Source organism: Nonomuraea guangzhouensis (genome assembly GCF_019396345.1).
Classification (GTDB): domain Bacteria; phylum Actinomycetota; class Actinomycetes; order Streptosporangiales; family Streptosporangiaceae; genus Nonomuraea; species Nonomuraea guangzhouensis.
In genome coordinates this window covers 169,736-227,406 of sequence record NZ_JAHKRM010000017.1, presented here as the reverse complement: position 1 = coordinate 227,406, position 57,671 = coordinate 169,736, and the positions used below count along the sequence as shown (strand labels likewise).

The 57,671-nt window shown below is 70.2% G+C and carries 43 protein-coding genes (2 of these 43 running past the window's edge); 32 read left to right on the top strand and 11 right to left on the bottom strand.

Going from position 1 to position 57,671, the window contains the following annotated elements:
• Both KME78_RS33255 and KME78_RS68150 read right to left on the bottom strand, forming a co-directional pair.
• Nucleotides 1-729 carry the beginning of a sensor histidine kinase gene (locus KME78_RS33255; protein WP_219533360.1) on the bottom strand. 1,944 nt of this gene lie to the left of the window's left edge, so only the first 729 of its 2,673 coding nucleotides appear in the window; its start codon is at nucleotides 727-729; its stop codon lies off the left edge, out of view.
• A 396-nt stretch (nucleotides 730-1,125) separates the two neighbouring features.
• The gene (locus KME78_RS68150) at nucleotides 1,126-1,743 is read right to left on the bottom strand and encodes a Dyp-type peroxidase (protein WP_372454989.1); all 618 of its coding nucleotides are present in this window, start codon (nucleotides 1,741-1,743) and stop codon (nucleotides 1,126-1,128) included.
• Between the two features lie 269 nt (nucleotides 1,744-2,012).
• Between KME78_RS68150 and KME78_RS33245 the strand changes: the two genes are divergently transcribed.
• A complete protein-coding gene (locus KME78_RS33245; protein WP_219533358.1) occupies nucleotides 2,013-2,297 on the top strand; it encodes a hypothetical protein in 285 nt (94 codons plus the stop codon).
• A 116-nt stretch (nucleotides 2,298-2,413) separates the two neighbouring features.
• Here KME78_RS33245 and KME78_RS33240 read toward each other — a convergent pair whose 3' ends face one another.
• On the bottom strand, nucleotides 2,414-3,046 hold the full coding sequence (locus KME78_RS33240) for a GntR family transcriptional regulator (protein ID WP_308127230.1): 633 nt from the start codon (nucleotides 3,044-3,046) through the stop codon (nucleotides 2,414-2,416).
• 68 nt (nucleotides 3,047-3,114) lie between these two features.
• Between KME78_RS33240 and KME78_RS33235 the strand changes: the two genes are divergently transcribed.
• The 10 genes from KME78_RS33235 to KME78_RS33190 all read left to right on the top strand — a co-directional run bounded on the left by KME78_RS33235 (nucleotide 3,115) and on the right by KME78_RS33190 (nucleotide 15,649).
• Nucleotides 3,115-3,888: an NAD(P)-dependent oxidoreductase gene (locus KME78_RS33235; RefSeq protein WP_219533357.1), complete on the top strand. Its 774-nt coding sequence runs from the start codon at nucleotides 3,115-3,117 to the stop codon at nucleotides 3,886-3,888.
• An 84-nt stretch (nucleotides 3,889-3,972) separates the two neighbouring features.
• Entirely contained in the window at nucleotides 3,973-4,995 is a 1,023-nt protein-coding gene (locus KME78_RS33230) for a LacI family DNA-binding transcriptional regulator (protein WP_219533356.1), read from the top strand.
• A gap of 54 nt (nucleotides 4,996-5,049) precedes the next feature.
• On the top strand, nucleotides 5,050-7,464 hold the full coding sequence (locus KME78_RS33225; protein ID WP_246652513.1) for a glycoside hydrolase family 2 protein: 2,415 nt from the start codon (nucleotides 5,050-5,052) through the stop codon (nucleotides 7,462-7,464).
• Nucleotides 7,465-9,150, top strand: a complete 1,686-nt coding sequence (locus KME78_RS33220; RefSeq protein WP_219533355.1) for an ABC transporter substrate-binding protein — start codon at nucleotides 7,465-7,467, stop codon at nucleotides 9,148-9,150. It begins immediately after the preceding gene.
• Between the two features lie 4 nt (nucleotides 9,151-9,154).
• Nucleotides 9,155-10,141, top strand: a complete 987-nt coding sequence (locus tag KME78_RS33215; protein ID WP_219533354.1) for an ABC transporter permease — start codon at nucleotides 9,155-9,157, stop codon at nucleotides 10,139-10,141.
• A gap of 4 nt (nucleotides 10,142-10,145) precedes the next feature.
• A complete protein-coding gene (locus tag KME78_RS33210) occupies nucleotides 10,146-11,015 on the top strand; it encodes an ABC transporter permease (RefSeq protein WP_219533353.1) in 870 nt (289 codons plus the stop codon).
• Nucleotides 11,012-12,052, top strand: a complete 1,041-nt coding sequence (locus KME78_RS33205) for an ABC transporter ATP-binding protein (RefSeq protein ID WP_219533352.1) — start codon at nucleotides 11,012-11,014, stop codon at nucleotides 12,050-12,052. The genes KME78_RS33210 and KME78_RS33205 overlap by 4 nt, the downstream gene beginning before the upstream one ends.
• Nucleotides 12,049-12,969 (top strand): ABC transporter ATP-binding protein, encoded by a 921-nt coding sequence (locus tag KME78_RS33200; protein ID WP_219533351.1) that lies wholly within the window; start codon nucleotides 12,049-12,051, stop codon nucleotides 12,967-12,969. Before KME78_RS33205 ends, KME78_RS33200 begins: the two co-directional genes overlap by 4 nt.
• 31 nt (nucleotides 12,970-13,000) lie before the next feature.
• The gene (locus KME78_RS33195) at nucleotides 13,001-13,252 is read left to right on the top strand and encodes an SCO4226 family nickel-binding protein (protein WP_214640333.1); all 252 of its coding nucleotides are present in this window, start codon (nucleotides 13,001-13,003) and stop codon (nucleotides 13,250-13,252) included.
• A gap of 120 nt (nucleotides 13,253-13,372) precedes the next feature.
• Nucleotides 13,373-15,649, top strand: a complete 2,277-nt coding sequence (locus tag KME78_RS33190) for a glycoside hydrolase family 6 protein (protein ID WP_219533350.1) — start codon at nucleotides 13,373-13,375, stop codon at nucleotides 15,647-15,649.
• Nucleotides 15,650-15,658: 9 nt separating this feature from the next.
• On the opposite strand, the gene KME78_RS33185 is transcribed toward KME78_RS33190, so the two are convergent.
• Both KME78_RS33185 and KME78_RS33180 read right to left on the bottom strand, forming a co-directional pair.
• Nucleotides 15,659-17,320: an HAL/PAL/TAL family ammonia-lyase gene (locus KME78_RS33185; RefSeq protein ID WP_219533349.1), complete on the bottom strand. Its 1,662-nt coding sequence runs from the start codon at nucleotides 17,318-17,320 to the stop codon at nucleotides 15,659-15,661.
• Between the two features lie 130 nt (nucleotides 17,321-17,450).
• Nucleotides 17,451-17,975 (bottom strand): MauE/DoxX family redox-associated membrane protein, encoded by a 525-nt coding sequence (locus tag KME78_RS33180; protein WP_219533348.1) that lies wholly within the window; start codon nucleotides 17,973-17,975, stop codon nucleotides 17,451-17,453.
• A gap of 118 nt (nucleotides 17,976-18,093) precedes the next feature.
• Here KME78_RS33180 and KME78_RS33175 point away from each other — a divergent pair, with 118 nt between their 5' ends.
• From KME78_RS33175 to KME78_RS33150, 6 genes are all read left to right on the top strand, one after another.
• A complete protein-coding gene (locus KME78_RS33175) occupies nucleotides 18,094-20,823 on the top strand; it encodes an AfsR/SARP family transcriptional regulator (protein ID WP_219533347.1) in 2,730 nt (909 codons plus the stop codon).
• A 148-nt stretch (nucleotides 20,824-20,971) separates the two neighbouring features.
• Nucleotides 20,972-21,148, top strand: a complete 177-nt coding sequence (locus KME78_RS33170) for a hypothetical protein (protein ID WP_219533346.1) — start codon at nucleotides 20,972-20,974, stop codon at nucleotides 21,146-21,148.
• Nucleotides 21,149-21,225: 77 nt separating this feature from the next.
• Nucleotides 21,226-21,786, top strand: a complete 561-nt coding sequence (locus KME78_RS33165) for a thioredoxin domain-containing protein (protein WP_219533345.1) — start codon at nucleotides 21,226-21,228, stop codon at nucleotides 21,784-21,786.
• On the top strand, nucleotides 21,783-23,633 hold the full coding sequence (locus KME78_RS33160; protein WP_308127229.1) for an ABC transporter ATP-binding protein: 1,851 nt from the start codon (nucleotides 21,783-21,785) through the stop codon (nucleotides 23,631-23,633). Before KME78_RS33165 ends, KME78_RS33160 begins: the two co-directional genes overlap by 4 nt.
• Nucleotides 23,630-24,085, top strand: a complete 456-nt coding sequence (locus tag KME78_RS33155; protein ID WP_219533344.1) for a S26 family signal peptidase — start codon at nucleotides 23,630-23,632, stop codon at nucleotides 24,083-24,085. Before KME78_RS33160 ends, KME78_RS33155 begins: the two co-directional genes overlap by 4 nt.
• A 60-nt stretch (nucleotides 24,086-24,145) precedes the next feature.
• Entirely contained in the window at nucleotides 24,146-25,015 is an 870-nt protein-coding gene (locus KME78_RS33150; RefSeq protein WP_219533343.1) for an LLM class F420-dependent oxidoreductase, read from the top strand.
• A 21-nt stretch (nucleotides 25,016-25,036) separates the two neighbouring features.
• Here KME78_RS33150 and KME78_RS33145 read toward each other — a convergent pair whose 3' ends face one another.
• Entirely contained in the window at nucleotides 25,037-26,248 is a 1,212-nt protein-coding gene (locus KME78_RS33145) for an MFS transporter (protein WP_219533342.1), read from the bottom strand.
• 149 nt (nucleotides 26,249-26,397) lie between these two features.
• Here KME78_RS33145 and KME78_RS33140 point away from each other — a divergent pair, with 149 nt between their 5' ends.
• Both KME78_RS33140 and KME78_RS33135 read left to right on the top strand, forming a co-directional pair.
• Nucleotides 26,398-26,997: a hypothetical protein gene (locus KME78_RS33140; protein ID WP_219533341.1), complete on the top strand. Its 600-nt coding sequence runs from the start codon at nucleotides 26,398-26,400 to the stop codon at nucleotides 26,995-26,997.
• Nucleotides 26,998-26,999: 2 nt separating this feature from the next.
• Complete coding sequence (locus KME78_RS33135) at nucleotides 27,000-27,926, top strand: hypothetical protein (protein ID WP_219533340.1); 927 nt, start codon at nucleotides 27,000-27,002, stop codon at nucleotides 27,924-27,926.
• 55 nt (nucleotides 27,927-27,981) lie between these two features.
• Here the strand turns inward: KME78_RS33135 and KME78_RS33130 are convergent, their stop codons facing one another.
• Nucleotides 27,982-29,676, bottom strand: a complete 1,695-nt coding sequence (locus KME78_RS33130; RefSeq protein WP_219533339.1) for a glycosyl hydrolase family 28-related protein — start codon at nucleotides 29,674-29,676, stop codon at nucleotides 27,982-27,984.
• Between the two features lie 366 nt (nucleotides 29,677-30,042).
• Here KME78_RS33130 and KME78_RS33125 point away from each other — a divergent pair, with 366 nt between their 5' ends.
• The 8 genes from KME78_RS33125 (at nucleotide 30,043) to KME78_RS33090 (ending at nucleotide 41,984) form a co-directional block, all read left to right on the top strand.
• A complete protein-coding gene (locus KME78_RS33125) occupies nucleotides 30,043-33,933 on the top strand; it encodes a metallophosphoesterase (RefSeq protein WP_219533338.1) in 3,891 nt (1,296 codons plus the stop codon).
• 60 nt (nucleotides 33,934-33,993) lie between these two features.
• Entirely contained in the window at nucleotides 33,994-35,118 is a 1,125-nt protein-coding gene (locus KME78_RS33120) for a HupE/UreJ family protein (RefSeq protein ID WP_219533337.1), read from the top strand.
• A 109-nt stretch (nucleotides 35,119-35,227) separates the two neighbouring features.
• The gene (locus KME78_RS33115; protein ID WP_219533336.1) at nucleotides 35,228-38,296 is read left to right on the top strand and encodes an AfsR/SARP family transcriptional regulator; all 3,069 of its coding nucleotides are present in this window, start codon (nucleotides 35,228-35,230) and stop codon (nucleotides 38,294-38,296) included.
• A 78-nt stretch (nucleotides 38,297-38,374) separates the two neighbouring features.
• Nucleotides 38,375-38,653, top strand: coding sequence for a hypothetical protein (locus KME78_RS33110; protein WP_219533335.1), 279 nt, complete (start codon nucleotides 38,375-38,377; stop codon nucleotides 38,651-38,653).
• Between the two features lie 73 nt (nucleotides 38,654-38,726).
• Nucleotides 38,727-39,188, top strand: coding sequence for a hypothetical protein (locus KME78_RS33105; protein ID WP_219533334.1), 462 nt, complete (start codon nucleotides 38,727-38,729; stop codon nucleotides 39,186-39,188).
• A 61-nt stretch (nucleotides 39,189-39,249) separates the two neighbouring features.
• Nucleotides 39,250-40,671, top strand: coding sequence for a PI-PLC domain-containing protein (locus tag KME78_RS33100; protein ID WP_219533333.1), 1,422 nt, complete (start codon nucleotides 39,250-39,252; stop codon nucleotides 40,669-40,671).
• A gap of 72 nt (nucleotides 40,672-40,743) precedes the next feature.
• Nucleotides 40,744-41,637: a CHRD domain-containing protein gene (locus KME78_RS33095; RefSeq protein ID WP_219533332.1), complete on the top strand. Its 894-nt coding sequence runs from the start codon at nucleotides 40,744-40,746 to the stop codon at nucleotides 41,635-41,637.
• Between the two features lie 122 nt (nucleotides 41,638-41,759).
• Nucleotides 41,760-41,984: a hypothetical protein gene (locus KME78_RS33090; protein ID WP_219533331.1), complete on the top strand. Its 225-nt coding sequence runs from the start codon at nucleotides 41,760-41,762 to the stop codon at nucleotides 41,982-41,984.
• Between the two features lie 62 nt (nucleotides 41,985-42,046).
• On the opposite strand, the gene KME78_RS33085 is transcribed toward KME78_RS33090, so the two are convergent.
• On the bottom strand, nucleotides 42,047-42,445 hold the full coding sequence (locus KME78_RS33085; RefSeq protein WP_308127228.1) for a hypothetical protein: 399 nt from the start codon (nucleotides 42,443-42,445) through the stop codon (nucleotides 42,047-42,049).
• 454 nt (nucleotides 42,446-42,899) lie between these two features.
• Nucleotides 42,900-43,631: a DUF7873 family protein gene (locus KME78_RS33080; protein ID WP_219533330.1), complete on the bottom strand. Its 732-nt coding sequence runs from the start codon at nucleotides 43,629-43,631 to the stop codon at nucleotides 42,900-42,902.
• 141 nt (nucleotides 43,632-43,772) lie between these two features.
• Between KME78_RS33080 and KME78_RS33075 the strand changes: the two genes are divergently transcribed.
• The 4 genes from KME78_RS33075 (at nucleotide 43,773) to KME78_RS33060 (ending at nucleotide 46,766) form a co-directional block, all read left to right on the top strand.
• Complete coding sequence (locus KME78_RS33075; RefSeq protein WP_219533329.1) at nucleotides 43,773-44,093, top strand: GYD domain-containing protein; 321 nt, start codon at nucleotides 43,773-43,775, stop codon at nucleotides 44,091-44,093.
• A 92-nt stretch (nucleotides 44,094-44,185) separates the two neighbouring features.
• The gene (locus KME78_RS33070; RefSeq protein ID WP_219533328.1) at nucleotides 44,186-45,100 is read left to right on the top strand and encodes an SPFH domain-containing protein; all 915 of its coding nucleotides are present in this window, start codon (nucleotides 44,186-44,188) and stop codon (nucleotides 45,098-45,100) included.
• Nucleotides 45,101-45,274: 174 nt separating this feature from the next.
• Nucleotides 45,275-46,096 (top strand): SAM-dependent methyltransferase, encoded by an 822-nt coding sequence (locus KME78_RS33065; protein ID WP_308127227.1) that lies wholly within the window; start codon nucleotides 45,275-45,277, stop codon nucleotides 46,094-46,096.
• 106 nt (nucleotides 46,097-46,202) lie between these two features.
• On the top strand, nucleotides 46,203-46,766 hold the full coding sequence (locus KME78_RS33060; protein WP_219533326.1) for a dihydrofolate reductase family protein: 564 nt from the start codon (nucleotides 46,203-46,205) through the stop codon (nucleotides 46,764-46,766).
• Here the strand turns inward: KME78_RS33060 and KME78_RS33055 are convergent.
• Together KME78_RS33055 and KME78_RS33050 are read right to left on the bottom strand one after the other, a co-directional pair.
• A complete protein-coding gene (locus KME78_RS33055) occupies nucleotides 46,736-47,041 on the bottom strand; it encodes a ZPR1-type zinc finger protein (protein WP_219533325.1) in 306 nt (101 codons plus the stop codon). The genes KME78_RS33060 and KME78_RS33055 overlap by 31 nt on opposite strands.
• Nucleotides 47,042-47,129: 88 nt before the next feature.
• Nucleotides 47,130-56,747, bottom strand: a complete 9,618-nt coding sequence (locus tag KME78_RS33050; protein WP_219533324.1) for a LamG-like jellyroll fold domain-containing protein — start codon at nucleotides 56,745-56,747, stop codon at nucleotides 47,130-47,132.
• Between the two features lie 171 nt (nucleotides 56,748-56,918).
• Here KME78_RS33050 and KME78_RS33045 point away from each other — a divergent pair, with 171 nt between their 5' ends.
• Nucleotides 56,919-57,671: the 5' end (the start) of a helix-turn-helix transcriptional regulator gene (locus KME78_RS33045; RefSeq protein WP_219533323.1), read on the top strand. 2,103 nt of this gene lie beyond the right edge of the window; 753 of the gene's 2,856 nt are visible here — the first part of the coding sequence; it begins with the start codon at nucleotides 56,919-56,921; its stop codon lies beyond the right edge, outside the window.

Sequence of the window (57,671 nt, the reverse complement as noted above, 5' to 3'; positions counted from 1 at the left end):
CGGGGCGCTGGCGACCAGCCTGTCGAAGCTCGCCTTCAGGGCGGGACCCGCGTCGCGCTCGGCGTTGGTGAAGAAGATCCGGCGGCTGGTCATCGCGGCGACGAACGAGGCCCGGTCGGTGGGGGTCATCTTGTGGTGCACGATCGTGTTGGTGAGCACGGCGTGCTCCCGGCCCAGGTACTCCGACGTGGCGCTGTAGGCCGCCATGCCACGCACCGCCCGGTCGGACGCGAGGCCGCTCAACGCGTCGCGGTCGCTGAACTGCCGGTTGGCGACGTCGATCAGGTCGTTGTAGGCGTCGATGACCTTCAGCCGCGGGGACAACCCGCCGTCGTCGGCGGACGCGCGCAGCGACTGGAGGCCGTCGAGCGCCTTCACCAGCGCCTGCACCTCGGCCGGGGTCTCGCCGTCCGGACCGACGTCAACGGATCCGATGACCTCGCGCAGGCGGTCGGCCTTGCTGTCGGTGATCGGCCGCTGCTCGGCCAGTGGCGCGTACGACCCGGTGCTGCGCGGTGCCGCCGCCGAAAGCTGGCGCTCCTGCTGTAACTCGATGATCAACTCCAGCACCGGCGACCCGATGTCCTCCCACCGGTCCTGGGTCTGGGAGATCGAGGAGATCTCGTCCACGCTGGAGTAGGCGATGAACCCCCACAGGGCGATCATGGAGACCAGCGGAAGCAGGAGGATCCTGAGCAGCTTGGTACGGATCGGCGGGGGCGAGCTCATCCATCATGTCCAATTCCGCGCGTGGTGTGCGCCGCTTAGCCGTCGTGAACTGGTTGTGGCCCCCAAGGTTGCCTGCCACGACTGGTACGTACGCCTGTGGTGCGTCCACTATGCCGATGGGGCACATGCACTTCAAGCTCCAGATGCGAAGAATACGGCCAAATGACGTGTTGACTCCGTGTCAGCACACGAATTGTGATCGTCACCGTTTGGCTTTTCACCCACAGTGACGATCGCCGGACCCGCGCTGGCCGAAACTGTTGCGTGATCCTGATGATCCGTCCCTTGCTCGCGGGTGCGTGCCTGGCGACCGCGTCGAGCCCATGTCCGAGAGCTTCGTGGTGACGGTGATGCCTTGTACGGTGCCGCATGCGGCGGAGTTCGCCACCACGTACGTCATTCCGGACGGCCCGTGGCCGGGTTTCGGCAAAATGGCGGGCCGGCCGCAGCGGGGTGCGGGCCGAGGTGCGGAACGGCGTACTGCCTGGCGTTCGATGGCGGGAAACTCGTCGGCCGCGGCATCAAGTAAAGTGATCTGTTTGAGTAACTGCTCAATAGCCGATAGTGAAAAGTCGTCGGTCGCACCGCGATATTCGCCGGCCCATGGGAGAGGTCCGGAAGAAAGTAGCATCCGCCGCCGACCGTGAGCGTGTACCTGTCGAGCGTCTGCCCGGCCAGCCGGCGCTGGACCCCCCTGCTCAAGATCACCCTGGAAGCCACGAACAGCATGCCCTGATCCTCGGGCCCGTCATGGTAGGAGTAGCCCCGCCGGAGCATCCTGGGGGCGGCGACCCCTGAGGAGCCAGGGTTGGCGCGGCGGGTATGGGCGTCCAGGGGAGTGATCCGGCCCTCCGGGTCGGCGTCGAACCCGGGTCTGCCGGTGGGGTGGGTGCCGTCCAGCCAGGTTCCGTCGCGGCGGCGTCCCATGACCCGCTCCTGTACGGGCACGGGTTCGAGGTCCCACAGCCGAGTGGCGAACCGGATAATACGGACGACCTGGTAGCTACCGCCCATTGCGGTCCGCCCGAGCCGGCCGCCACGCGGGCCACCTCCGCCGCGCGACCGGCGTGGTGTCACAGGTTCTCCGTACTGTTCGACAGGATACAGAACATCAGGTTGCCGATCGGGTCAAGATCTGTTGCCGAACTGAGACGCTGTAAATAATCAGTCTTGTTTTCAGTGATCGTCCGGCTTAGTGTTCCCAATCGCCGAGTGAAGCCTATATAAAGCGGACAGTCGGGATAATTCCGACTTTCTTAGGCATTGTCGGGGGAGAGTGCAGTATGTCGGGTTTTGTCCGTGGAAAGCTCCTGGCGACACTGCTCGGGCTGAGTGTCGTTTTCTCGCCGCTTCCCGTACTGGGTGAGAGCTCCCGAACCGTCTTACCCGCGGCACTCCCCGATCACGACCGGCCACCGCCGGCGAGCGCCAAGGCCACGGCGGCCGCCACGAACGCGACCTCGGGTCCGGCCGCCTCGCCGCCCCCCGCCCCGGCGATCCGGCCCGCCACCCTCGGCGGTGAGACGCCGTACGGCGAGGGGGACTGGAAGCCCGACAAGGGCACCTGACAGGCGTCGACTGGAACATCCGGCGGGCCGAGCCCGCGTAGTAGGAGCGGGGCCAGAAGTGCCCGTCCCACAGGTATGTGCGGACGTGGGCGCTTTGGATCCGCGGCGAGCTGGTGTCAGTCCTTGTACGCGCGCAAGGCCTCGATCACGCTGCGGAGGTGTCCGCGAGCCGCCTGTTCGGCCGTCTCCGAGTCACCCGAACAGATGGCGTCGATGATGGCCAGGTGCTCCTTCAGCGAGACGGCCGGCCGCCCCGGCTGCATGGCCAGCCGGAACTGGTGCCGCACGACCTGCGCGCGCAGCCGCTCCAGCACGTCACCGGCGGTGGCCTGACCACTCAGCTCGCGGATCCGGCGGTGCAGCGACTGGTTGAGGCTGGAGTAGCCGAGCACGTCGCCCGAGGCGACCGCCTCCGACATCCGCGCGCCCAGCCCGCGCAGCTCCTCCGCCTCCGCCGGCGTCACCCGCTCGGCGGCCTTGGCCGCGCACAGGCCCTCGACCACCATGCGGACCTCGCTGATCTCGACGGCCTCGGCCAGGGAAACCGCGCGGACCCGGGCGCCCCGGTTCTGGATCCGCTCCACCAGGCCTTCGTTGGCCAGCTGCAGCAGCGCCGCACGCACCGCGCTGCGGTTCGCGGAGAAGCGCTCCGACAGGTCGGCTTCGACCAGCCGCTGATCAGGCACGAACTCCCCACGCATGATCCCCTCACGCATGGCGTCGAGCACCGCTCCCGAGTCTGAGGACACGTTCCCTCTCTCTGATTGTCGCCAATTCTGTGTTAAATATCGTATCGATGATGGACGCCATTCACTCGATGACAGACACGCCCCTGCGGGTGGCCGTGCTCGGCCTCGGTGAGGCGGGCGCGGCCATCTCGGCCGACCTCGCCGCCGCCGGGGCGCGGGTCCGTGGCTACGATCCCGCCGTCGGCGCGCCCGTGGGCGTCGTGGAAACCGATGGCGAGGCCGACGCGGTCTGCGGCGTCGACCTGGTCCTGAGCGTCAACAGCTCGGCGGCGGCCGAGGAAGCGCTGCGTAACGCGCTGCCGGGCGCCGTGCCGGCCACGCTGTGGGCGGATCTCAACACCGCCGCCCCGACGGTCAAGCGGCGGCTGGCCGAGCTCGCCGGCCAGGCCGGTCTCGCGTTCGCCGACGTCGCGCTGATGACGCCCGTTCCGGGACGTGGCCTGCGTACGCCCATGCTGGCCTCCGGCGGTCACGCCGAACGGTACGCCGGCCTGCTCACACCGCTCGGCGCGCGGGTCGACGTGCTCGACGGCCCCCCTGGGCTCGCCGCCGAGCGCAAACTGCTGCGCAGCGTCTTCTTCAAGGGTTTGGCGGCCGCCGTGGTCGAGGCGCTCCGGGCCGGGCGGGCGGCCGGGTGCGAGGACTGGCTCCGCGAGAACATCGCCGACGAGCTCACCGCGGCGGACGCGGCCACCGTACGGCGCTTGGTGGAGGGCACGCACCGCCATGCCGTACGACGTGCCGCCGAGATGCGCGCCGCCACCGACATGCTGACCGACCTGGGCGTTCCGCCACTGATCACCCGAGCCACCGCCGACTTCCTCCGCGGACCCCTGGAGTAGCGGGCTTGCGCCGGCGGCTGACCTTCATTGAGATGGTTTCCGCGTGCGTGGCGAAAGTGAACCGGTAAATCCAAGGATGGCCGTATGAAGCGACCCACGATCGACGACATCGCCCGCCGGGCCGGCGTCTCGAAGGGCGCGGTGTCGTTCGCGTTGAACGGCCGGCCCGGCGTCTCCAGCCAGACCCGCCGCCGCATCCAGGCCATCGCCGCCGAGCTGGGCTGGCAGCCGAACAGCCTGGCGCGGGCCCTGTCCGACGGGCGGCCCGATGTGCTGGGTCTCGTCGTGGACCGGCCGGCGCGCACGCTGGGGCTGGAGCCGTTCTTCATGCAGCTGATCTCCGGCATCGAGGCCACGCTGTCGGCGGCGTCCGTTGGACTGCTGCTGCAGATGACCGAGGACCCTGACCATGAAATCGCGATTTATCGGAAATGGTGGGCGCAGCAGCGGGTGGCCGGGGTGTTCGTCGTCGACCTGCGGGCCGAGGACACCAGGATCGCTGTGCTGGAGGAGCTGAAGCTGCCCGCCGTGGTCATCGGCGGACCGGAGGGGACGGGGCGGCTGCCCGCCGTCTGGAGCGACGACGCCGGCGCGATCGACGTCGTGATGGAGCACCTGGCCGGGCTGGGCCACCGCAGGATCGCCAGGGTCGCGGGGCAGGTGGAGCTCAGGCACACCCGCGTCAGGACCGAGGCGATGCGGGAGGCGGCCGCCCGGCTGGGGGTGGCGGCCGTCACCGTGTACGCCGACTACAGCGGCGAGAGCGCCGAGCGGATCACCCTCGACCTGCTGCGCGGGCCGGGGCGGCCGACCGCCATCGTGTACGACAACGACGTGATGGCCGTGGCGGGCGCCGCCGCCGCTCGGGAGCTGGGGATCTCGGTGCCCGCCGAGCTGTCCGTCGTGGCCTGGGACGACTCCGCCCTGTGCCTGCTGGCCCGGCCCCACCTGACGGCGGTGAGCAGGGACATCGCCGCGTTCGGCGCCCAGGCCGGCCGGTCGCTGCTCGACCTGGTCCAGGGCCGGGAGGTCACCGACTCGCGACAGGCCGAGCCGCGCCTGGTGGACCGGGGGAGCACCGCCCCGGTCGCTGAATCGGTTCAGTAACCGAGCGGAAATCTCCGCGACTAATCATTGCAACTAAACGGGTTTAGTGATGGCATGACAGCCAAATCCCCGCTGCTCAAGCCCGGAGGGTTGATGACCCCGTTCCGTCCCCTGCATGAATCCTGGACCGTCCGCTCGGCGAGCGGCGACGTGCGGGCTCCGGCCCCAGTGACGGCCACGGTCCCCGGTTGCGTGCACACCGACCTGCTCGACGCCGGGCTGATCCCGGATCCCTACCTCGACGACAACGAGAACCGCGTGGCCTGGGTGGGCCGTACCGAGTGGCGTTACGAGACGGAGTTCTCGTGGGACGGCACCGAGCACGAGCACACCGACCTGGTCTGCGAAGGGCTCGACACCGTGGCCGCGATCGAGCTCAACGGCGTACTCGTGGGCAAGACCGCGAACATGCATCGCTCCTACAGGTTCGACGTCCGCCACGCGCTGCGGATCGGCGGCAACCGGCTGGCGATCACGTTCCGGCCGGCGCGGGAGTACGCCGAGCGGCTGAAGGAAGAGCTCGGCGACCGGCCGAGCACCTACACGGAGCCCTTCAATTTCATCAGGAAGATGGCCTGCGACTTCGGCTGGGACTGGGGGCCGACGCTGGTCACGGCCGGCATCTGGAAGCCGATCGGGCTGCACGAGTGGAGCGGCGCCCGGCTGGCGGAGGTTCGGCCGGTGGTGAGCGTCGCCGACGGCGTCGCCCGGGTCGCCGTGCACGTCGAGGTCGAGCGGGCCGTACAGGAGGAGCTGCTGATCACCGCCGCTGTCTGCGGCAGGTCGGTTGTGGGAGCGCTCCCAGCGGACAAAGCGCTGCTTGAGTTCGAAATCCCCCAACCCGAGCTGTGGTGGCCGCGCGGGTACGGCGCGCAGCCGCTGCACGAGCTGACCGTGACCCTCGGGGATGACCTCGACGTGTGGCAGTCGAAGATCGGGTTCCGGACGGTCGAGCTGGACACGGCGGACGGCGCCTTCACGATCGAGGTCAACGGCCGCCCGATCTTCGCCAAGGGCGTCAACTGGATCCCCGACGACTGCTTCCCGGCCAGGATCGACCGCGCCCGCTACGCCGAGCGGCTCGCGCAGGCGTGCGAGGCCGGCGTCAACCTGATGCGCGTCTGGGGCGGCGGGCTCTATGAGAGCGACGACTTCTACGACCTGTGCGACGAGCTGGGGCTGCTGGTCTGGCAGGACTTCGCGTTCGCCTGCGCCGCCTATCCGGAGGAGGAGCCGCTACGCTCTGAGGTCGAGGCCGAGGCCCGCGCGAACGTCACCCGCCTCATGCCGCATCCGAGCCTGGCCCTGTGGTGCGGCAACAACGAGAACATCTGGGGCCTGTTCGACTGGGGCTGGCGGGAGAAGCTGGCCGGGCGGAGCTGGGGCGCGGGCTACTACCTCGACCTGCTGCCCGGCATCGTGGCCGAGCTCGACCCGGGCAGGCCGTACTGGCCGGGCAGCCCGTACTCGGGGTCGATGGACCTGCATCCCAACGACCCTGACCACCACAACATCCACATCTGGGACGTCTGGAACGAACGCGACTACACGGCCTACCGCGAATACCGGCCCCGGTTCGTCTCGGAGTTCGGCTTCCAGGGACCCGCCACGTACGCGACCATCAAGCGGGCCATCAGTGACGAGCCGCTCGCGCCCGACTCGCCCGGTATGCGGCACCACCAGAAGGCGATCGACGGCGAGCTCAAGCTGGCCGCCGGGCTCAAGCCGCACTTCCCGCCGCCCACGAGCTTCGCCGAGTGGCACTACCTGACGCAGGTCAACCAGGCCAGGGCGATCCAGCTCGGCGTGGAGCACTTCAGGTCCTTGTGGCCGCACTGCGCGGGCACCATCGTGTGGCAGCTCAACGACTGCTGGCCGGTCACGTCGTGGTCCGCGATCGACGGCGACGGGCGCAGGAAGCCGCTGTTCCACGCGCTGCGCCGGGCGTACGCCGACCGGCTGCTGACCGTGCAGCCGCGCGACGGCGGGCCGGCCCTGGTGGCCGTCAACGACACCGACGAGCCGTGGGTGAGCACGGCGGTGGCCGCGCGGCTCGGCGTGGACGGCACGGAGCTCCAGGCCGAGAGCTTCGACATCGAGGTGGCGCCGCGCGGCGCGGTCACCGTGCCCCTCGGCGTGGGCGAGCCGGCCGACCCCGCCAGAGAGCTGGTCGCGGTGAGCGCGGGGGAGCGCCGGGCGCTGTGGTTCTTCCTGCCGGACAAGGACCTCGACCTGCCCGAGGGGCGGTGCACGGTGACGGTCGAGGGGCGTGACGTCACCGTTGACGCTCACACGCTGGTCCGGGACCTGGCGATCTTCCCCGACCGGGTCCATCCCGACGCCGAGGTGGACGACCAGCTCATCACGCTGCTGCCCGGCGAAAGCCATCGGTTCCGGCTGAATCGCGACATCGGAATGAGTGTGCCGATCACCTGGGTGAATGCCCGTACCCCCCACATGGAGATGTAGATGAGACTCAAGCCGATCATGGCAGGCGCCGCGCTTGCCGTACTCACCGCATGCTCGGGCGGCGGGGTGCCGCTGACCGCCGGCAGCACCGCGCCCACCTCCGCATCTACCCCAGGCGGCGCCGCCAAGGACACGATGGTGAACGTCTCCACCGCGACCGGCCAGTTCACCGAGAACTTCAACCCGCTGGTCCAGGGCGTCCCCAACCTCACGGGCACGTGGGGGATGATCTACGAGCCGCTGATGTTCTTCAACCAGTCCAAGGCCGGCGACGTCCAGCCGCTGCTGGCCACCAAGTACGAGTTCGGCGACGACGGCAAGTCGCTCACCTTCACCCTCCGCGAGGGCGTGAAGTGGAGCGACGGCAAGCCGTTCACCGCCGAGGACGTGGCGTTCAACTACCTCTACCGGCGGGACAAGAAGGACCTGAACGCGGCCGGCAGCAACATCAAGGACGCCCAGGTCCTCAGCCCCACCCAGGTGAAGATCACCTTCACCGAGCGGATGTACACCAAGCTCCCGGACGTCGCGGGCAACCAGACCTACATGGTGCCCAAGCACATCTGGGAGAAGATCGACAAGCCGAGCAAGGAGACCAACCCCAAGCCGGTCGGCACCGGGCCGTTCATGGTGGGCGAGTTCACGCCGCAGAGCTACACCTTGGTCAAGAACCCCCTGCACTGGGACACCGGCAAGCCCAAGATCGCCGGACTGCGGTTCTGGACGTACAACAACAACGACGCCGCCATGCAGGCGCTGGTCGCCGGGCAGCTCGACTGGGCCGGGATGTTCATGCCCGACCCGGACAAGCAGTTCGTGGCCAAGGACCCGCAGCACAACCAGTACAAGAACGAGGCCCACCTCTACATCACCAACCTCATCCCGAACCTGACCAAGGCGCCGCTGAACGACCTGGCCGTGCGCCAGGCCGTCAACGTCGCGCTCGACCGTGACAAGATCATCGACCTGGCGTTCGCCGGGCTCGGCAAGCCGGTCAGCCCGGTGGGCCTGGTACTGCCGCTCTTCCAGGACTACGTCTCGCCGAAGTACGCCTCGCTGAAGCTCGAGTACAACCCGGACAAGGCCCGCCAGATCCTCGAAGCGGCCGGCTACACCAAGGGCGGCGACGGCTACTACGCCAAGGACGGCAAGCGCCTGTCCATCACCTGCCATCTGGTGACCGGCTGGACCGACTACGTCTCGGCCGCCCAGGTCATGAAGCAGCAGCTCAAGGAGGTCGGCATCGAGTTCAAGGCGAAGGAGGTCTCCTTCAACGCCTTCGTCGACATCCAGCAGAAGGGCGACTTCGAGGCGATGCTGTGGAACGCCTGGGGCGGCCCGCACCCGTTCCTGATGTACAACAACATCCTCAACAGCAAGAGCGTGCCCCCGGCCAACCAGAACATGGCCCGCTACAAGAACCCGGCCGTGGACGACGCGCTGGAGCTCGTCGCCAACACCCCGCCGGAGCAGGCGGACACGATCAAGCAGGCCCTCTACACCGTCCAGGACGCGGTCGTGGCCGACCTGCCCTACATCCCGCTGCAGCAGTCCAGCTCCCTGGCGGAGTTCAGGACGACCAACGTCACCGGCTGGCCCAGCGAGCAGAACCCGTACGCGCTCGGCCTGCCGTTCTCCCATCCCGACAACGGCATCGTGGCCAAGAACCTCCAGCCGGCGCAGTAGTCCCATGGCATATCTCTGGCGCAAGCTCGGGTTCTACGCGGTGGCGCTGTGGGCGGCACTGACGATCAACTTCCTCATCCCGCGCCTCATCAGGGGCAACCCGGTCGACATCATCCTGTCGCGCTTCCAGACCAGGCAACCGCCGCCACCGGAGTTCCGCAGGACCCTGGAGATCATGTTCGGGGTCAGCGACGACCCGCTGTGGATCCAGTACCTCGCCTACCTGCGCCACCTGGCCACCGGCGACCTGGGCACCTCCGTCACCTACTACCCGGCCCCGGTGACCACGGTGATCGGGCAGGCGATCCCCTGGACGCTCGGGCTGGTCTCGATCTCGCTGCTGATCACGATGGGGCTGGGCGTCGGGCTGGGCATGGTGGCCGGGTGGCGGCGGGGGAGCTGGCTGGACAGCCTCATCCCGTCCACGACGTTCCTGGCCGCGATCCCGTACTTCTGGCTGGCGCTGCTCCTGCTCTTCCTCCTGGGCGGAGGGCTCGGCTGGTTCCCGCTCAACGGCGCCTACGACTACGCCCATGTACGCATGGGCCTCACCGGCGACTTCATCGGCAGCGTGCTCTACCACGGCGTGCTGCCCGCGCTCACGCTGGTGATCTCCGGCATCGCGGGGTGGCTGCTGGGCATGCGCAACATGATGGTCTCGACCATGGCCGAGGACTACGTGGTCATGGCGCGGGCCAAGGGGCTGCGCCCGCGCCGGGTGATGATCGCGTACGCGGCCCGCAACGCCGTGCTGCCCAGCGTGACCGGGTTCGCGATCACGCTGGGCTTCTTCGTCGGCGGCCAGGTCGCCACCGAGGTGGTCTTCTCCTACCCCGGCGTGGGCTTCGCGCTGCTGCAGGCCGTCGGCAGCGCCGACTACCCGCTCATGCAGGGCCTCTTCCTCATGATCTCGGTGGCCGTGCTGGCCGCCAACCTCCTGGTCGATCTGCTGTACGGGCTGATCGACCCCCGAGTGCGGAAGGCGGGCTGAGGCCATGACCGCTGTGGTAAGCCTGGCCGCTCCCCGGGACCGGCTGCTCGGCCTGCCGAGATCGGGCAAGCTGGTCACCGGCCTGGCGATCGTCGGCTTCTTCGCCCTGCTCGCCGTCATCGGTCCCATGCTGGCCGGCGACCCCGAGGCCCTGGTGGCCGGACGGCTCGATCCACCGTCGGCGCAGCTCTGGCTCGGCTCGACCGACACCGGGCAGAGCGTGTTGGCCCAGCTGCTGCACGCCACGCGCGGGTCGATGCTGATCGGCCTGGTCGCCGGGGTGCTGGCCACGGCGGCCTCGCTGGTCGTCGGCGTCGTCGGCGGGTATGTCGGCGGCTGGCTGGACGAGGCGTTCTCCCTGCTCAGCAACGTCACGCTGGTCATCCCCACGCTGCCGCTGCTGATCGTGGTCGCCGACTACGTCGAGGACAGCGGCCCGGTCACCTACGCCCTGATCATCTCCGTGATCAGCTGGGCGGGCCCGTCGCGGGTCATCCGCTCGCAGGTCCTGTCACTGCGCAACCGCGATTACGTGGACGCGGCCCGGGTGAGCGGCGAGCCGGGCTGGCGGATCATGATTTTTCATATCCTGCCGAACCTCACCCCCGTCATCGCCTCCGGGTTCGTCTGGGCGGTGATCGGGGCCATCCTCACCGAGTCGGGACTGTCCGCGCTCGGCCTGGGTGGCGGCTCCGTCACCTCCTGGGGAGGGATGCTGTATTTCGCCCAGAACGGCTCCGCGCTCTCGCTGGGCGCCTGGTGGTGGTTCGTTCCGCCGGGGCTGTGCATCGCCGTGCTCGGCACCGGGCTCTCCCTGATCAACTTCAGCATCGACGAACTGATGAACCCGCGACTGCGAAAGGCGGCCGCATGAACGACACCGTTCTGTCCGTACGCAATCTGAGCGTGGCCTACGGGCAGACCCGCGCGGTCCGCGACGTCAGCTTCGAGCTGGGCCGGGGCCAGGTTCTCGGCATCGCGGGCGAGAGCGGCTGCGGCAAGTCGACGCTGGCGTACGCGATCAACCGGCTGCTGCAGCCACCCGGCAGGACCACCGCCGGCGAGGTGCTCTTCCACCCCCAGGACGGCGACCCGATCGACGTGCTCGCCCTGGAGGGGGAGGAGCTGCGGCGCTTCCGCTGGCGGCGGGTGGCCATGGTGTTCCAGAGCGCCATGAACGCCCTCAATCCCGTGCTCAGTGTCCGGCGCCAGCTCCACGACGTGTTCACCACCCACGAGCCGTCGATGTCCAGGCGCGAGCGGGAGGAGCGCTCCCGCGAACTGCTGAACCTGGTCGGCATCGACCCGGGCCGCATCGGCTCCTACCCGCACAAGCTGTCGGGGGGCATGCGCCAGCGGGTGCTGATCGCGATGGCGATGGCGCTCAACCCCGACGTGGTCGTCCTGGACGAGCCCACCACGGCACTGGACGTGGTGGTGCAGCGCGACATCCTGGAGGAGATCGACCGGCTGCGGGAGATGTTCGGCTTCGCCGTCGTCTTCATCACCCATGACCTGTCGCTGCTGCTGGAGATCAGCGACCAGCTCGCGATCATGTACGGCGGCCGCATCGTCGAGTACGGCACCAGCAAGGACACCCTCCTCCAGCCCCGCCACCCTTACACCGTGGGCCTGCTCAATTCCTTCCCCAGCCTGCGCGGCGAACGCCAGGCGCTGCACGGCATCCCCGGCAGCCCGCCCGACCTGTCGAAGGAGGTGACGGGCTGCTCGTTCGCGCCCCGCTGCCCGTACGCGTTCGAGGGCTGTCACACGTACGAACCCGAGCTCGACTCGATCCAGGACTCCTTCGTGGCCTGCCTGCAGTACGACCGCAGGCTGCACCCCGCCCGCCCCGACCGGCGTCTGCTGGAGCGCCGCTTCGAGCACGCCGAGCACAAGGTGACCTCATGACGTCGATGACGGTCAGCCACCTGAGCAAGACCTTCAAGCTGAACAGGAAGGAGCGCCTCAGGGCGGTCGACGACGTCTCCTTCGAGCTGCGCTCCGGCGAGACCACCGCGCTGGTGGGGGAGAGCGGCAGCGGCAAGTCCACGATCGCCCGCATGCTGGCCAGGCTCGTCACGCCCACCTCCGGCGAGATCCTGCTGGAGACCTCGAACTACCGCAAAGATGTGCAAATGGTCTTCCAGGACCCGTTCGCGTCGCTCAATCCGGCCCACACGATCGGCTACCACCTGCGCCGCCCCCTGGAGATCCACAAGACGCCGGGCACGGCCGAGGAGCTGCTGGAGCGGGTCAACCTGCCCGCCGCTTTCGCCGGCAGATATCCGCACGAACTGTCCGGCGGCCAGCGGCAGCGGGTGGCGATCGCCCGGGCGCTGGCCCCGCGCCCCAAGGTGCTGCTGGCCGACGAGCCGGTCTCGATGCTGGACGTGTCGATCAGGCTGGAGATCCTCAACCTGATCGACCGGCTCAAGAGCGAGGAGGACCTGGCCGTCCTCTATGTCACGCACGATCTGGCCACCGCGCGGCACTTCGCCCGCGACATCATGGTCATGTACCGGGGGCAGATCGTCGAACGCGGCCCGGCCGACGACGTCATCCTCACGCCGGGGCACCCGTACACCCGGCTGCTGGCCGAGGCCGCCCCCGACCCCTGGGCGGCGCACGAGGGCGAGCGGCCACCCCGGCAGGAGCGCAGGAACGGCCCGCCCCTCGCCGGCGGGTGCCTGTTCCGCAACCGTTGCCCGTACGCCACCGACGCGTGCGCCGGCGACATCCCTGTCTACGGCGAGAAGCACCTCGTCCGCTGTGTCCTGCGCGCTTCGGACCGGACGGCGATGGAACGGGATGGAACGCCCTCCTAGCAGAGAAGGGGAGACCGAGGGAGAGTTCACGATGGCGAAGTTCATGGATGTGCACAGCGGGTTCGTCGGCGTCACCGAGGAGCAGCTGCGCGAGGCGCACGAGCGCGACCTCGCCGTCGAGGGCGAGGAGGGCGTGCACTTCGAGCGCGCCTGGCTCGACCCCGAGTCCGGCAAGGTGTTCTGCCTGTCGTCCGGGCCGTCGAAGGAAGCGGTGCAGCGGGTGCACGAGAAGGCCGGGCACCCCACCTCGGAGATCTACGAGCTGCCGATCGAGGTGGAGTAAGCACGCCCGGCTCGCCGGCGGCACCTGAACCCGGGTGCCGCCGGAGCCGTATCTCTTGCCGAAGTCCTGTTGCGTTCAGGTCTCAGGAGGGACCCCGGCGTCCTTCCAGTTGGGCGGGCGATGGCACACGGCACCAAGCACGGCGACGCGGTGGACAGGCGGACCGGCGACGACCCCCGGTGGGTCGGCGGCCATCGCATCATCCGCCGGCTCGGCGAGGGTGGGATGGGCATCGTCTACCTCGCGGAGGGCCGTGGGCGGAGACTGGTGGCGATCAAGGTCATCCACCGGCACCTCGCCGGTGACCCGGAGTTCCGCCGGCGGTTCCGCCGCGAGGTCGCGACCGCGCGGCGGGTCGCCCGCTTCTCCACGGCTCCCGTGCTCGAGGCCGATGTGGACGGCGAGACGGCGTACGTCGTGACCGAGTACGTGCCGGGGCCGACGCTGTACCGCGCGGTCATGGAGCGGGGCCCGATGTCGGGCTCGGAGCTCGAGGGGCTCGCCATGAGCACGGCGGTCGCGCTGGGGGCGATCCACGCGTCGGGCGTCGTCCACCGGGACCTCAAGCCGTCGAACGTGCTGCTGTCCCCGGTGGGTCCGAAGGTCATCGACTTCGGTCTCGCCTTCTCGGCCGACTCCACCACGCTCTCCGTCACCGCGATGGGCACGCCGGCGTACATGTCTCCGGAACAGGCCCGCGGCTCGGCGACCCCGGCCTCGGATGTCTTCTCGTGGGGCGGTGTCATGGTCTTCGCGGCCTGCGGCCAGCCGCCCTTCGGCACCGGGGCGGGCCACGGGGTCCTCTACCGGGTGATCCACGACGACCCCGTCATCCCCCGGCTGGACGGCGTCCTCGGCGACCTGGTGCGACGTGCGCTGAACAAGGACCCGACGGCCCGCCCGACGACCGCGGAAATCGTGGACGCCCTCGCCGGCGGCGCAACGGAACGCCTTTCACCCGCCTTGGTGCCACCCCGGGCCGGAAACACTCCGTCCGCCTTTGTGCCGACCCGCGCCGGAAGCCCTCCGCCCGTGGCGCGCGGGACCGAGCCCCCGCGTGCTCCGTCCGAAGCACCCCAGATCAAGATCCCTCGCGCCGATTCCAAGGGCCAGCCGACCACCCCCGAGGCGGGTCGCGGCGCCGCGTCGGGTAAAGGTCGCCGACGACGTCCGGCCACGTCCAGGCGATGGGTGTGGGCCGGCGCGGCGCTCGCCCTCGTGACGGCGGGCACCGTCGTCACCATCCAGGCGACCGCCGACCGCGCGGGCCAGCCCATGCGGACCTCCGGGACCTCCGCCGTCGCGGAGGACGCCGGGACGCGGTGGCGGAAGCTTCCCGGCGAGAACCCGCTGCGCGCCGACGGCGTACGGTTCTACACGCAGCCCGACACCGAAGCGGCCCGGCAGGCCAAGACCTGGTCGGCCCAGGGCAGGACGGCCGACGCCGCCCTCATGCGCGCCATGTCGGAGGTCCCCCAAGCCATCTGGCTCGCCGGCGGCTCGCCCGCCGACGTCACCCGTACGGTGCGCGAGACCGTCACCCAGGCGGACCGGCAGCGGACCGTCCCGGTGTTCGTCACCAACAACATCCCGGGACGTGACTGCTGGAACGGCGGCGCCCCCGACACCGAGTCCTACCGGGCATGGATCGACGCCGTGGCCGAGGGCATCGGGAACCGCCCCGCGGTCGTCGCACTGGAGCCCAGCGGCCTGGCGCGGATACCCGGCGGCCCGGAATGCCCGCGGGGCGGGGAGGCCGCCGCCGTCCAGCGGTACGGCGATCTGTCCTACGCCGTGGAGACCCTCACCGGCCTGGCCGACACCGCCGTCTACCTCGACGGCGGGCTGGCGGGGTGGCCCGGGTTCACGCAGATCGCCGACCGGCTGGTCAACGCGGGCGCGGCCCGCGCCGACGGCTTCTACGTCAACATCGTCGGCTACCGCCCGACCGATCGCTCGCTTGCCTACGCCGCGAAGCTGTCCAGGTGCGTCCACCTGAGGACGGTGTCGCGTACGGCCTCGTGCGCCGACGCGGCACTCGCCGCCGTACCGGACGACGCGCCCGGCCTGCCGCACTTCATCGTCGACACCAGCCGGAACGGTACGGGCGAGTGGCAGCCGCCGGCCGGCCGGTTCCCGGCGCCGGACGAATGGTGCAACCCTCCGGGCAGGGGCACCGGGGCCCGGCCGACCGCCGGCACCGGGCGCCCGCTGGCCGACGCGTTGCTGTGGCTCAACAGCCCCGGGTTCTCCAACGGCCAATGCACCCGCGGCACCCCGGGACCGGCGGACCCCGCGTACGGCATCGTCACCCCGGCCGCCGGCCAGTGGTGGCCCGACCAGGCACTGGAGCGGGCACGGAACGCGGCTCCACCGCTGACGCCCGCGACCCCATAGCCACCCGCGTCACCCCGCGACGGACGGCACCAGGTGCCGGTTGTGCACCAGCCAGATGGCCCGCTCCAGGTCAGGGGTGAGGTAGCGGTCCTCGTCCAGGGGCGTGATGTACTCCCTGAGCTCCGCCTGCAGGGTCCGCGTGACGGCGCCGAGCGGCAGGCCCGCCATCTTCTGCGCGATGAGGTCGATTCCCTGAGCGGACATCAGGTACTGGACCGCCAGCACGATCTCCAGCCGGTCGAGGTTCTCGTGCAGGTGCCGGACCGAGGCCATCGCCATCGTGTTGTGGTCCTCCTGCCCGTCCTTGACCGGCCGGGACAGGGTGCCCGCGGGTGTGGCCCTGGCCTGCATCTCCGGGATCAGCGCGGCGGCCACCGTCTGCACCTGCACCATTCCGGAGTTCAGGCCGACCGTCCCACCGGCGAGGTTGGCCGGCAGGTCGTAGCTCCATCTGGGGGACAGCAGCCGCCCCGACAGCTCCTGCGACAGCACTCCGAGGTCGGTGATCTCCGCGTTCACGGTGTCGGCGAGATGCCCCATGACGGAGCCGTCCCAGTTGCCGCCCATCACGAACTCGTACCCCGGCCCCTGGTCGCGCTTGAAGATCAGCGGGTTGGAGGTCGAGGCGTTGGCCTCCCGTACCAGGGTCCGGCGTGTGTCGGCGAGCACGTGCCGCAGCCCGGCCATGATGTGCGGCGCCGCCCGTACCGACACCGCGTCCTGGACCCGCGGGTGGTAGTTCGCCGGATCGAGGCGCTTGCGGCCCTCCTCCGTCATCCAGCCCGAGCCCGCCACCATCGCGCGCAGCCGCGCGGCGATGGCGTTCTGCTCGGGGATGCGGCGTTCTTGGTGGGTACGCGCGTCCAGCGACCCCTGCTCGGCCCTGGTCGCCTCCATGAACAGGGCGAAAGCGCCCTCTGCCTGGTCGGCGAGTACGGTGGCCCGGTGTACGGCGTCCATCAGCGTGGCGGCCAGGACGGTGCTGCCGCTGATGATCGGCAGCGCTTCCCCGGCCTGCAAGGTGAAGCCGGCCGTCAGCCCGGCCTTCGGGAGCAGCTCGGAGGCTGGCCCCTCCTCACCCTGGTAGCGCACCGGCGCGTCCTCGCCGATCGCCGCCAGTCCGGCCGCCGCCTGCGGCTGCAGGTCGCCGGTGCCCAGCGAGCCGATCTGCGGCATCCGCGGTAGGACCCCGGCGTTGACCATGGCCAGCAGCCGCTGGGGCACCTCGGGGCGTACGCCGACCGTACCTCTGGCCATCTGGTTCGCCTTGAGGATCAGGGCCAGCCTGACCACGTTGTCGGGCAGCGGCTCACCGACGCCCGCGGCGTGGGAGCGCAGGACATTGCGCTGGAACTGCTCCGCCTGCTCGGGCGTCAGCGGACGGTCCTTCAGCGGCCCGAGCGCCTGGTTCCACCCGTACACCCGCTGGTCGGCCAAGGCCGCCAGCGCTCCGGCCCGCGTCTCGTTCATGGTCGCCCACACATCCGCCGCGAGCCGCGCGACGACGGGACGGCCTTCGAGGATCGCGAAGGAGTCCCGGAGAGACAGCGAGTCGCCGTCCAGCACCAGGTCCAGCACCGGCGGCGCGTCAGGAACGGCGACGGCCTGCCCCGGCACGCACAGGGCGGCGAGCAGGCCCATGCCGGCGGCTATTCGTCCTACATGGGTCATCACGGTGTCCCCCGGGGCGTCACGACGAAGATCAATGCCGCTCCGTTTATAAGCACCGGACAGAGGTGAACCAGAGAGGGCTCAACACCGGGAGACGAGTGCTCGACCAGCCCTATGACCAGGGCTTACCTCAGGGTGCTACCAGCAACGAGACGAGATCGTCCCATCGGGCGACGAGCAACCCCAGAACGGCGCCGAAGACACCGACGATCACGGTGAGGAACAGGTCGAAGGGGCCGGTCACCAACGATCCGGCCAGCCCGAGCAGGGCGATCACGACGAGAAGAGCGTTGCGGACCACGTGCGATACGCCCAAGGGCGTCTGGGAGGCGCCGAAGCAGCGGCAGGTGACGGACTTCCCCCGCCGGACGACCAGGGCGACGGCGACCGTGAGCGACCCGAGCAGCCCGGCGGCGATGACGAACGCCACCGATCCGGCCCAGCGGAGGGGAACGGCGGCCAGCACGATGACCGCGCCCTCGGCCGCCGCCGTGGCCACCGCCACCGCCGCGACCTGCGCGTCCCCGACCACCGCCATCGCTCTGGTCGACTCGACGAATTCGGCCCAGGCCCTGCGGCTCGAAATCTTGCTCACCAGGGCGAGCGCGAACATCGTGAGCAGCAGCAGTCTGCTCGCCACCTCGACGTACTGCATGATCACAACCTAGCCACGGTGCAGCGAATGCGGCAAGAGGGCTGTTTGTCGCATACGGCGTATTCATGCCATAACGGTTCGTTACTCTCGAAGATCTGCAAGCAGGGGAGTAACCGTCGTGCTGATTCGGCTGCTCGGCACCATCGAGGTGGAACGTTCGGGCCAGACCCACCCCGTACGGCCGCCGCAGGTCGCACTCGCATTCGCCGCGCTGGCGTGGGACGTTCGCCGGGTGGTGTCCGTCGAGACGCTCCTCGCCCGGGTCTGGGGCGAGCAGGTTCCGCCCGGCGCGCGGCACACCCTGTACACGATCATCACCCGCATCCGCCGCGATGTCCTGGCGGGTGACGGCGCCGTCGTCCGCCGGCTCGGCGGCTATCTGCTCGACGTGGACGAGTCCGCGGTGGACGTGTCGCGGTTCCGGAGCCTCGCCTACCAGGCGATGGCCGAGCCGGATCCGGCGCCGCTGCTCGGCGACGCTCTCGCGTTGTGGCGCGGCGACCCGCTGACGGGGCTGCCCGGCGAATGGGCCGAGCGCGCCCGCCACCGTCTGCGCGACGAACGCAAGGAGACCGTGCTGCGGTGGGCGCGGACGATGACCGGCCGCGACGCCGCGGCCGCGGTGGCGGCACTGACACCGCTGGCCGACGAGTACCCGCTGGACGAGCTCCTGGCGGCCGCGCTCATCGAGGCGCTGCACGCGTGGGGGCGGACCGCCGACGCGCTGACGCACTTCGCGCAGGTACGCCGGACACTCGCCGACGAGCTGGGCGTCGAGCCGGGTACGGAACTGCGGCGCGTTCACCGGACGCTGCTGCGCTCCGGCGACGCGGCCGAGACAGGACACGTGGTCCCGGCCCAGCTACCGGTCGACCTGAGGGGCTTCGTCGGACGGGCGCCGGAGCTGGAACGACTGGCCGCGATCGCGACCGGCGAACGGCCGGAGACCGCGGCGGTCTGCGCGATCTCGGGACCGCCCGGCGTGGGCAAGTCGTCACTCGCGCTGCGCTGGGCGCACCTGAATCGCGACCGCTTCCCGGACGGGCAGCTGTACGCCGATCTCAGCACGGTCGACCCGGCCGACGCGGCCATGATCCTGCCCCGGTTCCTCAGCGCGCTCGCGGTCCCGGAATCCCAGGTGCCCTCGGGCGCCGAGGCCCGGATCGGGCTCTACCGCAGCATGCTGGCCTCCCGGCGGGTCCTCGTCGTGCTCGACGACGCCCGCGGCGCCGAACAGGTACGCCCGCTGCTGGCCACCGCGCCGGGGTGCCTGACGTTGATCACCAGCCGCTCGGAGCTGTCCGGCCTCGCGGTCACCGCGGGCGCCTCCCTGGTGTCCCTGGACGTCCTGCCGGATGATGACGCCTACCGCCTCCTGGCGGCGCGGCTGGGCGAGCCGCGGCTGGCCGCGGAGCCCGAGGCCGCCGCGCTGATCATCAGCCGGTGCGGCCGGCTGCCGCTGGCCTTGGCGATCGTCGCGGCGCAGCTGGCGCGGCGCACCGATCTGCCGCTGGCGGAGGTCGCCGCCGACCTCGCGCGGGCCGGCGCGGATCTGGAACCGTTCGCCCACAGCGACCCGGCGGTCGACCTGCGCAGAGTGTTCGGGCGCTCGTATCGGGACCTGCCCGAGCCCGCGATCCGGCTGTTCCGGCGCCTCGGGCGGCACCCCGGGCCGCACCTGCCGCTCGCGGCGGCGGCGAGCCTGGCCGCTCTGCCGGTGGACCGCACCCGGGAGCTGGCCGCGCAGCTCGACCGCGCCAACCTGGTCGGCCTCCGCTCACCCGGCCGTCTGCGGCTGCACGACCTGCTCCGCGTGTACGCGCTGGAGCAGGAGCGGGCCGCCGACAGCCGGACGGTACGGCGCGCGGCCACGCGGCGGCTGCTGGACTACTACCTGTATTCGGCGTGCGCCGCGAGCGAGATCTGTTACCCGTACCGCGAGAAGCCGAAGCTGGAAGCGCGGGCGCGCGGCGCCGTGCTGGAGCCCTTCGCCGGGCAGGCGGAGGCCCTGCGCTGGTACGCCGACGAGTCGGTGGCGCTGCCGGGGTTGCTGGCGGAGGCGACCTCGGCCGGGCTGGACCGGCACGCGTGGCAGCTGGCGTGGGCGTTCGCCGAGTTCATGCAGCGCCGCGGTCCATGGGAGCAGGTCCTGCGCGTTCAGGGGGTGGCGTTGGAGGCGACCAGGCGGCTCGGCGACCGGCCGGCCCAGGCCCGCGTCCACAACAGCATCGCCCGCGCCCATACCCGGCTCGGCCGCGACCAGGAGGCGCTCGAACACTTCCATCAGGCGCTCGAGCTGTATCGGGACCTGGACGAGCCGGTCCTGGAGGCGCACATCCACCTGGGCCTGACCGTCTCGCTGAACCGGGTGCGGCCCGGCGAAGTGCTGGAGCACGCGCTGCGGGCGCAGGAGCTGTTCCGGCAGGCCGGCGACGTCATAGGCGAGGCGCGGGCGTTGAACAACGCGGGCTGGGTGCGAGCCCAGGTCGGCGAGTACGACCAGGCGCTGGCCGACTGCCGCCGGGCGCAGCGCATCCTGGCCGAGTTCGGGTACGCCCAGGGCGAGGGGCACGCCTGGGACAGCATCGCCACCGTGCTGGAGGCCAAGGGCGACCTCGCGCAGGCGGTGACGGCGTACGAGCGGGCGGCGGAGTTGTTGCGCGGCTGCGACGACCTGCACCCGGCCGCCGAGACGCTGGTCCGGCTGGGCGAGACGCACCTGCGGGCGGGTGACACCGCGGCCGCGCTCGACGCCTGGAAGCGGGCGGCGGAGTGCTACGAGGCCCTCGGCGACACCCAGGCCGCCAAGGTGCGCGACCGCATCGCGGCCTCCGACCAGCGGACGTAGGCCGTTTAGAAATCATTGAGAAATCGCCCAGCCGCCCGGTGCAGGCTGCGACGTGCGGCATCGGGACGGCGGCAGGTCGGCCGGCCCCGGCCGCTCCGGGCGGGATCGTGCCCGCCGGGATCGCTGATTGGGAGGTTCCATGCGCGTCGTGACCAGAATGGCCGATCGGCTCCTCGAGCTGATCGCCCCGCACACCGTTGCCCGGGCTACCGACTGCGGCTATGAGTGCTGCAAGTTCCCGGCGTTCACCGCGAAGTACTGCTGCTACTACCCGAACGGCCACGTGTCGTGCGGCGGTTGCAAGAGTTCCATCGCCTGCTCGTAACCGTTTTTTCCTGGTGCCCGGCGGTGGTCGGCCGCGGCCGGGCACACCCTCATGAGCTTTCGACACGGAGATGTCCTGTGCCTTATCTGATCGCCATCGTGGCCCTTGTCGGCGCCCTTTGCCTGGTGGACCTGCTGCTGACCCTCGGCGTGGTCCGGCGGCTGCGGGAGCAGACGAAGCTGATCGACGCGCTGTACGAGGTCGTCGGCACGGGCGACCTGGCCGGAGCGGGCGGGGGCGGAGGCCTGGCCGTCGGTGCGGTCGTCGGCGATTTCGACGCGACGACCATGGACGGAACCCGTGTGACGCGGGACCTCCTCGCTGAGGGGACGGTCGTCACGTTCCTGTCGCCCGACTGCAACAGCTGCCACGAGCAGCTTCCCGAGCTGGCCTCCTGGGCGGCGGGCCAGGACCGGTCACGGGTGCTGGCCGTGGTCGACGGCGGGTCGGGTGATCCCGAGCAGCTCGTCACGACGTTGTCACCCGTCGCGCAGGTGATCACCGGGGACGTGTTCTCGCAGGTCGCGGGCGCGTTCCAGGTCCAGTCGTTCCCGAGCTTCTTCCAGGTGGCCGCGGGCGGCAAGCTGCTCGCGACGGCGTCCCGGGTCTCTCGGCTGCCGGCCGGGTCGCCGGCGTGACCAGCCGCGGGCCGGAGGCGACACCGACGCCCCGGGTCCTGGCGGGATGCGCGCTACGCGCCGCCGGGATGGTGTGGCGCTCGGCGCCGGTCCACGTGCTCGGCTACCTGGCGGTCACACTCGTGGGCGCCGCCGCCCCGATCGCCCTGGCCTGGCTGACGAAGGCGGTGCTGGACGGCCTGGCGCAAGGCCGGACCACCATCCTGCTCGGCCTGGCGGTGACGCTCGCCGCCGTGACGACGGCCGCGGTGGCGGCCACGCACGCCGCGCAGTACCTGCGTGCCGAGGTGGACCGCCGGACCGCGCTGCGCTCCAAGGACGAACTGTTCGCGGCGGTGACCCGCTTCACGGGACTGGCCCCGTTCGAGAGCCCCGCCTTCCTCGACCGGCTGCGCCTGGCTCAGCAGAGCGCGACCAACCCGGGCAGGCTGGTGGACACCGCGGCCTCCGCCGCGCGCAGCGCGATGACCGTCGCCGGGTTCGTCGGCTCGCTGGCGCTGATCAGTCCCGCGTTCACCGTCCTGGTCCTGCTGTCGGCCCTCCCGGCGCTGCTCATCGAGCTGCGGCTGTCCCGGCAGCGGGTCGCGATGCTGTGGCGGATCGGGCCGGCCGAGCGCCGGGAGATGTTCTACGCCCAGCTGATGTCGACCGCGGACGCCGCCAAGGAGATCCGCCTCTTCGACCTCGGTGCCTTCCTGCGCCTGCGCATGCTGGCCGAGCTGCGCACCGCCAACGCCGCGCGCCGCCGGATGGACCGGCGGGAGTTCTTCGTACAGGCGAGCCTGTCGGCCACGTCGGCGATCGTGGCCGGGGTGGGGCTGGTCTGGACGATCATCGCGGCGGGCCGCGGGCAGCTCAGCGTGGGCGACGTGTCGATGTTCGTGGCGGCCGTCGCCGGGGTGCAGGCGGCGCTGAACGTCATGGTGTCGGCCGGTGTGATGGCCTACGAACAACTGCTGACGTTCCACCATCACGTCACGATCGTGACCGCGGGCCCCGACCTGCCGGCGCCACGCGACCCGGCGTCGCTCGCACCCCTGCGCCGCGGCATCGAGCTGCGCGACGTCTGGTTCAGGTACGGCGAGGATCATCCCTGGGTGCTGCGCGGCGTGGACCTGTTCATCCCGCACGGCCGTACGGTCGCGCTCGTCGGCCGCAACGGCGGCGGCAAGAGCACGCTGGTGAAGTTGTTGTGCCGGTTCTACGACCCGACCCGCGGCGCGATCCTGTGGGACGGCGTGGACCTCCGCGACGTGGCGCCGGAGACGCTGCGCGCCCGGATCGGCGCGGTCTTCCAGGACTTCGTGACGTACGAGATGACCGCGGCCGACAACATCGCCTTGGGCGACCAGGACGCCACCCAGGACCAGTCGCGGGTCGAGCGGGCGGCACAGGACGCCGGCGTCCACGACACCGTCGCGGCCCTGCCGTACGGCTATCGCACGCTGCTGAGCCGTGGATTCACCCTGGACGAGGAGGGCGAGGAGGAGGGCGTGCTGCTGTCCGGCGGGCAGTGGCAGCGGGTGGCGCTCGCGCGGGCGTTCCTGCGCCGCGACCGGGACCTGATGATCCTCGACGAGCCCAGCTCCGGCCTCGATCCCGAAGCCGAGTACGAGGTGCACAGCCGGCTCGCCAGTCTGCGGTCCGGGCGGACCAGCGTGGTGATCTCCCATCGGCTCGGCGCGGTACGTGACGCCGACCGGATCGTGGTGCTGGCCGACGGCGTCGTGACCGAGGAGGGCACGCACGCCGAACTGCTGGCGGACGGCGGCACGTACGCGCGGCTGTTCACCCGGCAGGCCACCGGATACCGGGACGAGGTCCACCCGACGGGAGCGGTGCGATGATCGGCGCGATCGCCGTGCTGGTGGCCGTCGGCGGTGTGCTCGCCGTCGTCCGGCTGCGCAGGCGGTACATGGTGGTGACCGTCCATGGGGAGAGCATGCTGCCGACCTATCGGCCGGGCGAGCGCCTGGTCCTTCGGCGGACGCCACCCCGTTCACTGCGCACCGGGCAGGTCGTGGTGCTCACCGAACCGGGTCACTCGGAGCCGGACGCGCCTTTGAGCGGGACGAGCACGGGCCCGTACCTGATCATCAAGAGGGTCGCGGCCCTGCCGGGTGACCCGATACCGAGGGACACCGTGCCCGCGCTGCGCACCGCGCCAGGCACCCGCGTGCCCGATGGCCACCTGGTCGTGCTGGGGGACAACGCGGACCGCTCACATGACTCTCGCCATTCCGGATATCTGACGACGGACCGCTTGCTCGGCGTGGTGCTGCGCAAGGTCGCTCGGTGAGGACCGGTGCCGGGTACGCGATGATGTCCGGGAGTCGCCGGAGCCTGACGGGAGCCATGTATGCGGATCGGTGTCGTCTTTCCTCAGACCGAGATCGGCGCGGACGCGGGTGCCGTACGCGCCTACGGGCAGCGGGTCGAGGAGCTCGGGTTCCGGCACGTGATGGCCTTCGACCACGTCGTCGGCGCCGACCCGGCGGTCCATCAGGGCTGGGACGGTCCCTATGACGTGCGGACCACCTTCCACGAGCCCATGGTCCTGTTCGGCTACCTCGCCGCGCTGACCTCCCTGGAACTCGTCACGGGCATCATCATCCTGCCCCAGCGGCAGACGGCCCTGGTGGCCAAGCAGGCGGCGGAGGTCGACCTGCTGACCACCGGCCGGTTCCGGCTGGGCGTGGGACTGGGCTGGAACCGGGTCGAGTACGAAGCCCTCGGCCAGGACTTCACCACCCGGGGCAAGCGCGTTGAGGAGCAGGTCGCGTTGATGCGCCGGTTGTGGACCGAGTCCTCGGTGACGTTCGAGGGCGCCTTCGACCGGGTGACGGGAGCGGGGCTGGCGCCTCTGCCCGTGCAGCGGCCGATCCCCGTCTGGTTCGGCGCGCAGTCGCCCGTGGCGTACCGACGTGCCGGACGGCTGGCCGACGGGTGGTTCCCGCAGATGTCTCCGGGCCCCCAGCTCGATGAGGCCAAGGCCATGGTCGAGGCGGCCGCCGCGCAGGCGGGACGCGACCCGGCCGCGCTCGGCATGGAAGGCCGGGTCCGCTGGGCCGGCAGCGCGGACGAACTGCACAAGACAGTCCACCGGTGGCGGGAGTCCGGAGCCACGCATGTCGCCATCGACACCATGCGGGCGGGACTGCGCTCGGTGGACGAGCACCTCGCCGCGCTGGAGACCGCCGCCGAAGCACTCGAACCGGGGACAGATTAGGACGGCCCCCGGCCTCGCTGCTCAGCCGGCGCTCGGCCGCGGCCGGGCCACCCGTACGCCGACCAGCACCAACAGACCGACGGCGGCCAGGATGCCCACGGCGATGACCGGCACCAGAGCCTGGTAGCCCAGCCCGCCGGCCACCAGGCCGAACAGCGGCGGACCGAGCAACGAGCCGAGGCTGCCCGCCTGGGCGACCACGCCGTTGCCGACGTCGGCGTGGTCGAGCCGCGCCAGCACCAGCGGGAGCGCGGCGAAGACGAGGGCTCCCAGGAACCCGTTCTCCATCGAGACGACCCCCGCGCCGGCCTGCACGGCCGCCACCGAACCCGGGCCGCCGTACATCAGCCAGGCCGCCGGTACGGTCAGCACCCCGACCAGCCCCAGGACGCCGACCGGCGTGCCCCGGCGGAGCAGCACTCCCACGGCCAGCCCGCCGAACACACTGAGCAACGAGATCACCGAGGTCACGGCGCCGGCGGCGGTGGCCGATCGGCCGTGCTGCTCGATGAGGAGCGTGGGCAGCAGGACGATCACCGGAATGGTCACCAACGCGGCCAGGCAGAAGGCCCCGGCGAGCACCGCCGGCCACACCAGCGCCCCGGCGCGGGGGACCGGCCCGGCCGCCGGCTGCCGCCCGGCCCCGCGCGGCAGCCGGACCCAGACCACCAGCGCCATCACGAACGTCAGACCGGCGAGCAGCCCGATCCAGCCGCGCCAGCCCAGAGCGGAGCCCATCGCGCCCCCCGCGAGCGTGCTCGCGCCGATCCCCATCGGGACGAACGTGGCCCAGAACGACAGCGCCATGCCGCGATCCCGCTCGCGGGCCAGCCGGAGGATCAGCGCCGGGCAGGAGATGGTGACCAGCAGGTATCCGATGCCCTCGACGCCCCGGACGGCCAGCAACCAGGCGAAGTCGCCGGTGGCCACGCTCACCGCGCTGGCCGCCGCGATCAGGACCAGGCCGGCGACCAGCGACCGCTCCGCGCCGAAGCGGCGTACCAGATAACCGGCGGGCAGGCCGACGACGGCGCCCACGCCGACCACCGCCGAGATCACCCAGCCCAGCCGCGACAGCGACAGCCCGAGCTCGGCCGCCACCACCGGCCCCACCGAGGCGAACTTGCCGAGGCTCATCGCCGCGACGACCCCGCCGAGGTAGACGATGACGATCGTCAGCCACGGTGAGCGCGGCGGGGCTTTTAACGTGCCGGGCGTTGGCTGGGGGTCCATGAGTCTCCTTCGCACGGTTCCGGGGCTGGATTCGATCATTGCCGTGCTGTCCGTGCCGTTCAACCGGAGCTGAGTCGTCGCCTGGCGTATGTCTCCCGTTTGGGTAGATTTCCACCGGCCGCCGCGCGTCGATCCCAAAGTGATCATCCATGCGCAAGTCAGCTCTCGCCTTACTCTTCGCGGTGGTCACGACCGCCTCGGCCGCGGTCACCACCGCCATTCCCGCGACCGCCAACACCTTCGGCTTCTACGCCTGGCACCCCACCTGGTGCTGCCCCAAGACGGACAACCGCGACGTCTACTGGAACGCCTCCACCCTCACCACCAACATGCTGTACGCCGCCGACTACGGCATGGCCAACCTGGACTACCAGACCGATCTGCGCATCGGAGGCTACGACAGCAGCGCCGGCACCCACACCGACGTGGTGATGTTCGACGCCTACTACGTCGACTACTGGGGCAAGGACTGGGACGGCTCCAGCACCGGCAAGAACCTCACCGGCTCCACCAAGTGCGTCAGAGTGCTGGCCCAGATCGGCGGCGAATACACCTGTGACCGGGCCGAGCTCCGCTTCGACCTGGCCGACATGACGAACACGACCGTCCGCAGGAAGACCGCCTGCCACGAGATCGGGCACAGCATCGGGCTGGGCCACACGAACCTCACCTCATGCATGAAGGCCGGCACGTCCACCACCGCCACCTACAGCAGCCACGACCGCTCGCACATCAACGGAGCGTGGTGACCATGCGGAACAAGCTCGTCATCGCGGCCACCCTGGTCGCCGCCGTCATCACGGGGACCGCGGCCGGCGCCGTGGTCAACACCCCCGAGCAGTCGTTCTGGGCGCAGATCCGCTACGGCGCGAGCGCGGGCGACGGCGACTACCTGTTCGACTCGCTGGCCGACGTCACCCCCGGCGCCTCGGACTCGGCCGCCTTCAAGGCCGCCGCCGCCCTCGTCCAGGGCACGATCGTGGACATCGAGCCGGGCATCGCGTTCGCCTCCGACGACTCCGAGGGCTCCTCCGCGATCGTCGCCTACGACAGCGAGGACGCCGCCATCCGGTACGCCAGCCTGGTCGTACGCGTGGACAAGGTCCTGGCCGGGCAGCTCGGCCAGGGCTACGCCGACGGGAAGATCAGACTGCAGGTCGAGCATCCCGCCACCTCGACACTGGCCGAGCTCAAGGACTCCATCGGCACGGCCGGCACAGGGCTCATGTACGTCCACAACCTGGCCGCGCGCCAGCAGCTGCTCGGCCGCCCGGTCACCGACCCGGCGCAACTGACCTACGCCCAGTCGGTGCACGTGCCGATCGGAGAGGGCCTGTTCGTCGAGGAGTCGGCGGGCAGCCCGGTCATCGCCCCGCTCATGGACGGCGAACGGGCCGCGCAGCTCCTGGGCTACACCTACGTACCCGAGGAAGAGGCCGAACCGGCTCCCACGTCCACCTGCGACGACGACCTCTGCCCCCAGCCCACGGGCAAGCCGGACGCGACGGCCACCTCCGTGCCCGCCGGAGAGCCGGAGACCGCGCCCACGACGACCACGGCGCCCACGACGACCGTCGCGCCCACCGCGGGCACGGCGCCGACCCTGTCCGCCCTGCGCACCAGGCTGGTGGCCAGCGCCTGCGCCGAAGGCACGGCGACCGACTCATCGTCGTGCTGACCTCTCTCTCAGCGAGGGCATGAGCCGTCACGAGAACGCGATGCGCGACCGCCGGTCAGTCCGTGCGGTCGCGCTGGGCGGCGTACAGGTCGGTGACGCGGGGCGGTGAGCCCTGCTCGACGAGGAGGCTCTCCAGGTCACCGGTGAAGTCCGGGGTGAGCTCGCTGGCGGTGCCGTCGGTGCCCTGGATGCCGACGGTCACGCTGCGGGGGGCCACGTCGGCGATCGTCAGGGCGTACGCGCTGCCGCCGGTGACCCGGATGTTCCAGTGCGCGATCCGGGCCCCGAACAGCGGGCCGGACGCGGCCGAGCCGCCGACGCGGCCGTTGTTCACCAGGGTGATGTTGGTCCGGGCGTTCTCGTACGGGAGCGCCCGGTGGGTGTCGAAGGTGCCCTCGGCCATCCGGCCGCGCCGCCAGACGTTCCCCGAGGACAGGCCCTCCACGTTGAGGCCGTGGTGGACGGCGCCCGAGGGCACCGGCACGGTGAACGCCTCGATCTCGAAGTCGTCGACGAGGTTGTCGTGCGACTGCATCCGGCAGGCGAAGCTGTGGTGCGCGGACCGGCCGCCCACGACGACTCTGGACAGGGTCGTCGACTTGGCGGAGGTGAAGCCGAAGCCGAGGTCGCAGTTCTCCACGCGGACCTCGCTCGCCCAGCAGTCGTGCACGGCCTGGAAGCAGACCCCGTTCGAGCCGGGATGCTTGTTGTGCGCGGTCATCTCGACCAGTTCGTTGCGGATGGTGAGCTGCTCGACGCCGCTGTCGTGGACGGTCGGTCCGATCGCGCGCAGCCGGGCCGGCCAGCCGGGACGCAGGTCGTACTTGAGCGGCTGGGCCAGGACGACCAGCCGGTCGCCGAGGATCGCCTCGACGCGGACCGGCCACTGGAGAGTGGCGTACTGGACGTACTGGCCGCCGGAGCCGGTGACGAGCTGCGGCGCCCGGCGCGGCCAGTCGTAGGAGGAGGGCCGGGCGCCGGGGATGTCGCCGGCCAGATGCGTCAGCAGGCTCGCGTCCGGCGGGTTGTCGCACTCGAGCACCACCATGTCGCCCGCGCGCAGCCGGCCGGTGCCGGAGACCGGGAGCGTCCGCTGGCCACGGGAGGCGGCGCCGGCCTCCGCGAGGGTGTCGCCCAGCAGCCAGCCCTCGGTACCGGCGAAGTCCTCGGCCTCCGACCTGGCCCGCCGCTCGGCCGCCATGAACCAGACCTGCCCGCCGGTCCACGACCAGCGGCTGTTGCCGTTGGACTGCCGGGCCGGCCGGTAACCGTCGTCCAGCGTCCGGCTGAAACGCAGCACGGTGGCGTCGCGGCCGGCGCCGCGCAGGACGACGTTGGACCAGTGCACGAAGACCGGTGAGGACAGTAGGTAAGTGCCGCGGGGCACCAGCACCACGCCGCCGCCCCGTTCCCCGGCCGCGCGCAGCGCCGCGTTGAACGCCGGGGCGCAGTCCGTCGTCCCGTCCGCGCGGGCGCCGTGGTCGGTCACCCGGGTCACCACGTCCAGGCGCGGCGGGCGGGCGCCCAGACGGTGGCCCGCGCGGGATATGTCGGGTATGAGGGGATGGGATCCGGGCGCCTGCGCCCACTGGTCCAGCAGCGCGGCGGACGCGTCCGAAGGACGGCCCGTCGCCGCACTGGTGGGTTCGGCCCCCGCCACGGCGCCGCTCGCGAGCGCGGGCGCGGCGATGGCCGCCACCGCGCCACCGACGAGCGTTCGGCGGCTCAACTTGGCGAGGTCCTGACGCATGGCGCTCCTCAAAGATGGGATCTTTTGACAGTGATCCCAGAGAAAACCACGCCTGTCAACGGCTCTGGGTCGGCTATACATCGGATGCGTTTCCGAAAAGTTTGCCTCGTCCCTGTCATGCCGTTCTGTAAGGATGTTCGGTCTTGTGACCTATTTGCTCCTATCTCGTAACAGATGAGCAGAATCATTTGATCGTTTGCTTTCTCTTCAGCCTCACCATGCACACCGTTCACCGGTGCGCTCGAAAGTGTTCGCCGCAAGGGCACGTAAGGACAGAAGGGACTGCACCTGATGCGGTCAGCAGCACATAAATCACGGGGTGGTTTAGGGCGTCTCGCCGCGGTCGGCACGGTCGTGGTCCTGCTCATGAGCAGTCTCGTCACGTCCGCGTACGCCGATCCCGACCCGGCGCAGCAAGAGCAGGGACGGCCCACTCCGACGCCCACCAGCTCGCAGAGCCCGGCGACCCCTCCGACACTCACCCCCGTCAGCGGTTCCTACCTTGAGGGCAAGGTGAAGGTCGCGGCGGTCCCGTCCACGGCCGGTGACAGCGTCACGAAACTCGACATCGACGGCACCGCGGTCGACGCCACCCGTACCGTGGGCGTCTCCAAGCTCAGCTTCGACGTCGGCTCCAACTCCACGGAGGCGCAGTACCACAGCTACGTGCTCGTCAACGGCGCGCACCGCAGCGACATCGGCGACTACGTGAACACCCGCGCCACCATGGACATCCCCAACGAGCAGCTGGTCAAGGGCGAGAACACCATCGAGATCGTCGTCGGGACGGTCCAGTCCTCGTGCGGCGTCAACTACGACGACTTCGTGCTGTCCGACGTGGGTCTCGCCCTGCTCGGCGAGGTCGCGGACGGCGAGGACAACCCCTACACCCTCTCCTTCGGCGACGGCAGCTGCGGCACGAACACCTCGCTGCTGAAGCGCGCCACGCTCAAGTTCTTCGTCCAGTCCGACCCGCAGGGCACCACCGGCCTGGCCGCGGAGGTGGACACGACCAAGCTGGCCAACGGCGAGCACGCCATCACCGCCACGACCACGGCCGGCGCGAAGGTCAAGAACACCGTGACCGTGAACAACGCCCCGGCCGGCGCGCCGCGGCTGCTGCCCACCGACGGCACGCTCGTGGCGGGCACCAAATCGGTCTTCGCGACCGTCCCGGCCGGCGCCGGCGACGGGGTCAAGTCCCTCACCGTCGACGGCGCCGAGCCCGTCACGAAGGCCACGCTCGGCAACGGTGCCGCGCAGCTCAGCTTCGACGTGGGCGCGGACTCGATCGACGACAAGTACGACAACTTCCTGCTGGTCAACGGCAAGCGCATCGACCTGGGCGGCACCTGGGTGAGTCGGCGGGTGACCATCGCGGTCCCGGCCCGGTATCTGGTGCCCGGCGACAACGTGATCAAGGTGGTCGCCGGGGACTTCAAGGAGTCCTGTGGCAACGGCCGCGACGACTTCACCATCGCCAACCTCGACCTTGTCCTGGAGGGCGGCACGGTCAGCGGCCAGGACATCAAGCCGTCGTACGAGATGGGCGACGGCACCTGCGGCAGCAGCCAGACCGCGCTGCGCGAGGCCGAGCTGCGCTACAAGATCGACGCCCCGGCGGTGCACGTCATGGAGACGCTCGGCTCGGGCGACGCGACGCTCAGCTTCAACGTGGGCACCAACTCGATCGAGGCGCGCTACCAGAACTACGTGCTGGTCAACGGCCAGAAGGTCGTGCTCGACGGTGACTTCGTCAGCCGCCGCGTCGACTTCACGATCCCGAACGAGTTCCTGGTGCCCGGCTGGAACACGATCGACTTCGTGGCCGGCACCTTCCCGACGTCGTGCGGCAACAACCGCGACGACTTCGCGATCTCGAACGTCGCCCTCACCCCGGCGGCGGGCACGGCGGCCGGACAGATGCTCAAGACCTCGTACGGCATGGGCGACGGCAACTGCGGCGACACCGTGAACCCGCTGACCGAGATCGACCTCGAATTCCTCGTGGCCGCCCCGGCCCGCGGCCTGCGCGCCGACCTCGACACCACCGCCATCAAGGACGGCAAGCACACGCTGTCCGCCACGTCGGCGGCGGGTGAGACCGCCACGCGGCTCCTGGTCACCGACAACTCGGCGCCGAAGGTCGCCAAGAGCGTCCCGGCCGAGAACGAGAAGATCTCCGCCTCGGTCGTGCTGGACGTCAAGCTCGAGGACGCCTCGGGCGTGGTGTCCGGGCCGGACGTCAAGCTCGACGGTCAGCCGATCGAGCTGGGCGCTCAGGTGGGGCCGGGCCTTCGAGCCGGCAAGCACACGCTGGCCGTGACCGGCGCCGACGGGCTCGGCAACGCCGCGACCCGCGAGGTCGTGTTCGAGTCCGCGGGCATCCCGGACGTACCCGCCGAGCTGACCCCGGCGCTGGGGACCGTCGACGTGTCCGACCCCGTCAAGCTCTCGGCGAAGGTCGCCGAGCCCGACGGCGGCAAGGTGACGGCGACGTTCTCGCAGGCCGAGATCCTCACGCCGAACGAGGTGTACCAGGGCACGGCCAAGTCCCTCCCCACGACCCTGCGGATTCCGGGCGAGAAGCGGGTCAAGGCCGACGGGCTCGACCCCGCCGACGGCAAGACGCTCGACGCGCTCGCCGGCCAGGACATCACCTACCAGCGCTACGACGTCCGGGTGGAGGGGCACGTGGAAGCCCCGGTGCTGCGCTGGGAGGGCGCCATCGACCCCGAGCGCCTGGTGTCGCTGCGGGTGTGGAACACCAAGGACAAGGCGTGGGACCTCCTGACGAGCGCCCGCGGCGCCGCTCAGGGCAAGACGGCCCTCACGGCCGTGGTCGACGAGAAGTACATCGACCGGCGGCAGGTGCACGTCCTGGTGACGGGTGAGGACCCGTTCGCCGACGACGTCGATCCCGGTGACCCGAACCGCTTCGACGACCCCGCCTCGTACGACTTCTCGATCGTCCACTACACCGACACCCAGTACATCTCCGAGGGCGCGGTGGAGCAGGAGACGGCCGAGGAGCGCGCGGTGTGGGAGTCCGCCTACTCCGGCGTCGTCGACTGGATCAAGGCGAACAAGGACCAGCGCAAGATCTCGTACGTCGCGCACACCGGCGACATCATCGAGAACAACATCCGCAAGCCCGCCGACGAGGCCACGCAGAAGCAGATCACCGGCGAGTTCGAGGTGTCGTCGAAGCAGCAGCGCGTGCTGGACGAGGCCGACATCCCCAACGGCGTGATCGCCGGCAACCACGACAACCAGTCGGGCACCGAGGAAGGGCCGGCGGCGATCTACAACAAGTACTACGGCCCCAGCCGCTACCAGGACGCCTCACAGGGCTGGCAGCACGCCAAGTACGGCGGCCCGTGGAAGGAAGGCGACAACCAGAACCACTACGACCTGTTCTCGGCCGGCGGGCTGGACTTCGTCGTGGTCGGTCTGTCGTTCGGCGTGACGAGGGAGGAGGCCGAATGGGCCGACTCCATCTTCAAGAAGTTCCCCGACCGCAACGGCATCCTGCTCTCGCACGACTACCTCGTGCCGAGCACCAACCCCGACGGGCGCGGCGCCGGCTTCTCCGCACCCGACGGCTCGATGCTGTACAAGACGGTGGTCGAGAAGAACCCGAACGTCTTCCTCATCCTCGCCGGTCACGAGCACGGCGTGGGCACCAACGTGAAGCCGAAGGTGGGCCAGGTCGGCAACGGCGTCGTCGAGCTGCTGGCGGACTACCAGTTCTACACGGTGTCGGCCGACCGGCTCGGGCTCACCGAGATCGGCGGGTACAAGCCGGACGACCAGCTCCAGTTCGGTGCGAGCTTCTTCCGGCTGCTGCAGTTCAACGTCAAGCGGGCGGAGCTGAGCATCGACGCCTACTCGCCGCTGCTCAACGACTTCGGCGCCACCGAGTTCGATCCGCTGCGCCGCTACAACGGCCGCGAGGACAACATGGTGCTGCCGGTCGATCTCACCTCCCGTACGACCAGCTTCCAGACCGACTCCCTGGCGCTCTACAAGCCCAGCCGGATCATCGGCAAGAGCACGGTCACCTCGGGCCAGGTCGCCTCGGTCACCTGGAACCGCCTCAAGGACGACACGGCCTACGCCTGGTTCGTCGTGGCGCGTTCCGCCGGCGGCGGTGTGACCGCCTCCGAGCCGAGCGTCTTCGTCACGAAGGACGAGCACGGCCGCCCCGGCAAGTGGGACGCCGACTCGCCCATGTACCACTGGTTCAACCGCTGATCCCGCGCCGTCCCGGACCCACGGTCCGGGGCGGCGTCCACCCCGATCGGGAGACTAGACATGCGCTGGCTGGCCGCGGTGCTGCTCGCCGCCATCCTCGGCGGCGTGCTGACAGACCTGGTGCTGCCCGCTCCGGCGGCGGCGCATGACGTCACCACCACCGCCCAGGCCGAGGTGACCGGCACGGGCGCGAACGTCAAGGTCGTCCTCGACCTCGAGTACGACCTGCTGATGAAGTCGGCCTGGCTCTACGCCGAGGCCTACGACGCCAAGGAACGGACCGAGCAGCTCCGCCAGCTCAAGATCAACCGTGCCGCCGTGACCGAATACGTCACGCGCCGCTTCGACGTGGCGTACGGCGACAAGCAGTGCGCGCCCACGCCGGTGGGCGACGCGGACGTGCGCCTGCGCGACAAGGTGGCCTTCGCCGTGGTCACCCTCACCTACGCCTGCCAGGGCGAGAGCGGGGCAGTCCACGCGATCTCCAGCGCGCTGTTCCCCGACTCGGAGTCCTTCGTCCACAGCACGAAGACCATCGTCCGGTACGACCTCGACAAGGAGAAGGGCTCCGCCGTCCTGGACGCCACGGCCCCCACGGTGCGGGTCGGCGAGCACAAGGCGTCCAGCCAGATCGGCGAGTTCTTCCTGCTCGGCGCCGAGCACCTGCTGTTCGGCCTCGACCACGTCCTGTTCCTGCTCGCCCTGCTCATCGGCGCGCGCCGCCTGCGCGACGTCATCGTCACCGCCTCCGCCTTCACCGCCGCCCACAGCATCACGTTCCTCCTGGCGGCGATGGGCATCGTGGACGTGCCCAGCGCGATCGTCGAGCCGATCATCGCGGGCTCGATCATCGTCGTGGGGATCGCCAACCTGCTCGGCCGCGCGGAAGACCGGCTGGGCAAGTGGCGGCTGCCCATCGTCTTCGCCTTCGGCCTGGTGCACGGGCTCGGCTTCGCCGGCGCGCTCGACATCGACCAGAGTGGGTCATGGGAACTGCTCCTGTCGCTGCTGAGCTTCAACCTCGGCATCGAGGCCGCCCAACTGGCGATCATCGCCGTGCTCTTCCCGCTGCTGGTGCTGCTGCGCCGCACCTCCGCCGCCCGCTGGGCGCTGGCCGCGATATCGGTCCCCATCGTGGCGGTCAGCCTGTACTGGTTCGTCGAGCGGATCCCCCTGCCACTCTGACGGATGGGCCGCTCGGAGAACTCCGAAACGCTCGACTGGGGGCCTCACCTGATCAACAATTACCCCAAGAGCCATCGATCGACCCACCGATCACAGGAGGGAGCGCGATGTGGCGGCGGTGTTCTTCGGCATCTTGGGGCCGGTGTGCGTTCGCCTGGACGGTCGGCAATCCATCGAGCTGAGCGGCAAGCAGAGCGTGGTCCTGGCCAGCCTGCTGCTCAACGTCAACACCACGGTGTCCAGGGACCGGCTGATCGCCGCGCTGTGGGAGAACGCCCCTCACTCCGCGGTCTCCAACCTCCAGACGTACGTCGCCCAGCTGAGAAAGGCGTTGCCGCCGGGCACCCGCCTGCTCACCAGAGGATCTGGCTACCTGCTGCAGGCCGGCGCGGACGAGGTCGATCTGCTCATCTTCGACCAGGAGGTGCGACTGGCCCGGCTGGAGGCCGAGCGGGGCGAGGCCGGGGCCGCGGCCGAACGGTTCGAGCGGGCGCTGGCGCTGTGGCGCGGCCAGCCCGCCGAGGGCACTCCCTTGGGGGGCGACCTGCTCGCCCGCGTCGCCGAGGTGGAGGAGCGCCGCACGGAGACGCTGCTCGACTACGCGGAGGTGAAACTCGTCCTCGGCGCCCACAAAGAGATCATCGACGATCTCCGCCGCCTGCTGGCCGATCAGCCCTTACGGGAGCGGGCCTGGTATCTGCTCATGCTGGCGCACGCGCGCGCGGGGCAGCGGGACAAGGCGCTCGGCACCTACCGGCGCGCCCGCGACGTGCTCGTGGAGGAGCTCGGCGTCGAACCGAGCAAGGACCTGCAGGACCTGCAGTCCATGATCCTTGGCGACGGCCTGCCGCCCGTCGCGCCCGAACCACGGGCGAGGGGCATCTGCCAGCTGCCTCCGGACATCGCCGACTTCGTGGGCAGGCAGGGAGAGCTGGCCGCGGCGCTCGAAGCGCTCGGCCCGGCCCGTCAACGGGCGACGACCTCCGAGCCGGCGGGGGCGGAGTCCGCGTGGATCCCGCCGACGCTGACGGTGCCCCTCTGCGTCATCTCGGGCCAAGGGGGCGTGGGTAAGACCGCCCTGGCCGTCCACATCGCCCACCACGCCCGGCACGACTTTCCCGACGGGCAGTTGTACATCAACCTGCGCGGCGGGGAGAACCGCCCCACGGATCCGGAGGAGGCGCTGGGCCGGTTCCTGCGCGCGCTCGAGGTCGACAGCGCCACCGTCCCGACAGGACTGGACCAGCGGGCGGAGCTGTACCGCGCCAAGCTGGCCAACGGGCGTTACCTGGTGGTGCTGGACGACGCGGCGGACGAGGGGCAGCTCTACCCGCTGCTGCCGGGCACGCCGGGGTGCGCGGTCCTCATCACCAGCAGGCACCGGCTGACGGGGCTGCCCGCGGCGCGCCTGATCGATCTGCCGATGATGCCCTCCGGCGAGGCGCTCGAACTCCTGCGGCACCTCATCGGCGCCGACCGGGCCGCCGAGGCGTCCGGCGACGCCGACACGCTCGTCCAGTTGTGCGGTGGCCTGCCCCTCGCCGTACGCATCGCCGGAGCCAAGCTCGCCGCCCGCCCGCACTGGGGCCTGGACCAGCTGGTCACCAGGCTGAGCGACACCCGCAGCCGCCTGCGCCAGCTCTCCCACGGCTCCCAGGCGGTGCGGGCCAGCCTCGCCGTGGGCTACCAGGGCCTGACCCCTCCGGCACGGAGGCTGTTCCGCCTGCTCGGACTGCTGGAAGCGCAGGACTTCGCCGCCTGGACGGCCGCCGCCCTGCTCGACATGCCGCACGCCGAGGCCGAGGATCTGATCGAGCAACTGGTCGACGTCCGCCTCCTCGACGTCGCGGGTCACGACCCGTCCGGGCAGGCACGGTTCCGCTTCCACGACCTGACGCGCGCGTACGCGCGAGAATGCGCCGAGACCGAGGAGTCCGAGAACGAACGCATCGCCGCGCTGCGACGTGCCTTGACCGCCTGGCTCGCCCTGACCCGCCAGGCACACGTCCGGCTGTGCGGCGGCCACTACCGCCTGCCGTACGGCCGCAGCCCGCTCTGGTCACCTGACCCGGAGATCGTCGAACGCCACGTACGCGACCCGCTCGCCTGGGTCGAAGCCGAGCGGGCCGGCATCGTCACCGCGGTCGGCCAGAGCGCGGCACTGGGCGCGGACGAACTCTGCTGGGAACTCGCCTCCAGTGCCATGCACCTCTTCGAGACCCGCAGCTTCTACGACGAATGGCGCGCGACGCACGAGACGGCCCTGCTCTGCACCCGGACCTCGGGCAACCTGCGAGGGCAGGCGACCGTACTCAACGGCCTGGCGGGACTGTATCTCGCCCGCGACGACATGCAGCGCTGCGGCGAGGTGCTGGAGGAGGCCCTCGCGCTGTTCGAGAAGGCCGAGGACCGGCACGGACACGCCCTGGTCCTGGTCAACCTGGCCGAGCTCCATCGCCTCCAAGGCCGCTACGCCCAGGCCCTGGAGATGTACGAGCAGGCGACGGAAGGCGTGGCGCGGGCCGGCGACCACGGCACGGAGATCGCCATCATGCGGGGCGTCGGCCACATCCACTTCAACCAGGGGCGCTACGACCTCGCCGGCCCGTACCTCCGGCGGGCGGTGCGGCTGGCCGACGACACCGGCGACGTCCGTTCACGGGAGTTCGCCCGGATCATTCTCGGCGAGATCGAGCTCGCGCGCGGCGATTCCGCCGCCGCGGCGGCCGGGTTCAGCCAGGCGATGGCCTATTTCGACACGCTCGGCTTCCCCAGGGGGACCGCGTACGCGACCCTGGGGCTGGCCTCGGCCAGACTCGCCCAGCACGACCTCGACGACGCGGAACGTCTCCTGCAGCGGGCCCTGGCCATCTACGACAACGTGGGAGAGAGCCTGGGCCGGGCCCGCGTCCTGTTCGCCTGGGCCGAGCTCCGGCGCCTGCAGAGCCGATTCGACGAGGCCGTCGCGACGTTGACGGAGGTCATAGCGATCTGCCAGGCCATCCCCGCCCCACGCCGCCACGGCCTCGCCCTGCGCGCCCTCGGTGACGTGTACCGCGAGGCCGGAGACCTGCCCGCGGCCGTGGACGCCTGGCAGCGCTCGCTCACGCTCTTGGAGGCCACCTCCTCGGCGGAGGCCAGGCAGGTGGCCGCCTTGATCAAGCAGCACCTGGTTTGACCCGGATGTGGGAAACCCACCGGCAGCGGTGACAAACGGCATCTATGGGACGCCAGCCCCGGCCCATAGCGTCGAGACATGTCCATCAAACGCCTCATTTACGCCCTCGCCGCAGCGCTGCTGGCGGCGCCCTTACTCGCGACTCCCGCGCACGCGGACGGCGCGCACGACTGCTTCTTCGGTGACAGGAGCCAGGACGGAGCGGAGTACGCCCTGACCGCCTGGGGTTGCAGCGGCTCGGGCTACTTCGACGTGACGGTCACCATCCGCTCGGGCGCCGCGGCGGGCGGATACACGTGCCGCACGGCCCTTCCATGGAACAGCAGCCTGTCGGCCACCGGCTGCCAATCTTCGTAACCCTCCAAGGCCCTCGCGGACGTAGGGTGCAGATCAGCAACCAGCCGTCGTCCTTCGCGAGATGGAAGCCCGCATGACCGTCACTCCCGCGCACCTGAGCGCCCTCGCCAGCCGCGCCGAGGCGCTCGCCGACGAGGTCCGGGCACTGTGCGACAGCGCCCAGATCGGATCGCCCGAACGCGACCCCCTCGTGGCGGCCGGGCAGGCCGCGAACTTGCTGGCCCGAGGCGCCGAGGACCTGGAGAACGCGGCCGCGGACCTGGCCAGGCTCCAGGCCCAGCCGTGCGGCCTGCCGTGGGGCATCTGCCCCGAGCACGGCAACACCCTCTCCTCCACCGCCGGCGTCTCCACGTGCCGGGTGTGCCGGCGCACCTGGAACCACGACCGGCGCGGCCGGCCGTGCGAGGAGCCGGTGACGTGGAAGGTGATCGATCGGGCCGGGACGGAGACGAGGATGTGCGACGGGCACGTCCTCGGTGCCCGCGCGGCCGCCGCGGGCGCGACCTTCCTCCGCCTCGACGAAGGCGGCGCGTAGCCGCGGACCGAATGTAGGTGTTCTTGTTGTCGGAGATCATCCCCGGTGTGAAGATCAGAGAATGCCCCGACCAAGAGCCGTTCTCTCCTTACTCGCCGCCGCCGCCTCCGCGCTGCTGATCAGCGGAAACGCCGAGGCGGCGGCGGATCCGCCGTTACCCTCGGCGATCTTCCGCGCCACGCACAACAGCTACTCGGGCAACGTCGACGGCGCCAAGAACTCGATCACCTACCAGCTCGACCACGGCATCCGCTTCATCGAACTCGACATACACGACAACGGTTACGCCACCTCGCGCGACTACGCCATCGGCCATGACTCGCCCGGCAACCAGGTCGACCACACCGGAAACCCCGCGTCGAACCTCCTGCGCGACTGGCTCAGCGTGATCAACACCTGGTCCGCGCAGCACCCTGCCGCCGCCCCGATCGTCGTCGCGCTCGACGTCAAAGACAACCTGACCGACAACCCCAACTACGCCGCGGGCGAGCCGGCCGCGCTCAACCAGGAGCTCATCTCCGTCTTCGGCTCGCGGCTGCTGCAGGCCAAGGACTACCCGGCCAGCCCGCCCACGGTGGACACGCTGCGCGGCCGGGTGCTCGCCGTGATCTCCGGCAACGGCGAGACCCGCACCCAGTACAAGCGCGACGTCGGCAACAACCCGGCCGTCGCGATCAACGGCCGCGGCCAGGTCGTGGAGGTGCACGACTCGGGCGCCGGCGCGCTCTGGTACTGGACCGGCACGTACGGCGCCGACGGCCGCGTGACGTGGTTACGCCACGGCAAGTACGACAGCGGCGTCACACCGGCCGTCACGCTGAACGACAACGGCGACCTGGTCGAGGTCCACCAGTCCCAGGGCGCGACCACGCTGTGGTACCGCGTCGGCCACCTCGGCGCCGACGGCGAGATCACCTGGTCGGCCAGCCACCAGTACGACAACGGCGTCCTGCCGACGGTCAGGTTCACCGACGCGGCGGGCACCCAGGTGCGCGAGATACACCGCAGCCAGAGCAACACCCAGAACTGGAACTGGAACGGCGTGCTCAACGCCGGTGCGGGGACGGTCGCATGGAGCGGCAACGCCAAGACCTCCGACGCCCGCTACGACAAGACCACCTCGACCAGCGGCACGTCGCGCGTGCGCGTGTGGACCGGCGCCGACGGCCCGACCTCGGCCCAGACCCTGCGGGTGGACACCGACCGGGTCACCGGCGACCGCATCCGCTACCAGCAGGTCGCCTTCGACGAGTTCCAGCAGGGCGACAGCGCGGAGCTCCAGCAGGGCGCGCTGTTCTACGCGGCGCCCGCCGGCGAGTCCTCGTTCATCACCGCGGCCCGGCAGGCGGGACGGGTGGTCCGCGGCTGGGACTTCGACTCGGCGAGCGACGCCACCAGCCCGTCGGCCAACTATCCGGCCACCAACCGCCCCTACGAGACCTGGTATCAGAACCTCCTCACCCAGTCCGGCGCCATCGAATGATCAAGGTGGTTTGAACCTCGCAAGGAAGGCAGCCGTACCAGGCCAGAGAGAACTGAAAGGGTAATCATGAACATGCGCCCCCTCGTTATCCCTGGCCTGTCCGCCGCCCTCACCCTGGTCGCCACCTCGCTCAGCCCCATCGCCGCGCAGGCCATCACCCCTATCTACCTGGCCGCGTCGCTCAAGGGCGCGAACGAGGTGCCTGCCGCGGGGATGAAGGTCGGTGACGCGGACGGCAACGCCCTCGCGGTGTTCCGGATCCACGGCAACCGGGTCGACTACGCCGTCCGGTGGCAGAAGGTGGACGCGCCCAGCGGGTTCCACATCCACAAGGGCAAGCAGGGCGAGAACGGCGACGTCAGGGTCCCGTTCTTCGGTGAGGCGATGCCCACCTCGCTCCACGCGGTCAAGGGCACGGTCCTGGTCAAGGACCTCAACCTGCTCGGCCGCATCGTCAACAACCCTGGCAACTGGTACGCCAACCTGCACAACGCCGAGTTCGGCGGCGGCGCGGTCCGGGCCCAGCTGTACCGGATCCGCCCGGTGGAGCTGGAGTCGGTGCTGTCGCACGGTTTCGGCACCACGCTCACCGCGCGGGCCAACGGGCGGCAGGAGGTGCCGGCGCCCGGCATGAAGGTCGGTGACCACAACGGGTCCGCCGGCTGGCTGGTGCAGCCGGAGGGCAACCGGGTGTGGTTCGCCTCCTCATGGCAGGGGATCGAGCCGCCGATCGGCTCGCACATCCACCGCGCCCCGAAGGGCAAGAACGGGCCGGTGGTCGTGCCCTTCTTCGCCGCCGAAAAGGGCCTGCCGGCCAGCGTCAACGGCGTCGCCGGCAACGTGACCACCTCCACCGCGGTGGCCAAGCGCATCTGGAACAACCCGAAGAACTGGTACGTGAACCTGCACACCGCCAAGTTCCCCGGTGGCGCGATCCGCGGTCAGCTGTACAAGGGCGACTGGTAGGCAAAGCCAGCCTCATGACCCGGAAAGGGAGCCGGGTCGTTCCGGGGCGGATCCCGACAAGGCTGAAAACCTCCCGGTGGGGGCTAGCGACCCGCTATCCGATCACCACACGGAGGTGCGCCATGACGATTACCGCCAATCTCGACAAGCTGCTCGACAAGGCATTCGAGGAGTACGCCCTGGACAAGCTTCCTACCGCCCCGGTGAGCGCGCTCGCCGGCGTGAGCGACGCTGACGCCGAGTCGCTGGCCAAGGCGTTCAACATCAAGACCATCGGCGATCTCGGCCGCAACAAGTACTTCCGCGCCGCGGTGGCCATCGTCAACCTGGTCGAGGTCAGCAAATAGCGCGCTTCGCGAAGACGCCCCGTCCACCTTCGAAGGTGGACGGGGCGTCTCTCGTGTCGCCGTCAGGTCGAGGGCACGTCGATCCTCTTGCTGGAGGTCGCCCCGATGACTTCGATGCCCTGGTAGCCGATGATGCCGTCGAGCGGCAGCGACGCCGTGTAGGGCGTGGTGACCGGCAAACCGATGCCGGGCAGTCTGCCGGTCACTTCGATGCCCCAGTAGTCCGGCCGGTGGACGTAACGCAGCGGCACCAGCTCGACCCGCATGTTCAGATAGGGCTTCTCGCCACTGACGACCAGGATGAACGTGTTGGGGATGATCCCAGGGATGACCCGCGCCTCCTGGAAATCGATGAGACGGGTCTGCGGCTTGGTGAGCTCGGCGGTGGCGGGGGTGGTCAGGCAGAGGGCGAGCGCGACTCCCATGGTGGCGGTGGTGAGAGTGGCGATGAGACGCTTCACGGAACCTCCTACTACTCTACGCTACTTTTACGCTACGCATAGTAATCGGAGGAGGTAGGGGGCGCCAGCACCCGAGAAAGGCAGCGGCCCCCCGGACTACCCAAGCCGGGGGGCCTGTGTTGTGCCGCCATGTATGGCGCCAGCGGCGTTTAAGAGGGCGGATCAGTCCTGACGACGTGCGCTCTGCCATTGAGCAACCGCCGCACGAAGAGCGGCGGGCCGGATTCGAACCGGCATCTCAACAATCACAGTCCATCCTCGGTCGATCCGGCGCCGACGGCGATGCTGAGCCTGGAGCGAGAATCTGAGTCTGATCGGCTGCCTCTGCCACCTGGGCTACCGCGGCTCGTACCGCGGGGAGGATTCGAACCTCCGCTTGGGCCGTTCGTCAGTTTCAACCTGAGCTTCAGCTTCGCGCTTACGCGCACCCCGCGCTCAACGGGGAGTCTCTAGGTTAGGCGAACAGATAGCGGAACACCGCGTCGCCGACCTCCTGGTCCTCGACGGTGGCCGCGTTGGCCTCCTCGCGGGCATACTTCACCGCGTCCTGCAGCTTCTGCACGCGGGCCAGCAGCTCGTTCACGCGGCGGGCCGGCAGCGCGCCGGAGAAGGTGGTCTTCGTCCAGTAGCCGACCACGATGTCCTCGGTGAACACCTGGACCTGCGCCGGATGCTTGTCCGTCGCCTCGGCCAGGACATGGTTGCGCGGCACCTTCTTGGTGCGGGTGGTCTTGACCGGCTCGGTGCGCCACGTCTCGGCGTTGTCGTCGAACGTCCACGTCTCGGCCGAGTCGAGTGTCGGCAGCTTCGACACGAACGTGTGCAGGTCGACGAGCTGCTTCTCCAGGAACAGCAGGTACGTGACCGGCACCCCCGGGATGAGCGTCCGGCCGTCGACGACCACGTCGGCCTTGGCGACCGCGTTCGTCCAGTCCTTCGTCGCGGTCACGTCGAACAGCCTGGTCAGCGCCGCGGCCACGTCGGCGATGACCTGCTCGGTCTTCACCTGCACGCGCGTCGACTCCGGCGGCAGCTGCTCGCCCTCGTCGTCGATCGGCTGGTAGGTACGCGAGAGACCGGACAGGAGCGGCGCCTTCTGGACGGTGTGGTAGGCGTCGGACACCGCGCGCTGCGTGCTGGCCTTGACGCCTTTCTCGACCGCGAGGATCTGGTTGAGCTTGGTCACGGTCATGACCATAGGTGGTGGCGTGCCGCGTTACACCTGATTTTCACCGCCACCTGGGATTGCCGACACCGGAAACCGAGAATTTCGCCCACGAGATAGCCGTTCGGATGAGGGCGGCGCCAAGCGAAGGGGAGTCCGGCCATGCCCAAGTACCTGATCCAGGCGAGCTATTCCGTGGAGGGCATCAAGGGGGTGCTTCGCGATGGAGGCACCGCGCGATGCCGGGTGGTGGAGCGCATGCTGGAGAGCGTCGGTGGCCGGGTCGAGCAGATGTACTTCGCCTTCGGCGAGAACGACGTCTACATCTTCGCGGACCTGCCCAGCAACGCGGCCTCGGCCGCTGTGGGCCTCGCGGTGACGGCGGCCGGCGGAGCGCGGACGAAGACGGTCGTCCTGCTGACCCCGGAGGAGATCGATGAGGCGGCGCGGCAGGAGGTCGATTACCGGGCTCCCGGCACCTGAGCGACCTGCCGATGCCGCTGACCAGGACTTGACGGCTTCCTTACCTGACAGGTGTGTACCCGGATCTAGCCTTGAACTGGAAGGGGCACGCCATGATCATCAATATCGTGCTCGGGCTGATCGTCCTGATCACCGTCTGGCTGGCGGTCAGCAGCATCAGGATCGTCAACCAGGTAGAGCGCGGTGTGGTCTTCCGCTTCGGCAAGGCTCAGCGGGAGGTCCGCCAGCCAGGGTTCACCCTCCTCATTCCGGTCGTGGATCGCATGAAGAAGGTGAACGTACAGATCGTCACGATGCCGGTGCCCACGCAGGAGGGCATCACGCGTGACAACGTCTCCGTCCAGGTCGACGCCGTCGCCTACTTCCGGGTCGAGGAGCCGCTGCGGGCGGCCATCGCGGTGCAGGACTACCTGTTCGCGATCGAGCAGGTGGCGCAGACGTCACTGCGCTCGATCATCGGCAAGAGCGATCTCGACGACCTGCTCTCCAACCGTGAGGAGCTGAACAGGGGCCTCGCGCTGATGATCGACAGCCCGGCGCTCGGCTGGGGCATCCACATGGACCGCGTGGAGATCAAGGATGTCCATCTGCCCGAGGGCATGAAGCGATCCATCGCCCGCCAGGCGGAGGCCGAGCGTGAGCGCAGGGCCCGGGTGATCACCGCGGACGGAGAGTTCCAGGCCTCGCGGAAGCTCGCCGACGCGGCGGCCATCATGACCGAGGCCCCCGGCGCGCTTCAGTTGCGGCTGCTGCAGACCGTCGTGGAGGTGGCAGCCGAGAAGACCTCCACCCTGGTCATGCCGCTGCCCGTGGAGTTGCTGCGCTTCTTCGAGCGCTCCGCGGCAAGCGCCGCGGGAGCGGGGGCCGCCGGTTCCGCGGAGCCGCGGGCCGAGGAGCGCCCGGCCGTGACGGACTCCGCCACGCCCGAGCTGACCCCGCCAGGGCCTTCCTTCGAACGAGCCGCCGCGGACTCGCCCACGAAGAACGGCTCCGCGCGTACCGCATAGCCACGCTGCGTTACCGGTGGTGCACGGTCGGCCGAAACGGGCAGGCCCGCGCGTCGACCCCGGCTGTCCGGCGGCCGCGACGATTCCTCGGTAAATACAGGGCATCTGGCGGATCCTGATCACAGACCTACCGATTACCCATAAGATGCGGTCAAAGGTGAGGAAGGGTGTGGCGTGACCGAGCGTGAGCGACCTCCGGGGAAGATCGATCCGACTGTCCCCACCGTCGCCCGAATGTACGACTATTTCCTGGGCGGGAAGGACAACTTCCCCGCCGACCGCGAGGCCGCCGAGAAGATCGTCGAGTTGAGCAGCCAGGGTGGCGCGAACGTACGGGAGATGGCCCGGGCCAACCGCGACTTCCTGGTCCGCGCGGTGGAGACGGCGGCCAGGGCCGGCGTGCGGCAGTTCCTCGACATCGGCACCGGCCTGCCCACCCAGGACAACGTGCACCAGGTCGCGCACCGGATCATCCCCGACGCCAAGGTCGTCTACTCGGACAACGACGCGATCGTGCTGGTCCACGCCCGGGCGCTGCTGGCCGACAACCCCGACACGGTGATCATCGACGGCGACGCGCACGACCCCAAGGGGCTGCTGGCCGCCGCCGCCCAGCACCTCGACTTCAGCCAGCCCGTGGCGGTGCTGGTCGTGGCGCTGTTCCACTACTTCAGCGACGACGACGAGGTGGCCGGCATCGTCCAGGCCCTGCGCGAGCCGCTGGTGCCGGGGAGCCACCTGATCATCACGCACGCGTACGTGGAGCAGGGCGAGAGCATCCCCGGCCGGCGGAGCGAGACCGAGGACGTCTACCGGCGTACCACCTCCGGCGCGCTGCACCTGCGGGACTGCGACATGGTGCGCACGTACTTCGACGGGCTGGAACTGCTCGAACCCGGCCTCGTGCCGGTGCAGGACTGGCGGAACGACGACCCGTTCATCGTCCCCGGGATGGAGAAGGGCGGCATCCTGGGCGGTGTCGGCCGCGTTCCCTGAGCCCAGAGGGAGACCTTAAGAGATCCGTAAGCGGGTCCTGCGACGCTGTAGGCACATCAGAACGGCGGGGCCGGACGGGCCCCGTGCCTTACGGAGGAGCAGCATCATGCGAAAGATCGCCGCAAGCCTGTTCATCTCGCTCGACGGGGTTGTCGAGAACCCGGCGGACTGGCACTTTCCTTACTTCAACGACGAGATGGGCGCCGCCGTGGGGGCGCAGATGTCCGACACCCTGCTGCTGGGGCGCAAGACCTATGACAGCTTCGCCGGAGCGTGGCCGGAGCGGGAGGCCGAGGGTGGCGAAGACGCCGGCTTCGCCAAGACGCTCGGCGACGCGCGGAAGATCATCGTGTCCCGGCAGCCCCTGGAGTTCACCTGGCGGAACTCCGAACTCCTGCGGGGCGACCTGGCCGAGGCCGTGAGCGCGCTGAAGAAGGAGCCGGGCGGCACCATCGCCGTGAGCGGCTCGATCTCGGTGGTCCGCGAGCTGCTGGCCGCCGGCCTGCTGGACGAACTGCACCTGCTGGTGCACCCCATCGCCATCCGCAAGGGCGAGCGCCTGTTCGACGAGGGGGAGAGCCCGGTCCCGCTGGAGCTGATCAAGTCCGAGACGTTCACGACCGGCGTGCTGTACCTGGTCTACAAGCCCGCGGGCGGGACGAGCTCGTAGTTCGGGATCGTGGGTTTCAGCCGCTGGTACTCCTGCTCGGCCGCGGCCGCCGCCGCGACTTCGGGGATCTCGACGCGGCCGAGGTAAGGGCCCCGCAGGCAGTGGTCGCACCAGAAGTGGGCGTCACCGACGAGCAGGTGGGGGATCCGGAGCCGGTACACCAGGCGGAGGCAGGCTCGCCCGCAGTTCGGGCAGCGCCCGGAGATCGGTCCGGGCAGCTCGTCACGGGCCCGCAGATAGGCCTGGAACCAGCTCTCCCAATCAGCGTTCGGCAATGGGGCCACCTCGGTCTTCCGGCTTTACGTACATATACCGCGCTCGATGCCGGGGCGGCTCGTCGAACGAGCCGCCCGGCCCCAAGCGTCACCGGTTACGTGGATGGTTGTCCCACCAATCGTCCTCGAAGGCATAGGCCCGGTCTTCGTACGGCTCCGCCTCCTCGTTGTTCGTCGGGTAGCTGAAGCCCCCGCGCAGCTCCTCCACGTGGAAGCGCTCGTGGGCGAGGGTGCGGGCCAGCAGTTCCTCGCTGCGGAAGGCCGCTCGCCGCAGCTTGACCGTCTGATCGGGATAGGTTATCCCGGCCAGCCCGTCGACGCTCTTGTCGATCCTGATGCGCAGGTCGTCGATCCGGATGTCCCAGGTCTGGGCCACCCGCCGGACCGTGTCCATGTTCATCGGGAGCTTCTCGCTCCAGTGCGGCCTTCTGGCGTCCCTGGCGCGGGCCAGGTTGACGGAGTCACCGCCGACGAACAGCCCGCGCGCCCCCGCGCCGTCGCCGCCGTACCTCGCGTTCTCCAGGGGCAGCCCTGCCTCGGAAGAGCAGGCGACGCCGGCACCCGTCACGCCACGGCAGGGGTCAAGCTGCACCGACGGATCCGGCGGGACGCCCGGGCCCGGATCGACGCGGCAGTCCTGCATCGCGTCCGCGCCGAACACCCCTGAGCACTGGCCGACGACGTGCGGAGCCGGGTCGAGGCCGCCGTTGGGCTGCCCGTCGCCCGCGCCGGCCTCGATCGGCGTGAAGGCCGCGCCGACCTTGTCCAGGATCTTGTCGATGGCGTTGTCGACTCGGTGATTGAGCCCCTTGTCGAGCGCGTCGGCCAGGGAGATGCCCGCAGGGCCGGGCAGCTGGTCATGGTCGATGGGGCCCGGCTTGGTCGCGCGCGTCTTCGCGGCGATGTCGGCGAGCTCCTGGGGCGTGGGCGGCGGAGGCGGCGGCGGATCCGCCTTGGGCGGGGTCTTCGTGCCCTTATGGGGAGAGGTGCCGGGCTCGCCGTCATCGCCGGGCGTTTTGCCGGACTTGCCCTTGCCGGGCGAGGGGCTGTCCGGGTAGTCGAGGTACGGCCCGCTGCCGTCCGGCCAGCCCTTCCACCAGTGGTCTCGCCACCACTTCGCCCCGTAGTAGGCCGCCCCGGCGGTGACGCCGACCGCCGCGAGGCAGTAGAGCCAGGCCGGTCCGCAGAACCGTGAGCTGCGCGCGGCCGCGCCGAACTCCCCGCCACCGGTGAGGACGTAGTCGGCCGCGCTCCAGGCCGGCCTGGCGATCTCCCGATAGACGACCTTGATCGCCTTCTTGGCGGTGCCGCAGACGAAGGCGGGGCAGCCGAAGTGGCCGGTCGGGTCGACCTGGTTGAGCGGGTCGCCGTCCGCGTAGGCGAAGCGGTTGCCCTTCGCCGACGGCATCGGGTTCACGTCGAGCGAGTCCCTGCTGGGGAACGCGCCGGTTGCCGGGTCGTACCAGCGGGCGGCCATGTTGACCTTGCCGCTGGACGGGTCCGTCCAGGCGCCCTGGTAGCCGACGCCCCGCTTGGTTCCCGAGCTGGCGACGACCTGCCCGTACGGGTCGTAGGCCACCGAGTCGGTCAGCACGCCCGCGCCGGTGAAGGTGGCGGTGAGGTCGCCGTGCCGGTCGGTGTAGGCGTACAGGCCCGCGACGGAGACGACGTTGCCCGCCGGGTCCCTGCCGTAGAGCTCGGTGCCCGCCGCGGCCGGGGTGTTGCCCAGGCCGGAGTAGCTGAACGTGCGGCCCGCGGTGGAGGCGAGCCGGTCCAGCCCGTCGTAGGCGTAGGTCGTGGCACCGTCGCTGATCATCCGGTCGAACGCGTCGTAGCTGGTCGCGCTCGCGCTCCCGCCGGTCGGCGTCCTCGATTTCAGGGTGCCGCGCGCCGAGTAGGCGTAGCCGGCCGATCCGTCGGAGACGAGCTGGTTGCGCGCGTCGTAGACGGCGGCGGCCGTTCCGGCCTTGGTCCGGTTGCCCGCGTCGTCGTACTCGTAGGCGAGCGAGTTCCACGACGTCAGCCGGCCCGCCAGGTCGTAGCCGTAGGTGTTGGCCGCGGCGCCCGCCGTTCCGGTCGTGGTCTTGCTGGTGAGCCGGTCGGCGTCGTCGTAGCCGTAGGCGATGGCGGCCAGCACCGCGCCCGCGTTGGTCTTGAGCGTGTCGGAGATGGGCCGGTGCAGCGGGTCGTAGTCGAAGGAGCGCTTGGCACCGCCGTAGTCGACGGTTTTGAGCTGGTCCATCGAGTCGTAGGTGTAGGTCGAGGTCCCGCCGGTGAGCGGGTCCCGGACCGTGGTGAGGCGGCTTCCCGCGTCGTAGTCGTAGGCGGCCGTGCCCGCCTTGTCGGTGCGGGTCTTCATGCGGCCGTCGGCGTCGTAGGTGAAGGACGCCGTGCCGGACGGCCCCGCCGTGCTGACGAGATGATCGCGATCGTCGTAGCCGAAGGTGTCGCCGCCGGCCGAGGTCTGCCGGCCCACGGCGTCGTAGCCGAAGCTGTGGGCGGTCGTCGCGGTCTCGGCGCCCGCGCCGGTCTCCGCGGTGAGCTGGTTCAGCTCGTCGAAGGTACGGGCGACGGTGACCCCGCCCGGCTTCTTGACCTGGACGGGGCGACCGGCCGCGTCGTAGTCGGTGATCGTCTGGCGGTCGGCGAGGTTGGGGTAGGCCGTGGTCGTGGGGACGAGCATCGCCACCTGGAGGTTCCACGGGTTGTAGCCGTACGTGGTCGCGTTGCCGTTGCCGTCGGTGAAGCGGGTGCGGTTGCCGACCGCGTCGTAGCCGAAGGTCGTGGTGACGGTATGCGTCGACGTGGTCTTCTCGTGCTGGCCGGTCAGCCGGTTCAGCGCGTCGTAGTCGTACGTGGTGACCCCGCCGCCGGCCCTGTTGACGGTGACCGGGTTGCTCCCGTCGTCGTAGCCGATCGTCGTCGGCCGCAACTCCTTGCCCGAGGCGTCGAGATCGGCCACCGCGGTCGTCCGGCCCGCACCGTCGAACGTGACCGTGCTGCTGGTGCCGTCCGGGTTGGAGACCTTGGTGACCCGGCCGGCGTGGTCACGGGTGTACCAGTGGCCCTGGTTCAGCGGGTCGACGTCGACCACGACCTCGCCCGCCGCGTTGTAGCCGAACTGGCTGCGCGCGCCCGACGGCGTGGTGACGTAGGTCAGGTTGCTCGCGTCGTCGTACTCGTAGGCGGTGGTGAACCCGGCCGGGGTGGGCGTGCGGTCGACGATGGTGTCGGAGATCCGGCGGCCCAGATCGTCGTAGGTCGCCCCGGTCACCCGTCCCGCCTGGTCCCGGGTCCAGAGCCATTCCCCCGCCGCGTCGAAGCCCGAGCGCGACTGCTTGCCCGCCGCGTCGGTCGTAGCGACCAGGTTGCTCAGCTGGTCGTAGGTGTAGGTGTCGCCGTGGCCGAGCGCGTCCACCGAGCTCTTCACGCGGCCCAGCGCGTCGTACGTCGCGGTGGAGCCCGCGATCACGGTCGCGCCGGTGCCGGCCTGCGTGTAGGAGGGCAGGGTGATGCCGACCGGCCGGCTCATGGCGTCGTAGGTGGTCGTGGTCCGGTAGCCCTCGGCGTCCTCGCTGGTCACGACGTCGCCGAAGCTGTTGTAGCCGGTCCGCGTCGACGGTCTGACGTTGAACGGCGTGCTGCCCAGGTGCTCGATGGCCACCGTCGGCGCCTTGGTCGTGGTGAGCCGGCTCGCCTCGTCGTAGGTGTAGTCGGTCACCGCGCCACGGGGGTCGGTCATCGTCCGGGGGAGGCCCCGCTGGTCCCTGGTCCAGGACGTGGTGAGCCATTCGTCGCCGTCCCAGACCTTCTGGGTCAGGGGCCGGCCCAGCGCGTCGAGGTCGAACGCGGTCCACGTGTAGCCGCTGTCCTGCGCCTGGACCAGGGAGACCACGTGGTCGTCATCGTCGTAGCCGTACGTGGTCTTCCGCTTGAGGCCGGCGGGGTCCAGCAGCTCCGCGGTGGTCCGGTTGGCGGCGTCCACGGTGTAGGTGGTCGTGCTCTTGCCGTTGCCGGTGACGCGCTGGACGAGGTTGCCCGCGCTGTCGTAGGTGTTCTGCTGGAGCGGGATGTCCCGGGTGGATCCGTCGGCGTTGTGGAAGCCCTCGGCCCAGACCGATTCGAGGAGGTTGTCGTCGTAGTAGTGGTTGCGGGTGGTACGGCCCATGGCGTCGGTGACCGTGGCCAGGCGTCCGGCCGGGTCGTAGGCGCGGGATTCGAGGACCAGCTCCTTGGGGGAGCTGTTGTCCAGCGGGTCGCCCACCCAGTTGGCCAGGCTGGTGGTCAGCAGCAGCCCGGTCGGTCCGTAGACGCTCCGATAGTCGGCGCCGGTGGCGTCCACGGTGCGGTTGAGGTTGCCGTAGGCGTCGTACCCGTAGGTGGTGGTGTTACCGGCGGCGTCCTTGACGGACGAGACGCGGGCGCCGGAGTCGTAGGTGTAGGTCGTGGTGCGGGTGGGGTCCTTGCCGGTGGGGTCCATCCGGTCGACCTGGGTGACGTTGCCGTCGACGTCGTAGGTGTAGATGACCCACGGGAGGTGCTTGACGCCGCTGATCACGTCCGTGGTCTGGGGGCCGACGGTGGCGGTGAGGTGGTTGAGGGCGTCGTAGCCCATCGAGGTGGTGACGCCGTTCGGGAACGTGTCGGAGACCTGGGACACGGCCGTGGGCCGGCCGGCGCTGTCGTAGTCGTACTTCGTGGTGAGCCCGGCCGGGTCCACCACCTGGGCGAGGTCGCCGTTCTGGCGGTAGCGGTACCGGGTGGTCTTGCCGCCGGCGGTGGTCACGGAGGCGAGCAGCGCGTCCGGGACGGTGCCGCCGTCCACGGCGGCCTCGGTGCCGTCGGTGTAGGCGTACTTGGTGGTGCGGCCGGTAGCGGATCCGCCCACGGGAGGCGTGGTGACGCTGAGCAGGTCGCCGGAGATGTCGTAGGTGTAGCTGGTGCGGTGGTCCGTGTCGCTCGTGGAGGTGGCCCGGGCGTCGAACGTGCCGGTGAGCTTGTCGTTGCGCGGGTTCAGCGGGTTGCCGGCGTCCAGGTAGTAGGTGAAGTAGGAGGTCTGGCAGGAGCGCGGTCCCCGGCAGGTCACCTTCATGACCGGGTTGCCCCGGTCGTCGTTGAAGAGCTGGGTGGTGTGCCCGTCCGGGTCGGTCACCGAGGCCAGGTTGCCGTTGAGGTCGTAGCCGTAGCGGGTGGTGCCGCCCGTCGCGTCGTACAGCGAGGTCGGGCGGCCGCCGTGCCGGGGGTCGAAGGTGTAGACCATGGCCTTGTTGCCCGGGTCGGCGGCGAGCACGGTGGTGGCGGGGGTGCCGAACGTCGCGACGTTGTTGTAGTGCGCCTGGATCGCGTCCGTGTGCAGGCTGTTCCAGTAGAGCGCCACCTCGTCGATGGTGCCGGTGAAGTGGCCCAGAGTGTCCGAGGGCTTGGCGGGCCAGTTGCCCGCGATGAAGCCGGCGCCGACGTAGACATGGTTCTGCGCGATCGTGGACACCGGCCCCTTGGACCTGGTCCCGACCACGGCACCGTCCAGCCAGAGCCACTGGGTGCCGCCGGAGGCCGTCAGGGCGACGTGGTGCCAGCTCGCGTCGGTCACGGTCCTGCTCGTGGTGATCGGCGCGATCGCGGCGCCGTCCCAGAACTGGCCGCGCAGCTTGCCGTCCGTACCGACGTACAGCGCGGGCGTGTAGTTCCCTCCGTCCGGCCCGGCCGGGTCGGTGAGGGCCCGGGCCTGGTAGGCGAGCAGGACGCCGGGCTTGGCGGTCTTGAACCACAGCTCGGCCGACAGGTCGCCGCCGCCCTTGATCTCGCCGTCGGGGAGCTCCAGGTAGGAGCTGGTGCCGTTGAACCCGGCGGCCGTGTCACCGCCGGTGGCCAGGACGATGGGCGCGGTCTGGTTCAGGGTGACGTTGTGGTAGGTCGCGTCGGTGTCGCGCCCGTCGCCGTACGCCGCGCTGGCCGCCCGCGTGCCGGAGTACTCGGCGAGGCGGTAGTACTCGCGCGGCCGGGCGCTCAGGACCGCGTTGGGGTAGTACTCGGTGTTGCCCTGCGTCTGGGCGGGATAGACCCGCCACTGCCCGCCGTTGGCGTCGGTCACCGAGGCGACGCGGTCGCTCTGGGCGTCGTAGGCGAGGGTGGCCTGCAGCTTGCCCGAGGGCAGCTTGACCGTCTCCAGCACGCCCGTGTACTGCCCGGCCGTGTACTGGGCGGTGACGGCCGTGGGGCCGAGCGGGTGGGTGTAGAAGGCGGGGTCGTCGATCTGGCCGGTGAAGTGTCCGCGCGTGTCGGCGGGCGCGGCGGGGCACCAGCCCGAGGTGTTGATGTAGCCCGCCCCGACGCTGGCGTTCGGCAGGCGGGTCGGCATGATCTGCTTGGACCGGTCGTCGACGATCGCCCCGTCCACGTACAGGCCCTGCCAGGTGCCGCTCGAGGTCAGCACCACGTGGTGCCAGGCCCCGTCGTTCACCGCCGTGGTCGAGCTCATCGAGCCGCAGCTGCCGTCGTCGGGGAGCTGGCCGTGCAGCTTCCCGTCGGTCCCGACGTAGAGCATCGGCAGGAAGCCCCAGGGGAGCGGGCCCCGGGAGTCCTCCAGCGTGTTCATCTGCGCGCCGTACAGCACGCCGGCCTTGGTGGTCTTGAACCACATCCCGACCGCCGAGTAGGTGGTGTCGTCGGTGATGTTGTACGGCATGCGCAGGTACGAGCTTGTGCCGTTGAACGTCGCCGAGCCGTCCGTGCCCCCGGCCGGGGCGCCCGCCGCGCCGTAGGCCAGGTTGACCGCCTCCGCGTCGTCCTGGCCGATGAACTCGTGCGCCTCGTTGGTCGCGCCCTGGTGGAGCCGGTAGTACATCGCCGGGGCGGCGTCCACGACGGCCGTCCGGTAGTGCGACACCATTTTGTAGGTGTACTTCGTGCAGGCCGTCGTCGTGCCCGGCGGGCAGACCTGGGCGAGCAGACCGTAACCGTAGCCATAGGTCCACGCGGGCGCTCCCTGGGCGGCGTCGGTGGCGACCGAGGTCACCAGCCCGCTGTTCCAGGTGAAGTAGAGGCCGCGGCCGCTGAGCTTGCTCACGACCTTGGCGAGGGTGCCGTCGCCGTTGTAGGTGAGGAACTCGCCGTGCAGGTCGTCGTCGTAGATCGCGGTCAACCGGCCGCTCGGGTCGAACACGTACGCGCCGCCGGACTTGTCGCGCAGGAACCAGGCCGCGTCGGTCTTCACCAAGCTCACCGACCGGCCCTGGGGCGGCGCGTACGTGCCGTCGGGGTTGCGGCCGAAGCGCGCCTGCCGCCCGTCGGGGTAGGTGACGACGACGTTGCCCGTCCAGTCCGCGTCGGTGACGATCTTCATGTCGTACGCGGTGGTCCAGCCCACGCCGAACATCCCCTTGCGGGAGTTCAGGCTGCTGTACGAGCGGGTGACCGCCAGCGCGGGACCGGCGGTGGTGAGGCTGGCGTCCGTGGTGGTGGCGGCGTACTGGCCGGTCAGCGGGTCGACGCCCTTGACGGCGGCCGTGCCCGCGCTGTCGGAGACGTGGGAGGAGACCAGGGGCTGCGGCACGACCGTGCTGAACGTGCTCCACCCCGTCGCCGGGCTGGAGGTCTTGCCGTCGGTGACCAGGGCCTGCCAGACGTACTGCTCGCCCCACTTGAGCTTGCCCTGCGGCACCGTCCAGCTCGCGCTCTGCTCGCCGGTGTTGGAGTTGCCCTTGACCAGGCCGGTCGCGGGGCACGTGTTGGTGTCGGAGAGCAGGCAGACGTTGAAGATGAAGTTCAGCGACCCGCCGGGCCACTCGTCCTCGTCATGGCCGGTGACCGTGAACTCCGGCGTCAGTGTGGACTCCACGTACCCGCTGCCCGGCCACATCGAGTCGATCTGGGGCGGCAGGTCGACCACGGTCAGGCTCACGCACCAGACGGGTACGCCCCAGTCGGAGAAGAACTGCCCGTTCGCCACCATGTCCCAGCAGATCTGGTACGAGCCCGGGTTGAGCGGGTCGATCGTGGCGCTCACCTTCGCCGAGCCGTTGTTGCCGATCGTGGCGGGCAGGCTCGCGGCCGCGGTGGAGCTGGCCACTAAGCTGCCGCTGGTGGTGTACACCTTGTAGCCCAGCTTGACCGAGCCCGGGGACCAGGAGTTCATCCCATTGTTGATCACCGTGACGGGGAGCTTGCCGGCGGTGTTGGCCGTCACCGGCGGGTCGATCGTGGCGTCGGAGCCGATCGCGTAGAGCGCCCGCCAGGGGCTGTAGTCCACCTGCAGGTACGGCGGGTTGGCCGAGTTGGCGCTGGCGAACTCCTTGAAGCTGTCGGCGGTCAGCGCCAGGCCGTTGTTGCCCGCGCCGTTGGCCCAGTCCGACAGGGCGGACAGGCCCGCGCTGTTGATCCCGATCCACGCCCAGCCGGCGCCGCCGCAGGTGACACCGCCGCTGAAGCTGGCCGAGCCCCAGGTGCCGCCGAGGCTCACGCCGGGATAGGAGGAGATCGTGCCGACGTTCCAGCTGCTGGTGATCTCCTTCACCGTGACCGGGTTGGCCGAGCAGGAGTCCGACAGCGTGTTGTAGAGGAACAGCGCGGCGCCGGTCACGTAGGCGTGGGGGATCTGGGAGGCGAGGTTGAAGTTGATGTAGGAGTTGTTGCGCTTGGTGCCGTCCTGGGAGCCGACCAGGAGCTGGGCGCTGCCGGAGTGGTTGGCGCCGGAGTGGTTGTCGACGTAGGTGTCGGAGGCGGCGCCGCTGGTGGTGCGTACGTAGGAGGACGGGTCGATGACCACTGGGTACGCGCGCTTCTCGGCACGCAGCCACTTCTCGTCGGCGCTGACCCGCAGGACGTTGCCGACGAGGGTGTAGTGGACCGCGTCGGAGCGGGCGCCCGCGGCGTCGCGCATGAATCCGGCGGGGACGGTGATGCGAACGGCGCCGTGCTCGTCGACGAACTCCACGCCCTGCGGGGAGCTACGCGGCGTCAGACCCTTGGCCTGGAAGGGGAAGTCCCAGGGGCCTGTCGCGGCCTGGCGCGAGGTCAGGACGAGCGACTCCTTGATCCCGTTCCAAGTGGTCTCGACCTCGATGTCGGTCTCAGGCAGTACCTCCCTGTATTTCGCGATATTTCCCGAAATACTGGCTTTGGTGCTTTTTGCTCCTTGGAGGGCGAAGGACAGGCTGTGCCCCTCGTCCAAGGTGATCGACTGGAGCCGGGCGTCGGCGGCGTCGTCGGCCACCTCGACTCCGAGGTTGTTGGCCGCCTGCCGCCAGCGCCCGGCCGCGCCGGTCAGGTTGAGGTCGATGTCCACCCACTCGCCGGTGGCCGTCTGGTACCGCACCGGCCTGGAGTACGTGCGCACGGTGTAGGTCTGATCAGGGTTCTGGAAGACCTTCGACGTCGCGTCGCCCAGCCTGGGCACCACCCGGCTCTGCTTGGCGTCGAACCCGTGGACCTCCCCGTTGCCCGGCTTGCCGGTCGCCGTGCCCACCCGCTGCGGCTTGTTCGACAGCCGGGAGACAGGCTTGGGCGTCTTCGGGGCCTCCTGGGGCACGGTCCCCTTGGGCGGCTTGGCGGCGGCCCGCTTCGCCGGCTCGGTCCGCGCCTGGGTCGCGTCCGCCGCCACCTGATGGGCACGGTTCGCCGCCGAGCCGAGCCGCTGCTCGGGAAGCGTGGGCTCCTTGGGAGTCGCCGAGGCTCCCTGAGCTGCGACGCTGATGACAAGGGTGCTCACTGTCAGTGCGGCGCAAAGACGGGTAGCCCAACGGTTCCTCATGCAGACCTCCGGCGGACGACCGTAATCGCCACTTTCGCGGCCCACATCTGTACGGGAGACGTGGATCTAGGTCGTCCGAACCTTCCCGGTTAGGTATGAGATCCACTACAAGTCCGGTACTCTCGCCTCGTGCTGCACGGGCGCATCGCGGAGCAGGCCAGGATCATGCGACTTCTCGCTGGTGAGAGCGGCGCCCTGATGGTGCGCGGGGAAGCCGGGGCGGGCAAGAGCGCGTTGCTCGCCTTCGCGGCCGAGCTCGCGAGTGATCAAATCGTACTCCGCGCCTCCGGCACCCCCGAGGAGTCGCACCTGCCGTACGGCGGCCTGCACATGCTGCTGGCGACCACCCGCCCGCGCTGGAAACACCTGCCCGCCCAGCAGCGCGACGTCCTGGATCGCCTGGGCGAGCCGCAGGGGCCCGATGGCGAACCGTATCTGCCTGTCTGGAACCTCCTGCGTCACCTGGCGGGGCGAGGGCCTGTGCTCTGCCTGATCGACGACGCGCACTGGCTGGACCGGGAGAGCCTGGCGGTCCTGGCCTTCTGCGTCCGCCGCCTCGCCGCCGCGCGCGTGGTGATCCTGGTGGCCGGCGAGGGCGACCTGCCCGCGCTGCGCGGCATCGACGAGCTGGACCTGCCCGGTGTCGACAGGCAGGCGGCGCTGGACATCGTCGCCGAGCGCAGGCCGGGCATCGTCCCGCAGGTGCGTGAGCGGATCGTCGCTGACGCCGGTGGCAACCCGCTGGCCCTGTGCGAGCTGGCCGCGGGGATCAGCCCCGCGCAGGTCGAGGGCGGGCTGTCGCCGCTGGGCCTCTATACCGGCTGGCCCGGGCGTTCGCGGCGGGCCGATCAGCTGTACGGCGAGCGCTTACGCGCCCTGCCC

What these genes read in the sequence shown, in the direction of transcription:
- KME78_RS33200 (WP_219533351.1), top strand. Translation starts at nt 12,049, where the DNA reads ATGACGTCGATGACGGTCAGCCACCTGAGCAAGACCTTCAAGCTGAAC.
- KME78_RS33140 (WP_219533341.1), top strand. Translation starts at nt 26,398, where the DNA reads ATGCGCAAGTCAGCTCTCGCCTTACTCTTCGCGGTGGTCACGACCGCC.
- KME78_RS33125 (WP_219533338.1), top strand. Translation starts at nt 30,043, where the DNA reads ATGAGCAGTCTCGTCACGTCCGCGTACGCCGATCCCGACCCGGCGCAG.
- KME78_RS33110 (WP_219533335.1), top strand. Translation starts at nt 38,375, where the DNA reads ATGTCCATCAAACGCCTCATTTACGCCCTCGCCGCAGCGCTGCTGGCG.
- KME78_RS33155 (WP_219533344.1), top strand. Translation starts at nt 23,630, where the DNA reads ATGATCGGCGCGATCGCCGTGCTGGTGGCCGTCGGCGGTGTGCTCGCC.
- KME78_RS33120 (WP_219533337.1), top strand. Translation starts at nt 33,994, where the DNA reads ATGCGCTGGCTGGCCGCGGTGCTGCTCGCCGCCATCCTCGGCGGCGTG.
- KME78_RS33190 (WP_219533350.1), top strand. Translation starts at nt 13,373, where the DNA reads ATGGCACACGGCACCAAGCACGGCGACGCGGTGGACAGGCGGACCGGC.
- KME78_RS33230 (WP_219533356.1), top strand. Translation starts at nt 3,973, where the DNA reads ATGAAGCGACCCACGATCGACGACATCGCCCGCCGGGCCGGCGTCTCG.
- KME78_RS33060 (WP_219533326.1), top strand. Translation starts at nt 46,203, where the DNA reads ATGCGAAAGATCGCCGCAAGCCTGTTCATCTCGCTCGACGGGGTTGTC.
- KME78_RS68150 (WP_372454989.1), bottom strand. Translation starts at nt 1,743, where the DNA reads ATGGGCGGTAGCTACCAGGTCGTCCGTATTATCCGGTTCGCCACTCGG.
- KME78_RS33130 (WP_219533339.1), bottom strand. Translation starts at nt 29,676, where the DNA reads ATGCGTCAGGACCTCGCCAAGTTGAGCCGCCGAACGCTCGTCGGTGGC.
- KME78_RS33095 (WP_219533332.1), top strand. Translation starts at nt 40,744, where the DNA reads ATGCGCCCCCTCGTTATCCCTGGCCTGTCCGCCGCCCTCACCCTGGTC.
- KME78_RS33070 (WP_219533328.1), top strand. Translation starts at nt 44,186, where the DNA reads ATGATCATCAATATCGTGCTCGGGCTGATCGTCCTGATCACCGTCTGG.
- KME78_RS33210 (WP_219533353.1), top strand. Translation starts at nt 10,146, where the DNA reads ATGACCGCTGTGGTAAGCCTGGCCGCTCCCCGGGACCGGCTGCTCGGC.
- KME78_RS33185 (WP_219533349.1), bottom strand. Translation starts at nt 17,320, where the DNA reads ATGACCCATGTAGGACGAATAGCCGCCGGCATGGGCCTGCTCGCCGCC.
- KME78_RS33090 (WP_219533331.1), top strand. Translation starts at nt 41,760, where the DNA reads ATGACGATTACCGCCAATCTCGACAAGCTGCTCGACAAGGCATTCGAG.
- KME78_RS33225 (WP_246652513.1), top strand. Translation starts at nt 5,050, where the DNA reads ATGACAGCCAAATCCCCGCTGCTCAAGCCCGGAGGGTTGATGACCCCG.
- KME78_RS33075 (WP_219533329.1), top strand. Translation starts at nt 43,773, where the DNA reads ATGCCCAAGTACCTGATCCAGGCGAGCTATTCCGTGGAGGGCATCAAG.
- KME78_RS33150 (WP_219533343.1), top strand. Translation starts at nt 24,146, where the DNA reads ATGCGGATCGGTGTCGTCTTTCCTCAGACCGAGATCGGCGCGGACGCG.
- KME78_RS33195 (WP_214640333.1), top strand. Translation starts at nt 13,001, where the DNA reads ATGGCGAAGTTCATGGATGTGCACAGCGGGTTCGTCGGCGTCACCGAG.
- KME78_RS33205 (WP_219533352.1), top strand. Translation starts at nt 11,012, where the DNA reads ATGAACGACACCGTTCTGTCCGTACGCAATCTGAGCGTGGCCTACGGG.
- KME78_RS33245 (WP_219533358.1), top strand. Translation starts at nt 2,013, where the DNA reads ATGTCGGGTTTTGTCCGTGGAAAGCTCCTGGCGACACTGCTCGGGCTG.
- KME78_RS33215 (WP_219533354.1), top strand. Translation starts at nt 9,155, where the DNA reads ATGGCATATCTCTGGCGCAAGCTCGGGTTCTACGCGGTGGCGCTGTGG.
- KME78_RS33180 (WP_219533348.1), bottom strand. Translation starts at nt 17,975, where the DNA reads ATGCAGTACGTCGAGGTGGCGAGCAGACTGCTGCTGCTCACGATGTTC.
- KME78_RS33220 (WP_219533355.1), top strand. Translation starts at nt 7,465, where the DNA reads ATGAGACTCAAGCCGATCATGGCAGGCGCCGCGCTTGCCGTACTCACC.
- KME78_RS33235 (WP_219533357.1), top strand. Translation starts at nt 3,115, where the DNA reads ATGACAGACACGCCCCTGCGGGTGGCCGTGCTCGGCCTCGGTGAGGCG.
- KME78_RS33100 (WP_219533333.1), top strand. Translation starts at nt 39,250, where the DNA reads ATGCCCCGACCAAGAGCCGTTCTCTCCTTACTCGCCGCCGCCGCCTCC.
- KME78_RS33105 (WP_219533334.1), top strand. Translation starts at nt 38,727, where the DNA reads ATGACCGTCACTCCCGCGCACCTGAGCGCCCTCGCCAGCCGCGCCGAG.
- KME78_RS33145 (WP_219533342.1), bottom strand. Translation starts at nt 26,248, where the DNA reads ATGGACCCCCAGCCAACGCCCGGCACGTTAAAAGCCCCGCCGCGCTCA.
- KME78_RS33135 (WP_219533340.1), top strand. Translation starts at nt 27,000, where the DNA reads ATGCGGAACAAGCTCGTCATCGCGGCCACCCTGGTCGCCGCCGTCATC.